A 56315-nucleotide genomic window follows, 5' to 3' on the forward strand; every position below is an offset into this window, starting at 1 on the left:
AGACGTCCCCCAGCACTGCGGGTGTGCTCCCCTCTCCCGCAAGCGGGAGAGGGGAGCAAACCGGCGGTTCACCGACGTCGTGGGCACAAAACAAAACCGGCCACGCTCGCACGTGGCCGGCCTCATACCGCAACCCGAGCTCAGCTGAAGAAGCTCTTCACCTTGTCCAGCCACGAGGTTTCCTGCGGGCTGTGGCGCGAGCCGCCTTCATGCACCGAGCGGTCGAACTGGCGCAGCATTTCCTTCTGCGCCTCGGTCAGCTTGACCGGCGTCTCGACGTTCACATGCACGTACAGGTCGCCGGGATAGCCGGAGCGCACGCCCTTGATGCCCTTGCCGCGCAGCCGGAAGGTCTTGCCGGACTGGGTGGCCTCGGGCACCGGGAAGGTGGCCTTGCCGCTCAGCGTCGGCACCTCCAGGTCGCCGCCCAGTGCCGCGGTGGCGAACGAGATCGGCATCTGGCAGTGCAGGTCGTCGCCGTCGCGCTCGAACACCGCGTGCGGCTTGATGTGGACTTCCACGTACAGGTCGCCCGGCGGGCCGCCGTTGATGCCCGGCTCGCCGTTGCCCGACGAGCGGATGCGCATGCCTTCGTCGATGCCGGCCGGGATCTTCACTTCCAGCGTCTTCTGCGACTTCAGCTTGCCCTGGCCGTGGCACTTGGTGCACGGCTTGGGGATGAACTTGCCGCTGCCGTGGCACTTCGGGCAGGTCTGCTGCATGGTGAAGAAGCCCTGCGACACGCGCACCTGGCCGGCGCCGTGGCAGGTCGGGCAGGTTTCCACGCTCGAGCCGGGCTCGGCGCCGTTGCCGTGGCAGTGGTCGCAGTCGTCCCAGTGCGGCACGCGGATCTGGGCCTCGTGGCCGTGCGCGGCCTGCTCCAGCGAGATCTCCATGCTGTAGCGCAGGTCGGCGCCGCGATAGGCCTGCGGGCCGCCACCGGCGCGGCGGCCGCCGCCCTGGCCGAAGATATCGCCGAAGATGTCGCCGAAGGCCTCGGCGAAGCCGCCGTAGCCCTGCGCGCCGCCGAAGCCGCCGGCCATGTTCGGGTCCACGCCGGCATGGCCGTACTGGTCATACGCGGCCTTCTTCTCCGGGTCGGAAAGCATCTCGTAGGCCTCCTTGGCCTCCTTGAATTTTTCCTCGGATTCCTTGCTGTCCGGATTGCGGTCCGGGTGGTATTTCATCGCGAGCTTGCGATAAGCCTTCTTGACTTCTTCTTCGCTCGCGTTCTTGCCTACCCCGAGCACTTCGTAATAGTCACGTTTTGCCATGGTGGCTCATTACCTCATTGGCCAGCGGTGCAAGCGGCACCGGCCGGCGAATAGCAAAAAAGCCGAGCGCGGCATCCGACGGCGGTTTCCCGCAGGTCTGATGGCCGTCGCCCGGCGTCGGGGCGGGAGCGGCGCCGGCCAGTGCCTGCACCGCCGCCCGCGTATTCCCGATTACTTCTTGTCGTTGACTTCCTTGAATTCGGCGTCGACAACGTTGTCGTCCTGCGGCTGGGCCTGCTGCTGGCCGCCGGCGGCACCCGCGGCACCGGCCGCGGCGCCTTCGCCGGCCTTGGCCTGCATGTCGGCGTAGACCTTCTCGCCCAGCTTCTGGCTGACTTCGGACAGCGCGTTGACCTTGGCGTCGATGTCGGCCTTGTCGCCGCCGCGTGCGGCGTCTTCCAGGGCCTTGATCGCGGCCTCGATCTTCTCCTTCTCGCCCGCTTCGAGCTTGTCGCCGTATTCGGTGACCGCCTTCCTGGTCGAGTGGATAAGCGCGTCGGCCTGGTTGCGGGCATCAGCCAGCTCGCGGGCCTTCTTGTCTTCCTCGGCGTTGGCCTCGGCGTCCTTGACCATGCGCTGGATCTCGTCTTCCGACAGGCCCGAGTTGGCCTTGATGGTGATCCGGTTTTCCTTGCCGCTGGCCTTGTCCTTGGCGCCCACGTGCAGGATGCCGTTGGCGTCGATGTCGAACGAGACCTCGATCTGCGGCGTGCCGCGCGGTGCCGGCGGAATGCCTTCGAGGTTGAACTCGCCCAGCAGCTTGTTGCCGGTGGCCATCTCGCGCTCGCCCTGGTACACCTTGATGGTCACGGCCGGCTGGTTGTCGTCGGCGGTCGAGAACACCTGCGCATGCTTGGTCGGGATGGTGGTGTTCTTGGTGATCATCTTGGTCATCACGCCGCCCAGGGTCTCGATGCCCAGCGACAGCGGCGTCACGTCCAGCAGCAGCACGTCCTTGCGGTCGCCCGACAGCACCGAGCCCTGGATCGCGGCGCCGACGGCCACGGCTTCGTCCGGGTTCACGTCCTTGCGCGCTTCCTTGCCGAAGAACTCCTTGACCTGCTCCTGCACCTTGGGCATGCGGGTCATGCCGCCGACCAGGATCACGTCGTCGATGTCGCTGACCTTGACGCCGGCGTCCTTGATCGCGGTGCGGCACGGCTCGATGGTGCGGGTGATCAGCTCCTCGACCAGCGATTCCAGCTTGGCGCGGGTCATCTTCAGGTTCAGGTGCTTCGGACCCGAGGCATCGGCCGTGATGTACGGCAGGTTGATCTCGGTCTGCTGCGAGCTCGACAGCTCGATCTTGGCCTTTTCAGCGGCTTCCTTCAGGCGCTGCAGCGCGAGCACGTCCTTGGACAGGTCGACGCCCTGGTCCTTCTTGAACTCGGCGATGATGTAGTCGATGATGCGCTGGTCGAAGTCTTCGCCGCCCAGGAAGGTATCGCCGTTGGTCGACAGCACTTCGAACTGCTTCTCGCCGTCGACGTCCGCGATCTCGATGATCGAGATATCGAAGGTGCCGCCGCCGAGGTCATACACGGCGATCTTGCGGTCGCCCTTCTCGTTCTTGTCCATGCCGAACGCCAGCGCGGCCGCGGTCGGCTCGTTGATGATGCGCTTGACGTCGAGGCCGGCGATGCGGCCGGCGTCCTTGGTGGCCTGGCGCTGCGAGTCGTTGAAGTAGGCAGGCACGGTGATCACGGCTTCGGTCACCGGCTCGCCGAGGTAGTCCTCGGCGGTCTTCTTCATCTTGCGCAGCACTTCGGCCGAGACTTGCGGCGGCGCCAGCTTCTGGTCGCGCACCGACACCCATGCGTCGCCGTTGTCGGCCTTGACGATGGAGTACGGCATCAGGCCGATGTCCTTCTGGACTTCCTTCTCTTCGAACTTGCGGCCGATCAGGCGCTTGACCGCGTACAGGGTGTTGCGCGGGTTGGTGACGGCCTGGCGCTTGGCCGGCGCGCCGACCAGGATCTCGCCGTCTTCCATGTAGGCGATGATCGACGGGGTGGTGCGGGCACCCTCCGAATTCTCGATGACCTTGGGCGTGTTGCCTTCCAGGATCGCGACGCAGCTGTTGGTGGTACCGAGGTCGATACCGATGATCTTACCCATTATTCTCTCCTCTTGAGCCAGCGCTATCCGCGCGGCTGCAATTCAACCTGAGGCCGAAATGTGGCCGTCCGGGGGCTTTTCAAGGGCAGAACCGGCAAATCCGAGTAATTTTCTCGGTTTCTGCCCTCGGTCAACGGCAGGCGCTGCCCCGGCTTGAGCCGGCAGCGCCGACAGGCCGCATTATGTGGTCTTTGGGTTACTTTTTCGAGGCGTCGCGATCGCGCTGCCACAGCACGTCCGAGCCGCCGCCCACCCGGTTCAGCACCCGCGCCAGCACGAACATCAGGTCCGAGAGCCGGTTCAGGTACTGGCGCGGCGCCTCGTTCAGCGCCTCGGCCGCGCCCAGCGCCACCAAGGCGCGCTCGGCGCGCCGGCACACGGTGCGGCACACATGGGCCTGCGCCGCGGCGCGGCTGCCGCCGGGCAGGATGAACTCGGCCAGCCGCGGCAGGTTGGCGTTGTAGTCGGCCAGCCAGGTGTCGAGCTGCGCCACCTGCTCCGGCTTTAGCAGCGTGTAGCCCGGGATCGACAGCTCCCCGCCCAGGTCGAACAGGTCGTGCTGGATATGCAGCAGCGCGGCGCGCACGTCGGCAGGCAGGTCTTCGGTCAGCAGCACGCCGACGTGGCAGTTCAGTTCGTCGACATCGCCGATCGCGGCGATGCGCAGGCTGTCCTTGCCGGTGCGGCTGCCGTCGCCCAGGCCGGTGGTGCCGGCGTCGCCGGTGCGGGTGGCGATCTTCGACAGGCGGTTGCCCATGCCGGTCTCCTTGTCAGCGGTTGTGGTGGGGGAAATGGCGCATTATCGCGCCAGAGCCGGGGAATTCGCCATGCGTGCCCTTGCGCCGGCATCGGCTGGCGTGGCGATCTGGCTGTGCGGCTATCGGCCAGGCGCTCGCCGCGGGAAGGTGCACCAGCCGCCGCGCGGCGTAGAATGCCGTTATTCGTCCGTTCGACGTTCAATCGACAACCGGGTCGCGCCCCAGCCTGCCGCCGGCATGCCACCACCGGAGGCCATCGCCGGCACCCTCGCCGGCCCCCACGCCGTCCATCAGGCACCGACCCGCCGGAGACCCGCATGAACCACCCCACGCCATCCGCCTCCCTCGCCCGCCGTCCGCTGCCAGCCGCGCTCAGCGACGCCCTTGCGGCACGCTTCGGCGAGCGCTTCACCACCTCCGCCGGCGTGCGCGAGCACCACGGCCGCGACGAATCGCCATTCCCGCCGGCGCTGCCGGATGCCGTGGTGTTTGCCCACAGCACCGAGGAAGTGGCCGAGGTGGCGCGCCTGTGCAACCAGCATGGCGTGCCGCTGATTGCATACGGCGCGGGCTCGTCGCTGGAAGGCCACTTGCTGGCGGTGGCCGGCGGCATCAGCCTGGACCTGTCGCAGATGAACCGGGTGCTGGCGGTGCAGCCCGAGGACCTGAGCGTGACCGTGCAGCCCGGCGTCACGCGCAAGCAGCTGAACCAGGAGATCAAGGACACCGGCCTGTTCTTCCCGATCGACCCCGGCGCCGACGCGTCGCTGGGCGGCATGTGCGCCACGCGCGCGTCGGGGACCAACGCGGTGCGCTACGGCACCATGCGCGAGAACGTGCTGGCGCTGACGGTGGTGACCGCCGACGGCCGCGTGATCCGCACCGGCACGCAGGCGCGCAAGTCGTCGGCGGGCTATGACCTGACCCGGCTCTTTATCGGCAGCGAAGGCACGCTGGGCATCATCACCGAGGTGACAGTGCGGCTGTACCCGCAGCCCGAGGCGATTTCCGCCGCGGTGTGCGCCTTCCCCAGCATGGGCAGCGCGGTGCAGGCCGTGATCCAGACCATCCAGCTGGGCGTGCCGGTGGCGCGCGTGGAGTTCGTCGATGCGCTGGCGATCCGCGCCATCAACCGCCACGACAACCTGACCCTGCCCGAGACCCCGCACCTGTTCTTCGAATTCCACGGCACCGAGGCCGGCGTGCGCGAACAGGCCGAGACCGTGCAGCAGATCACCGCCGAGCACGGCGGCCAGGGCTTCGAGTGGGCCACGCGCCCCGAAGACCGCAGCCGGCTGTGGAATGCGCGCCATACCGCGTACTTTGCGATGCTGCAGCTCAAGCCCGGCTGCAAGTCGGTCACCACCGACGTGTGCGTGCCGATCTCGCGCCTGGCCGACTGCGTCACCGAGACCGAGAAGGACCTGAACGCCTCGGCGCTGCCCTGCCCCATCGTCGGCCACGTCGGCGACGGCAACTTCCACGTGGCGATCCTGGTCGACCCGGACAAGCCCGAGGAAATGGCCGAGGCCGAGGCCATCAACCAGCGCATCGTCGAACGCGCGCTGGCGATGGGCGGCACCTGCACCGGCGAGCACGGCGTGGGCCTGCACAAGCAGCGCTTCCTGGTGGATGAACACGGCGAGGACGCGCTCGACCTGATGCGCGCGATCAAGGATGCGCTGGACCCCAACCACATCCTGAACCCGGGCAAGATCTTCAGCGCCACGCGCGCGGGCACGCAGTAAGGCGTACCGGGCAGATGGCCTCCATGTTCAACCGCGTCCCGCCGCTGCACCTGCTGATCGCCTTCGAGGCGGCGGCGCGCCTGGGCAGCTTCGCGCGCGCGGCCGAAGAGCTGTCGGTCACGCCCAGCGCGGTCTCGCACCGCATCAAGAACCTCGAGGAGCTGTGGGGCGAAGACCTGTTCGTGCGCGCCAACGCCGCGCTGCGGCTGACCGCGGCCGGCACGCGCTACCTGCGCAACGTGCAGGACGCGCTCAAGTCGCTCAACGAACTGGCGCGGCCCGAATACAACAAGCTGCGCACACGCCTGCGCGTGGCGATCCCGCCCACCTTCGGGCGCCAGCACCTGGTGCCGCGGCTGCCGGAGTTCGGCGCGCTCTATCCGCATATCGACCTCGAGCTGCACCTGGCGATCCCGTTCCTCGACGTCAAGGCCGAGGACACCGATGTCGAGATCCGCTACGGCACCGGCCGCTACCCCGACCTGAAGACCACCAAGCTGCTGGTCGAGCCGGTGTTCCCGGCGTGCGGGCGCGAATACTACGAGCGCGTCAACGGCCGCGCCATTACCCGGCCCGAGCACCTGCACGGGCTGGTGCTGCTGCGCAGCCCGCTGGAGCCGTGGAAGCCGTGGTTCGAGACTGCCGGGCTGGACTGGCCCGAGCCGCAGACCGGCCCGCAGTTCAACGACATCGGGCTGATGCTGGAGGCCATCGCCTCCAACCAGGGCGTGGCGCTGGTGCGCCAGCGCATGGCGCGGCACTGGCTGTCGCTGGGGCAGATGGTGCGGCTGCTCGATGTGGAATCGGTGTCGCCGCACGGCTATTACATCGTCGAGCGCGAACAGGCGCCGCTCAAGCCCGAGGCGCGCTATTTCGTCGACTGGCTACTGAGCCTGGACTGGTAGGAGACTGCGCCAATGGAAATCCGCCTGCTGACCCCGGCCGATGCCGAAGCCTTCCACGCACTGCGCCTGCAAGGACTCACCGAGGCGCCCGAAGCCTTTGCCGCCAGCCTGGAAGAAGAACAGGACCTGACGCCCGAGGCGGTGGCGCAACGCCTGGCGCCGGGCGCGGACAAGGCCATGTTCGGCGCGTTCGACGACGGCCCCGGCGGCACCGCGCTGGCCGGCATGGTGGGCGTGATGCGCGAGCCCCGGCGCAAGCACCGGCACAAGGCCTCGATCTTCGGCATGTACGTGGCGCCGGCCTGGCGCGAGCGCAAGCTCGGCCGGGCGCTGATGCTGCGCGCGCTGCAGCAGGCCGCCGCCATGCCGGGGGTGCGCCAGGTCACGCTGTGCGTCAATGCCGGCAGCGCGGGCGCTGTGCGCCTGTACGAATCGCTGGGGTTCGAGCGCTTCGGGCTGGAGCCGGACGCGTTGTACGTCGCGCCGCACTTCCACGACAAGCTCGACATGGTGCTGCGGCTGCCGGCCGCCCCGGCGCAGCCGGACCCTCTGCAGGCAGCGCAGCCGGAACGCTGAGCGCCGCGCTCGCCTTTCCGCTCGCCCGCCGCCGGTGCTACGCTGAAACCGGGGCCAGTGCCCGCCCGCCATCATGAGCATTTTTGATCGGCCCGGCATGCGGAATTCACGTCTGGCGTGGTGCCCGCGCCAGGTGGCCTGCGCTATAGTCACCCGTCCCCCGCGCCAGGCACTGCACCGCCGCGGCCGGCAGGCCGGCAAGCGAGCGCCACAGGCCGCCGCTCAGGAGACCCCACAGGAGCCGTTGATGAATGCCCCGCACGAAGCCCAAACCCTCGCCCCCGGCGCCGAAAGCCCGGCCACGGCCCAGGCCGCGGCCGACGGCCGCCGCAGCGCGCTGCTGGCCGGCCTGGCGCAGATCCTGCCCGACGCCGCGGTGCTGTGGAAGCCGGAAGACACCGTGCCCTATGAGTGCGACGGCCTGGCCGCGTACCGCCAGGTGCCGATGGCGGTGGCACTGCCCGACACCGAGGAACAGGTCTGCGCCATCCTGCGGCTGTGCCACAAGCTGGGCGTGCCGGTGGTGCCGCGCGGCGCCGGCACCAGCCTGTCGGGCGGCGCCATGCCGATCGCCGAGGGCCTGGTGCTGTCGCTGGCCAAGTTCAAGCGCATCCTGTCGGTCGATCCGTATTCGCGCACCGCGGTGGTCCAGCCGGGCGTGCGCAACCTGGCCATCTCCGACGCCGCCGCACCGCACAACCTGTACTACGCGCCCGACCCGTCGTCGCAGATCGCCTGCACCATCGGCGGCAATGTCAGCGAGAACTCCGGCGGCGTGCATTGCCTGAAGTACGGCCTGACCGTGCATAACGTGCTGCGCGTGCGCGCCGTGACCATGTCCGGCGAGGTGGTGGTGTTCGGCTCCGAGGCGCCCGACGCGCCGGGCCTGGACCTGCTGGCCGTGGTGATCGGTTCCGAGGGCATGCTGGCCGTGGTCACCGAGGTCACCGTGCGCCTGATCCCCAAGCCGCAGCTGGCGCAGGTGATCATGGCCTGCTTCGACGATGTCGAGAAAGGCGGCAACGCGGTCGCCGACGTGATCGCCGCGGGCATCATCCCGGCCGGGCTGGAGATGATGGACAAGCCCGCCACCGCCGCGGTCGAGCAGTTCGTGCACGCGGGCTATGACCTCGATGCCGCCGCGATCCTGCTGTGCGAGTCCGACGGCACGCCCGAGGAGGTGGCCGAGGAAATCGAACGGATGAGCGCGGTGCTGACCGCGTCGGGCTGCACCCGCATCGTGGTCTCGCAGAACGAAGCCGAGCGCCTGCGCTTCTGGAGCGGCCGCAAGAACGCCTTCCCGGCCGCGGGACGGATCTCGCCGGACTATTACTGCATGGACGGCACCATTCCGCGCAAGCACATCGGCACGCTGCTCAAGCGCATCGAGGCCATGGAAGGCAAGTACGGGCTGCGCTGCATCAACGTGTTCCATGCCGGCGACGGCAACATGCACCCGCTGGTGCTGTTCGACGGCGCCGACGAGGACGAATGGCACCGCGCCGAGCTGTTCGGCGCCGACATCCTGGAAACCTGCGTCGAGCTGGGCGGCACCGTCACCGGCGAACACGGCGTCGGCGTGGAAAAACTCAACTCCATGTGCGTGCAGTTCTCGACCGCGGAGCGCGACGCCTTCTTCGGCGTCAAGGCCGCCTTCGACCCGGCGCGGCTGCTGAACCCCGACAAGGCCATTCCCACGCTGGCGCGCTGCGCCGAGTACGGCAAGATGCACGTGAAGAAGGGCCTGCTACCGCATCCCGACCTGCCGCGCTTCTGAGCCACGCCATGCCAGAAAATCCCCGCCGGCGCCAGCACCAGGAAGCGGTCGTGCGCCAGCGCCTGGGCCAGCCCGAGGCCGGCTGGCGCCAGCGCTGGTACACCATCATCTTCGAGGCCGATACCCGCGAAGGGCGCATCTTCGATGTCGCGCTGCTGCTAGCCATCGTTACCAGCGTGATGATCGTGATGCTCGACAGCCTGCCGGCGCTGAACCAGCGCCTGGGCCGCGTCTTCACCGCGCTGGAATGGATGTTCACGCTGCTGTTCACGGCGGAGTACGCCATGCGTCTGCTGGTGGTGCGGCGGCCGTGGCGCTATGCGCTGAGCTTCTATGGGGTCATCGACTTCATCTCGATCATGCCGACCTGGCTGGCGTTCTTCGTGCCGGAGCTGCACTTCCTGATCGACGTGCGCCTGCTGCGGCTGCTGCGCGTGTTCCGGATCCTGAAGCTGACCGTGTACTTCGAGGAAGCCGAGATCCTGTACCGCGCGCTGGTCAACAGCCGGCGCAAGATCTTCGTGTTTCTTGGCACGGTCTTCATCATCACCGTGATCCTCGGCACCGTGATGTACGTGGTCGAGGGCCCGGAGCACGGCTTCCACAGCATCCCGGTCAGCATGTACTGGGCCGTGGTGACGCTGACCACCACCGGCTTCGGCGACATGGTGCCCAAGACGGCGCTGGGGCAGTTCATTACCTCGCTGACGATCCTGCTGGGCTACGGCATCATCGCCTTTCCCACCGGCATCGTCGGCGCCGAGCTGGCCGCCAGCATCATGAAGCGGCCGCTGACCACCCGCACCTGCACTCACTGCCTCACCGAAGGCCACGAGCCCGACGCCAGCTATTGCAAGCACTGCGGCAGCCACCTGCCCGACTACCAGAACGACCGGCCGGAAGTGCCCGGCGGGCGCACCGGCGACTGAGCCGCCCTTTCCAGAACACGATGCCTATGCAAGCCACCCTCGACGCCTTCCGCGACGCCGTCCTGCAAGCCACCGAAACCCGCTCCGCGCTGCGGCTGCGCGGCGGCGGCAGCAAGGACTTCTACGGCCAGCCGCCGCAAGGCCAGCTGCTGGACACGCGCGCCTACACCGGCATCGTCGACTACGACCCGGCCGAACTGGTGATCACCGCGCGCTGCGGCACGCCGCTGGCCGAGATCGAAGCCGCGCTGGCGGAAAAGCGCCAGATGCTGGCGTTCGAGCCGCCCCACTTCGCGCTGCCCGGCCAGCCCGGCGCTGCGACGCTGGGCGGTGCCGTCGCCACCGGGCTGTCGGGCCCGCGCCGGCAGTCGGTGGGCGCGCTGCGCGACTTCGTGCTGGGCGCGCAACTGATGGACGGCCGCGGCGAGGTGATGGACTTCGGCGGCCAGGTGATGAAGAACGTCGCGGGCTACGACGTGTCGCGGCTGCTGGCGGGCTCGCTCGGCACGCTGGGGCTGATCCTGCAGGTGTCGCTCAAGGTGCTGCCGGCACCGTTCGACGAGGCCACGCTGCGCTTCGAGATGGCGCAGGACCAGGCCATCCGGCAACTGAACCAGTGGGGCGGCCAGCCGCTGCCGCTGGCGTCTTCGGTGTGGCATGCGGGGGTGCTGCATGTGCGCCTGTCCGGCGCCGGCGCCGCGGTGCGCGCGGCCTGCGCCAGGCTGGGCGGCGAGCGCGTGGACGCGGCCGCTGCCGCCGCGCTGTGGCAGTCGCTGCGCGAGCAGACCCACCCGTTCTTTGCCCCGGCGCACGCCGGCCGCGCGTTGTGGCGCCTGGCGGTGCCCCCGGTGGCGGCGCCGCTGGCGCTGCCCGGCGAGCAGCTGGTGGAATGGGGCGGCGGCCAGCGCTGGTGGCTGCCCGAGGACGGCGCGGCCCGGGCCGACGCCGAAAGCGTGCGCGCGGTGGCGCAGGCCGCCGGCGGCCATGCCACGCTGTTTCGCAACGGCGACAAGTCGATGGGCGTGTTCACGCCGCTGGCGTCGCCGCTGGCCGCGATCCATCGCCGCCTGAAAGAGACCTTCGACCCGGCCGGCATCTTCAATCCGCAGCGCATGTACCCCGGGCTCTGAGCCCGCGCGCCAAGACACCCAGGCACAACTTCCCCACATCATGCAAACGACCCTGGCCGATTTTCTCCGCGACACGCCCGAAGGCGAGGAAGCCAAATCCATCGTCGGCAAATGCGTGCATTGCGGCTTCTGCACCGCCACCTGCCCCACCTACCAGCTGCTCGGCGATGAACTGGACGGCCCGCGCGGGCGCATCTACCTGATGAAGCAGGTGCTCGAAGGCCATGCCATCACCGAAAGCACGCGCCTGCACCTGGACCGTTGCCTGACCTGCCGCAACTGCGAATCGACCTGCCCGTCCGGCGTGCGCTACGGACGCCTGGTCGACATCGGCCGCAAGCTGGTCGACGACAAGCTCGAAGCCGAAGGCGTGCGCCGCCCCGCCAGCCAGCGCATCACGCGCTGGGTGCTGCGCGAGGGGCTGACGCGGCCGGCGCTGTTCGGCACCGCGCTGCGGCTGGGCCAGATGGTGCGGCCGATGCTGCCGGCCGCGCTGCGCAGCAAGGTGCCGGCGCTGTCGCAGGCCGCCGAGCCGGGCACCTGGCCGCGCAACACGCATGCGCGCAAGATGTTGTTGCTCGACGGTTGCGTGCAGCCGGCAATGTCGCCCAACATCAATGCCGCGACCGCGCGCGTGTTCGACCGTGTCGGCGTACAGCTGGTGGTGGCGCGCGAGGCCGGCTGCTGCGGCGCGATCCGCTTCCACACCGGCGACCACGATGGCGGCCTCGACAATATGCGCCGCAATATCGACGCCTGGTGGCCGCATGTCGAAGCCGGCGCCGAGGCCATCGTGATGACCGCGTCGGGCTGCGGCGCGATGGTCAAGGATTACGGCCACCTGCTGCGCAACGACCCCGCCTATGCCGGGCGCGCGCAGCGCATCTCGGCGCTGACGCGCGACCTGTCCGAGATCCTGCCCGACTTCGCCGACGACCTGCACGCCGCGGCCGGCGCGGTGCCGCGCGACGGCCGGCGCGTGGCCTACCACCCGCCGTGCACGCTGCAGCACGGCCAGCAGATCCGCGGCAAAGTCGAGGCGCTCTTGACCGGCCTCGGCGTCGAAGTCAAACTCTGCGCTGACAGCCACCTGTGCTGCGGCTCGGCGGGCACTTACTCGGTGCTGCAGCCGGAACTGTCCCAGCGCCTGCGCGACGACAAGCTCGCCAAACTGCAGGCGACGCAGCCCGAAGCCATCGTCTCGGCCAATATCGGCTGCATCTCGCACCTGCAGGGCGGCACCGATACGCCGGTGATGCACTGGATCGAACTGGTCGATCGCATGCTGGGATAAGCCCCCCGACCGGAGCAAGGCCCCGTGGTTGTCTCCCCTCTCCCGCTTGCGGGAGAGGGGTGGAAGAGCGCAACCAACCACGCCCCCATGCTCCAGACCTTTGCCATCCTGTTGGTGTTCCAGTCCGTCGGCGAGGTGATCAGCTACGCGCTGTCCCTGCCCGTGCCCGGCCCCGTGCTCGGCATGATCCTGCTGTTCGGCTGGCTCGTCTTCGACGACCGGCTGCTGCCCGTGATCCAGGGCACCACCACCGAACTGCTCAAGCACCTGTCGCTGCTGTTCGTGCCGGCCGGCGTCGGCATCATGGTCCACGCCAACCGCATCGAGGGCGAATGGATGCCGATCCTGGTCGCGCTGGTGGTGTCGACGTGGCTGGCCATCGCCACCACCGCGGTGGTCACGCGCATGCTGATGCGCAAGCGCGCCGAGGCACCGCCCGCGGATTCCACGGGGGAGCAGGCATGATGACGCCGCGCCTGAACGAGATCTGGGTCTACCTTGCCGCCAGCCCGCTGGTGGGGCTGACCGCGACGCTGCTGGCCTATGTGTTCGCCTTCCGCATCTACGAGAAATCGCGCTTCTCGCCGCTGGCCAACCCGGTGATGATCGCGGTGGCGCTGCTGGTCACGGTGCTGACCGTCACCGGCACGCCCTACAAGACCTACTTCGACGGCGCGCAGTTCGTGCACTTCCTGCTGGGGCCGGCAACGGTGGCGCTGGCGGTGCCGCTGTACCTGCAGCTGCCCAAGCTGCGCACCCATGTGTTCCCGCTGCTGGCGGGGCTGGTGGCGGGCTCGGTGGTGGCGGTGGTGGCGGCGGTGGGCATTGCCTGGCTGCTCGGTGCCTCGCCAGAGACGGTGCGCTCGCTCGCGCCCAAGTCGGTGACGATCCCGATCGCCATGGGCGTGGCCGAGAAGATCGGCGGGCTGCCGTCGCTGACGGCGGTGCTGGTGATGGCCACCGGCATCATCGGCGCGGTCAGCGCGACCGCGCTGCTGAACCTGCTGCGCATCCGCGACTACAGCGTGCGCGGCTTCGCCACCGGCGTGGCCGCGCACGGCATCGGCACCGCGCGGGCGTTCCAGGTCAACCAGGAGGCCGGCGCCTTCGCCGCGCTCGGCATGGGCCTCAACGGCGTGCTGACCGCGATCCTGGTGCCGGTGATGGCGGCGTGGATGCCGCACTGAGCTGCCACCCTGACATCCTCCTGACAGCACGCTGTCAGCAGCCCCCGCGCATGATGCGAGCTCCTCATCCCCCCTCATCTGGAACCAAGGAGCCCATCATGAGCCACCGCCTGATCAACTGGCTGGAAATCCCCGTCGTCGACATGCCCCGCGCCATCGGCTTCTACGAGCAGGTGTTCGACCTCAAGCTGCGCCGCGAGACCATGAGCCAGGTCGACATGGCCGTCTTTCCGCACCCCGATCCCGGCGGCGCGCTGGTCGCCGGCGAAGGCTACCGGCCCAGCAACTACTACGGCACGGTGCCGTACCTGCACGCGCCGGAACTCGATGCGCTGCTGGAGCGCGCCGCGCGCGCCGGCGGCAAGACCGTGTTCGGGCCGCTGCGCCTGCCGGGCGAGATCGGCCGCATCGCGCATATCACCGACAGCGAGGGCAACCGCATCGGCCTGCACGAGCCGGTGGCCGGATGACCCCGATGGCCAACGCTGACCGATGAGCCGCCGCGCCGACCGCCTGTTCCAGATCGTGCAGGTGCTGCGCGGCCGCCGCCTGACCACGGCGGCGCTGCTGGCGCAGCGGCTCGGGGTCTCGGAACGCACCGTCTACCGTGATATCCAGGCGCTGTCGCTGTCGGGCGTGCCGGTCGAGGGCGAGGCCGGCATCGGCTACCGGCTGCGCGCCGACTTCGATGTCCCGCCGCTGATGTTCACCGCCATGGAAGTCGAAGCGCTGGTCGCCGGCCTGCGGCTGCTGAAGGCCTGGGGCGGCGGCGCGCTGGCCGCCGCGGCCGATCCCGCGCTGGAAAAGCTGATGGCCGCGCTGCCGCCGCCGCGCCGGCTGGCGGCGCAACAAAGCCGCGTGTTCGCGCCCGAGTACGTCAACCAGGCGCACGTGCGCGAGGCCTTCGACGTGGTGCATGGCGCGCTGGGCGAGCAGAAATTGCTGCTGCTCGACTACTGCGACGCGCAGCAGCGCATCACCGAACGCGTGGTGATGCCGCTGGGGCTGTTCTTCTGGGGCAATGCCTGGCTGCTGGCGGCGTGGTGCACCACGCGCGAGGACTACCGCAGCTTCCGGCTGGACCGCTGCCGCGCCATCCGCATGCTGGACGACCATTTCCATGAAACGCCCGAGCGCTCGCTCAACGGCTTTTTGCGCGCGGTGCGCGCCAGCGGCACCTAGTCCCGCTCAGGCGGCCGGATCGGACAGCAGCATCTCGATATCCGCGCGCAGCTCTTCCGGCTTGGCGGTCGGCGCATAGCGCTTGAACACGGTGCCGTCGCGGCGCAGCAGGAACTTGGTGAAGTTCCACTTGATGCCCTGGGTACCGAGCACGCCACGCTTTTCCCGGGTCAGCCACTGGTACAGCGGATGGGCGGCGGGGCCGTTGACATCGATCTTGGCGAACATCGGGAAGCGCACCGCGAAGCGCGTTTCGCAGAACTGCCCGATCTGCTGCGCGTCGCCCGGCTCCTGCTTGCCGAACTGGTTGCACGGGAAGCCCAGCACCTCCAGGCCGCGCCCGTGGTACTCGTCATAGAGCTTCTGCAGCCCTTCGTACTGCGGGGTGAAGCCGCATTCGCTGGCGGTATTGACGATCAGCATCACCTTGCCCTGGAACTGCGACAGCGGCACCGGCTGGCCGGCGAGCGAGCTGGCTTCGAACTGGTAGACATTGCTCATGGCAGGCTCCTGTAGATAGCCAAGCATACCGCCATGCGCATCGCCGCGCAGCCCTCAGATGACATTGAGATGCTCGGTGCCGGCGCCCAGGTCAGCGTCCTTGGCGTGGGTGCTGTGCAGCTTGATCATCAGGCGCAGGTCGTTGAGCGAGTCGGCGTTGCGCAGCGCATCCTCGTAGGTGATCTTGCCCTCCTCGTACAGGTCGAACAGCGCCTGGTCGAACGAGATCATGCCCTGCTCGCGCGACTTCTTGATGACTTCCTTGAGCTCGTGGATCTCGCCCCTGAAGATCAGGTCGGCCACCAGCGGCGTGCCGATCATGATCTCGACCGCCGGCACCCGGCCCTTGCGGCCCGCGCGCGGCAGCAGGCGCTGCGAGATCATCGCCTTCAGGTTCAGCGACAGGTCGATCAGCAGCTGCTGGCGCTTTTCCTCGGGGAAGAAGTTGACCACGCGGTCGATCGCCTGGTTGGCGTTGTTGGCGTGCAGCGTGGCCAGGCACAGGTGGCCGGTCTCGGCGTACTGCATCGCGTACTCCATGGTCTCGCGGTCGCGGATCTCGCCGATCAGGATCACGTCGGGCGCCTGGCGCAGCGTGTTCTTCAGCGCCACGTGCCAGGATTCGGTATCGATGCCGACCTCGCGCTGCGTGACGATGCAGTTCTGGTGCGCATGCACGTATTCGATCGGGTCCTCGATGGTGATGATATGGCCGTACGAATGCGCGTTGCGGTGGTCCAGCATCGCCGCCAGCGTGGTCGACTTGCCCGAGCCGGTGGCGCCGGTCACGATCACCAGCCCGCGCTTGGCCATCACCACGTCATGCAGCGTCTGCGGCAGGTCCAGGTCGGCCACCGACGGGATGCGGGTGTTGATGGTGCGCACCACCATGCCGGCCTTGCCCTGCTGGATAAACGCCGACACGCGGAAGCGCCCGGCCTTGGGCGCGCTGATGGCAAAGTTGCATTCACGGCTGGTGTCGAAGTCCTGCACCTGGCGCTCGTTCATCACCGAGCGCACCAGGCCCAGCGCCTGGGTCGGGTTCAGCGGCTGCTGCGATACCGGCGTGATCTTGCCGTCGACCTTGATCGCCGGCGGGAAATCCGAAGTGATGAACAGGTCCGAGCCGCGGTTGCTGACCATCAGCTCGAGCAGGTCGTTGATGTACTTGGCGGCGGATTCGCGGTCGAGCATGGCGGTGTCCTGCTTAAGGAAAAGCAAAGGGAGGGCCTCAGCCCATGAACGCGTCCGGATTCTTGGCAATGGCGCGCGCGTCGTTGTAGCTGATGACGCTGCGCTTGATCAGGTCCGACAGGCACTGGTCCAGCGTCTGCATGCCCAGCCCGCTGCTGGTCTGCATCATCGAGTACATCTGCGCGATCTTGTTCTCGCGGATCAGGTGGCGGATCGCCGGCGTGGCGATCATGATCTCGTGCGCGGCGGTGCGGCCGTTGCCGTCGCGGGTCTTCAGCAGCGTCTGCGAGATCACGGCTTCGAGCGATTCCGACAGCATGGTGCGCACCATGTCTTTCTCTTCGGGCGGGAACACGTCGACCACGCGGTCGATGGTCTTGGCCGCGGAACTGGTGTGCAGCGTGCCGAAGACCAGGTGGCCGGTCTCGGCCGCGGTCAGCGCCAGGCGGATGGTTTCGAGGTCGCGCAACTCGCCCACCAGGATCACGTCGGGGTCTTCGCGCAGCGCCGAGCGCAGCGCGTTGGCGAACGAATGCGTATGCGGCCCCAGCTCGCGCTGGTTGATCAGGCTCTTCTTGGAGCTGTGCACGAATTCGATCGGGTCCTCCACCGTGAGGATGTGGCCCATGTCGTTTTCATTGCGATGGTCGACCATCGCCGCCAGCGTGGTCGACTTGCCCGAGCCGGTCGGCCCCGTCACCAGCACCAGCCCGCGCGGCTTCATGCACAGGTCGGCAAACACCGCGGGCGCGCGCAGCTCTTCGAGCGTCAGCACCTTGGAGGGAATGGTACGGAACACCGCGGCGGCGCCGCGCTGGGTGTTATAGGCATTGACGCGGAAGCGCGACAGGCCGGCGATCTCGAACGAGAAATCGATCTCGAGGCGTTCCTCGTAGGCCTTGCGCTGGGTGTCGCTCATGATGTCGTACACCATGGCGTGGACATCCTTGTGCGTCATCGAGGCGACGTTGATGCGGCGCATGTCGCCGTGGATCCGCACCATCGGCGGCATGTCCGCGGACAGATGAAGATCGGACGCCTTGTTCTTGACGGCGAAAGCCAATAGCTGCGCGATGTCCATCTATAATGACCCCACCCTGTTTTGTTATCGGTACTTGACGTACCTTATATATATGTTCGCCGGATTATGTCTGTGATTGCCGCCAACTTGCAAGCCGTGCGCCAGGGCATTGCGGCGGCAGCACAACAGGCCGGCAGGCAGCCCGCGGACATCGCCCTGCTGGCCGTTTCCAAGACCGTTTCCCCCGACCGCATAAGGGCCGCATACGCCGCCGGCCAACTCGCTTTCGGCGAGAACTACGTGCAGGAAGGCATCGACAAGATCGCCGCACTGGCCGACCTGCGCGGCCGCCTGCAATGGCATTTCATCGGCCCGCTGCAAAGCAACAAGACCCGGCCGGTGGCGGAGCATTTCGACTGGGTCCACACCATCGACCGCCTCAGGATCGCCGAGCGGCTGTCGGCACAGCGCCCGGCCGGCATGGCGGCGCTGCAGGTCTGCATCCAGGTCAATATCAGCGGCGAAGCCAGCAAGAGCGGCGTCGCCCCGGCAGAGGTTCCGGCGCTGGCGCATGCCGTCGCCGCCCTGCCCCGCCTGCAACTGCGCGGGCTGATGGCGATTCCCGAGCCCGAGCAAGACCCCGCCGCGCAACGCCGCCCGTTCGCCGCCCTGCGCGCCATGCTGCAGGCGCTGCGCGCCGACGGCCTGGCGCTCGACACGCTGTCGATGGGCATGTCGGGCGACATGGAAGCCGCCATCGCCGAGGGCGCCACGCTGGTGCGGATCGGCACCGCCATCTTCGGCGCGCGCGGCTGAGCGCGCGCCAGCCCCACGATTTCTGACCCCGGATATTTTCATGCTCGACACCCTTACCTTCGGCTTTCTCGGCGGCGGCAACATGGCTTCCGCACTGATCGGCGGCCTGATCGCGCGCGGCGTTCCCGCCGGCGCGATCCGCGTGGTCGACCCGTTCCCCGAAGCGCAGCAGCGCCTGGCGCGCGACCTCGGCGTGCATGCCATGGCAGCACCGGACGCCGCCTTCGGCGCCAGCGACGTGCTGGTGCTGGCGGTCAAGCCGCAGCAGTTCCGCGACGCCGCGGCGCAGCTGCTGCCGCACCTGCCGGCCGGCGGCCACGGCAACCTGGTGATCAGCGTGGCCGCCGGCATCCGGCTGCAGGACATGCAGCGCTGGCTCGGCGGGCGCAGCCGCGTGGTGCGCGCGATGCCGAACACGCCGGCGCTGTCGGGCATGGGCATGACGGGGCTGGCCGCACCGGCCGGGCTGTCGGCCGAAGACCGGGCCATTGCCAGCGCCGTGGCCGAGGCCGTCGGCAAGTGCGTGTGGGTCGATGGCGATGACCAGATCGACGCCGTCACCGCCATTTCCGGCAGCGGTCCGGCCTATGTGTTCTATTTCATCGAGGCGATGCAGCGCGCCGCCACCGAGCTGGGGCTGAGCGCCGAACAGGGACGCGAGCTCGCGGTGGAAACCTTCCGCGGCGCGGCCACGCTGGCGGGGCAATCGCCCGAACCGGTGGCAACGCTGCGCGAGCGCGTGACGTCGAAGGGCGGCACCACCTATGCGGCGCTGACGTCGATGGAGGCTTCCGGCATCGCCGATGCCTTCGTGCGCGCGATGCACGCGGCAGCGGCGCGCGGCAGGGAGATGGGGGCGGAGTTCGGGAAGGATTGAGGCGCGGCCAGACGACAGTCGTCCTGAACTGGCTGCCGCCCCTCGCGGACGCTCCCCTCTCCCGCGCAGTGGGAGAGGGGTGGGGGTGAGGGCCGGAGCTTCAACGAAGTCAGGCCGTCGGTATGCCAGCGCCTGCCCTCACCCCCTGCCCCTCTCCCGCAAGCGGGAGAGGGGAGCAAACCGGCAGCGGACCGTTGGCAATCGCGTAAATCACCGCACCGCATACGCCAGCGCCGTCCCCGCAAACACGCAAGCCCCCAGCCAGTTGTTGTGCCGGAACGCCGCAAAGCACCGCATCCGGTCCCGATCGCGGATCAGCGTGTAGTGATAGCCGGCACAGCCGATCGCGGCAACCAGCCCCACCCAGTACGGCCATCCCAGCCCGAGCAGCACGCCCGCCCACGCCATCAGCGCAAAGAACGCGGCATAGCACAGCATGATCGCCGCCACGTCGAAGCGGCCGAAGGTGATGGCCGAGGTCTTCATCCCGATCAGCAGGTCGTCGTCGCGATCCACCATGGCATAGGCGGTGTCATACGCCACCGCCCAGAACACATTGGCCAGCAGCATCAGCCACGCCACCGGCGGCACCTGGTCCTGGATCGCGGCGAACGCCATCGGGATGCCGAAGCCGAAGGCAATGCCGAGATACGCCTGCGGGATCGCAAAGAAGCGCTTGAAGAACGGGTACGTGCCCGCCACTACCGCGGCCACCACCGCCAGCCATTTGGTCAGCGCATTCAGCGGCAGCACCAGCGTGAACGCCACCAGCGCCAGCACCGCGGCTACCGCCAGCGCTTCCCATGCGGCGATCTTGCCGGCGGTCAGCGGCCGCTCGCGGGTGCGCTTGACGTGCTTGTCGAAGTCGCGGTCGGCCCAGTCGTTGATGGCGCATCCGGCCGAGCGCATCAGGAAGGTGCCGGCAACGAAGATCCAGAACAGGCCCCAGCGCGGCGGACCGTCGGCGGCCATCCACATGGCCCACAGCGTCGGCCACAGCAGCAGCAGCGTGCCGATGGGCTTGTCGATGCGCACCAGGCGCGCGTAGAGGGCAAGGCGTTCAAGCATGGGGGTGGGGGGCAACGGCGAGAGGGTCTGCACGGCGTGGATCCGGGGCGGGCGATTCAATGAAAACGCGCCGCAGCCCGGACGGCTGCGACGCGCGGTGCCGGCTGCCGCGGGCACGGCAGCCAGGAGAGCGGGCCGGCCTCAGGCCAGCATCGAGCGCAGCATCCACGCGGTCTTTTCATGCGTCTGCATGCGCTGCGTCAGCAGGTCGGCCGAGGGCTCGTCGCCGGCGGCGTCGATCACCGGGAAGATCGAGCGCGCGGTGCGCACCACGGCTTCCTGGCCTTCGACCAGCTTGCGGATCATCTCGGTGGCCTCGGGCACGCCCTCTTCCTCGGCGATCGACGACAGGCGCGCGTACTCCTTGTAGGTGCCCGGCGCCGGGTAGCCCAGCGCGCGGATGCGCTCGGCGATCGAGTCCACGGCCAGCGCCAGTTCGGTGTACTGGGTCTCGAACATCAGATGCAGCGTATTGAACATGGGACCCGTCACGTTCCAGTGGAAGTTGTGGGTCTTGAGGTAGAGGGTATAGGTGTCCGCCAGCAGCTTGGACAGCCCTTCCGCGATCTTCTTGCGGTCCTTGTCGGAAATACCGATATTCACGCTCATCTCGTTCTTCTTTGCCATGGTAGATACGCTCCGTTCAGGGATAGCCACGAGGCGCGCCGCCGGGCTTGCCGAATCGTGGCGATTCAGGGGCCGGGCGGCGCGGTACCCCCGCATTATTGCACTGGGCAACGGTCCCGGCCAAACCCCGCGCCGGGTGGCCGTTGCCCTGGGGGCGCTTATTGCAGGTTGAGCGCCCGCTTCACGCCCTCGCCGTAGGCGGGGTCGGCCTTGCTGAAGTGTTCCAGCTGGACCCGCACGATGGCCTCCGGCACGCCCTGCATCGCCGCGGCGATATTGGCGAACAGGCGCTGGCGCTGGCCTTCGTCGAACAGGCGGAACAGCGCGCCGGGCTGGCTGTAGTAGTCGGTGTCGACGCGATGGTCCCAGCGGTCGGCGGCGCCGTCCAGTGCCAGCGGCGGCTCGATCATGCGCTCGCTGGCGGCGTAGGCGCCTTCGCGGTTGGGCTCGTAGTTGAGCTTGCCGCCCTGGTTGCCATCGACGCGCATCGCGCCGTCGCGGTGGAAGCTGTTGTGGAACGGGCATTGCGGCGCATTGACCGGGATCTGGGCGTGGTTGATGCCCAGCCGGTAGCGCTGCGTGTCGCCATACGAGAACAGCCGTCCCTGCAGCATCTTGTCGGGAGAGAAGCCGATGCCGGGCACGATGTTGGCCGGGTTCATCGCCACCTGCTCGACCTCGGCAAAGTAGTTGTCCGGGTTGCGGTTGAGCTCGACCACGCCCACGTCGATCAGCGGGTAGTCCTTGTGCGGCCAGACCTTGGTCAGGTCGAACGGGTTGATGTGGTACCTGGCCGCCTCGGCTTCGGGCATGACCTGCACGCGCAGGTTCCAGCGCGGGAAGTTGCCGCGCTCGATATTGTCGAACAGGTCGCGCTGGGCGCTCTCGCGGTCGTTGGCCACCACCTTGGCCGCTTCCTCGTTGGTCCAGTTCTCGACGCCCTGCTGCGACTTGAAGTGGAACTTGACGTAGAAGCGCTCGTTATTGGCGTTGATGAACGAGTACGTGTGCGAGCCGAAGCCATGCATCTGGCGGTAGTTCTGCGGCAGGCCGCGGTCGCTCATCAGGATGGTGACCTGGTGCAGCGATTCGGGATGGCGCGACCAGAAGTCCCACACCGCGATCGGGTCGCGCAGGTTGGTGCGCGGGTTGCGCTTCTGCGTGTGGATGAAGTCGGGGAACTTGAGCGGGTCGCGCACGAAGAACACCGGCGTGTTGTTGCCGACCAGGTCCCAGTTGCCTTCGTCGGTGTAGAACTTGATCGAGAAGCCGCGCACGTCGCGCTCGGCGTCGGCGGCGCCGCGCTCGCCGGCGACGGTGGAAAAGCGGATGAACAGCGGCGTTTCCTTGCCGATCTCGGCAAACACCGAGGCCTTGGTGTATTGGGTGATGTCGTGCGTGATGCGCAGCGTGCCGTAGGCGCCGGAGCCCTTGGCATGCACGCGCCGCTCGGGAATGACTTCACGGTCGAAGTGGGCCAGCTTTTCGAGGAACCAGACGTCCTGCAGCAGCATCGGGCCGCGCGGGCCGGCGGTCTGCGAGTTCTGGTTGTCGGCGACGGGCGCGCCGGCGGCAGTGGTAAGGGTGTCCTTCTTGCTCATCTTGTCCTCTTGGGTGGGCTGAAAGGGGCCGCCGCGTCAGAGCGCGGCGGCATAGCAGGCAAGGCAATCGAGCAGGCAGCGCCCCATGCGGAGGGAAAGCGGGGGCTGGATTGGTGTCGTTGTCAGTGACTGGGCGCTGGTGCTCATCATCGGTTCCTGTCTTGCGTCGACGCCATCCGCATCGACAGGAGCCAGTCTACAAACGATCTATCAAGATGAGAATTTAATTATTTATACCTATGTATTAGGTCAAATCTATCCGGGAATCCTGCAACTTATGCCAGCAGCGCGTGACTGCACCAGGACAGGCGGGAAATGTCCGGCGCGACGGCGGAAATGACAACGGCCGCAGCGGAATCTCCGCTGCGGCCGTTGCATGAACCCGTCCTTCGGCGCGACGCTCAGGCGGCTTCGGCGAGTTCCTTGGCGTCGAGCTTGCGCACGCCGGGCAGGTCGCAGGCGGCCACGGCGTTGGCCAGCGCTTCCATCGCCGGCAGGCGCGTGAAGCTCTTGCGCCAGGCCAGCACCACGCGCCGGTCGGGCACCGGATCGGCAAAGGGCACGTACGACAGCATGTCGCCCTTGGCTTTCAGGTCGGGCACCGAGGTGCGCGGCAGCACGGTAATGCCGACGCCGCTGGCCACCATATGGCGGATGGTTTCGAGCGACGAGCCCTCGAAGGTCTTCTGGATGCCGTCGGCCGCCTGCGAGAAGCGCGACAGCTCCGGGCACACGCCCAGCACGTGGTCGCGGAAGCAATGGCCGCTGCCCAGCAGCAGCATGGTCTGCTGCTTCAGTTCCTCGGGATCGACCGCGTGCGCTTGCGCCAGCTGGTGGCCGCGCGGCACCGCCACGACAAAGGGTTCGTCATAGAGCGGGCGCACCGTCAGGCCGGAATCGGGGAACGGCTCGGCCATCACCGCGCAATCGATCTCGCCCTGCTTGAGCAGCTCGATCAGCTTGTGGGTGTAGTTCTCCTGCAGCATCAGCGGCATCTGCGGCACGGTGTCGATCATCTGCTTGACCAGCGACGGCAGCAGGTACGGCCCGATGGTGTAGATCACGCCCACGCGCAGCGGCCCGGCCAGCGGGTCCTTGCCCTGCTTGGCGATCTCGCGGATCGCCATGGTCTGCTCCAGCACACGCTGGGCCTGCGCCACGATCTGCTCGCCGACCGACGTCACCGACACCTCGGAGGTGCCGCGTTCGAAGATCTGCACGTTGAGCTCGTCTTCCAGCTTCTTGATGGCGACCGACAGCGTCGGCTGCGACACAAAGCAGGCTTCGGCGGCCCGGCCGAAATGGCGCTCGCGCGCCACGGCGACGATGTACTTGAGTTCGGTGAGCGTCATGACTTATCAATTCCGGGTAGGCGATAGATTTTACCTTCGATTGCCGGATCTGTCAGAGTGCCCACGCCACGCGAGCCGGTATGCGCCGGCTCCGGCACAAACCCCGGCTGACAGCCCTTCGTTCAAGCCTTCAGGTAATGCTCGCGCCCGCCCAGCCAGCGCGACAGGTGCGCTTCCACCGCCTCCGGGTAGTGCTCAAGCATCAGCTCGGCGGCCGCCTGGGCGTATTCCACCAGCCAGGCATCGGTCTGCAGGTCGGCAAAGCGCAACATCGCCTCGCCGGACTGGCGCGCGCCCAGGAATTCGCCCGGGCCGCGGATCTCCAGGTCGCGCCGCGCGATCTCGAAGCCGTCGGTGGTCTCGCGCATGGTCGCCAGGCGCTCGCGCGCGGTGGGCGACAGCGGCGCCTGGTACATCAGCAGGCAGACCGATTCGGCGCTGCCGCGCCCGACCCGGCCGCGCAACTGGTGCAGCTGCGCCAGGCCGAAGCGTTCGGCGTGCTCGATCACCATCAGCGAGGCATTGGGCACGTCCACGCCCACTTCGATCACGGTGGTGGCCACCAGCACCTGCAGCCGGTTGGCGCTGAAGTCGTCCATCACCGCGGCCTTCTCCGCCGGCGGCAGGCGCCCGTGCACCAGGCCCACGCGCAGGTCAGGCAGCGCGGCCACCAGGGTTTCATAGGTTTCGACCGCGGTCTGCAGCTGCAGCGCCTCGCTTTCCTCGATCAGCGGGCACACCCAGTAGACCTGGCGGCCTTCGGCGGCGGCATGGTGGATGCGCCCGATCACTTCGTCACGTCGCTCGTCGTTGACCAGGCGCGTGACGATGGGCGTGCGACCCGGCGGCAGCTCGTCGATCACCGAGACGTCGAGGTCGGCGTAGTACGTCATCGCCAGCGTGCGCGGGATCGGCGTGGCCGACATCATCAGCTGGTGGGGGACGGCTTCGGCCGCCGTCGTTGCCGCAGCAGCCTCGGCCGCACCGGCCTTGCCGCGCAGCGCCAGCCGCTGCGCCACGCCGAAGCGGTGCTGCTCGTCGACCACCGACAGCCCCAGCCTGGCGAAACGCACGGTGTCCTGGATCAGCGCATGGGTGCCGATCACCAGTTGCGCCTCGCCCGATTCCACGCGCGCGACGGCGGCGCGCTTGTCGCGTGCTTTCTGGCTGCCGGCCAGCCACGCAACCGGCACGCCCAGCGGCTCCAGCCACGCCGACAGCTTGCGGAAGTGCTGCTCGGCCAGGATCTCGGTCGGCGCCATCAGCGCGGCCTGGTAGCCGGCATCGATGGCCTGGCAGGCGGCCAGCGCGGCGACGATGGTCTTGCCGCTGCCCACGTCGCCCTGCAGCAGCCGGTGCATCGGGTGCGGCAGGCTCATGTCGGCGGCGATTTCCGCGACCACGCGCTGCTGCGCGCCGGTCAGCCGGAACGGCAACGCGGCCAGGAAGCGCGTCAGCAGCCCGCCCTCGCGGCGCGGCATGGTCGGCGCGGTCTTGTCGCGGCGCGCCGCGTGCGCGCGCCGCAGCGAGATCTGCTGCGCCAGCAGCTCGTCGAACTTGACGCGCTGCCACGCCGGGTGCGAGCGGTCCGCCAGCGCGGCCTCGCTTTCCTGCGGCGGCGGCGCGTGCAGCAGCCGCAGGCAGTCGGCCAGCGGGCGCAGCTGCAGGCGCGCCAGCGGCCCCTGCAGCACCGCTTGCGGCAGCGTCTCGGGCAACGGGGTGCGCGTCAGCGCGCCGCCGATGGCCTTGCGCAGGTAGGCCTGCGGGATGCCGGCGGTGGACGGGTACACCGGCGTCAGGCGGTCGGGCAGCGCCTCGCCGGCCAGCACCGGGCGCACCGTCGGGTGCACCATCTCGGCGCCGAAGAAGCCGCCGCGCACCTCGCCGCGCACGCGCAGGCGCACGCCTTCGGCCATCTGCCTGGTCTGGCTGCCGTAGAAGTTCAGGAAGCGCAGCGTCAGCTCGCCGCTGTCGTCGGCAAGCTTCACCACCAGCTGGCGGCGCGGCCGGAACGTGACTTCGTTGGAGATGACCTCGCCTTCCACCTGCGCCGGCAGCCCGAGCCCGGCGCGGTGAATGGCCTCGGCGATCGGCACCACGGTGGTCTCGTCCTCGTAGCGCATCGGCAGGTGCAGCACCAGGTCGACCGGGCGGCGCAGGCCGAGCTTGGCCAGCCGCGCGGCGGCCGAGGACGCGCCCGAGCCCGCGGCCTTGCCCTTGCCCCCGCCGGCCTTGCCGCGCGCGGACGCCGCCGCATCGTTGGCGTCATGGGCGTCGGCAGGGTCCTGGATCGGTTCGGCGGCGGTTCCGGGCATCGGCAAAAAAATTGGCAGCAGTCGCTGCGGGCTTCTGGACTGGCTGGCGCGGCGCCGGCGAATGGCCGGTATCACGCCCGGCCCGGCGGCAAGCGCGCGCGTGGCCTTACAATATCGGATTCGCCGATTGTACCCATGCCGGCTGCCAACCCGGGCAGCGGAGTGACGCGCCGTGCCCGGCGCCGCCTCCGCCACAGCCTGCAGACCGCGCAGCCCGCCCCTTCCCACGATGTTGACGCTTTCCGATTTCGATTTTCCGCTACCGCCCGAACTGATCGCCCAGAGCGCGCTGCCCGACCGCAGCGCCAGCCGGCTGCTGGTGGTGGAGCGGCTGGCCGCCGGCGACACCGCCGACGCGGTGCGCATGGCCGACCGCGCCTTCAGCGACATCGTCGACTACCTGGGGCCGGACGACCTGCTGGTGTTCAACGACACCCGCGTGATCAAGGCCCGCTTCTTCGGCCACAAGCCCAGCGGCGGCAAGATCGAGGTGCTGGTGGAGCGCGTGCTCGACACGCATACCGTGCTGGCCCAGGTGCGCGCGTCCAAGACCCCGGCCGAAGGCAGCGCCCTGCACCTGGCCGACGGCGCCTTCGCCGTGACCGTGGGCCCGCGCGTGGACCAGTTCTTCACGCTGCGCTTCCCCGAGCCGGCGCTGGACCTGATCGAGCGCTACGGCCGCCTGCCGCTGCCGCCGTATATCACGCACGACCCCGACGCCTACGACGAGACCCGCTACCAGACCGTCTACGCACGCAGCCCCGGCGCGGTCGCCGCGCCCACCGCGGGCCTGCATTTCGACGACGCGCTGTTCGCCCGGCTCGACGCCGCCGGCGTGCGCCGCGCCTTCCTGACGCTGCATGTGGGCGCCGGCACCTTCCAGCCGGTGCGCACCGAGAACCTGGCCGAGCACAAGATGCATTCGGAGTGGTACGCGATTTCGGAAGAACTGGCCCAGGCCGTGCGCGACACCCGCGCGCGCGGCGGCCGCGTGATCGCGGTCGGCACCACCTCGCTGCGCGCGCTGGAATCGGCCGCGCGACCCGACGGCACGCTCGCCGCCGGCAGCGGCGACACCGATATCTTCATCACGCCCGGCTACCGCTTCCGCCTGGTCGATGCGCTGATCACCAACTTCCACCTGCCCAAGTCGACGCTGCTGATGCTGGTGTCGGCGCTGGCCGGGGTGCAAGCGATCCGCGCCGCCTACCGCCATGCGGTTGAGCAGCGCTACCGATTCTTCAGCTACGGAGACGCCATGCTGCTGACCCGGCAGCCCGACGCCGCCGCCGCGGCCTGATTTCAGACTATTCGCCATGCTCAACTTCGAACTCATCACCACCGACGGCAACGCCCGCCGCGGCCGCGTCACGCTGAACCACGGCGTGGTGGAAACGCCGATCTTCATGCCGGTGGGCACCTATGGCTCGGTCAAGGCGATGTCGCCGCTGGAACTGAACGAGATCGGCGCGCAGATCATCCTGGGCAATACCTTCCACCTGTGGCTGCGCCCGGGGCTGGAGGTGGTAAATGCTCACCAGGGCCTGCACAAGTTTATCGGCTGGGACAAGCCGATCCTGACCGATTCCGGCGGCTTCCAGGTGTTTTCGCTAGGTGATCTGCGCAAGATCACCGAAGATGGCGTCACCTTTGCCTCTCCGGTCAATGGCGACAAGCTCTTCCTGTCGCCCGAGATCTCGATGCAGATCCAGCGCACGCTGAACTCGGACATCGTCATGCAGTTCGACGAATGCACGCCGTACGAGATCGACGGCCGCCCCGCCACGCACGACGAGGCCGCCAAGTCGATGCGCATGAGCCTGCGCTGGGCCAAGCGCTCGCGCGACGAGTTCGAGCGCCTCGCCAACCCGAACGCGCTGTTCGGCATCGTCCAGGGCGGCATGTATGAGGACCTGCGCGACGAGTCGCTGGCGGGGCTGTCGGAGCTGGACTTCCACGGCTTTGCCATCGGCGGGCTGTCGGTGGGCGAGCCCAAGGAAGACATGATGCGCGTGCTGGAACACGTCGCGCCGCGGCTGCCGGCCAACAAGCCGCACTACCTGATGGGCGTGGGCACGCCCGAAGACCTGGTCGCGGGCGTCGCCGCGGGCGTGGACATGTTCGACTGCGTCATGCCGACCCGCAACGCGCGCAACGGCTGGCTCTTCACCCGCTACGGCGACGTCAAGATCAAGAACGCCGCGCACCGCAACGACCCGCGCCCGCTCGACGAGAGCTGCGCCTGCTACACCTGCCGCAATTTCTCGCGCGCCTACCTGCACCACCTGCACCGCGTCGGCGAAATCCTGGGCGCGCGCCTGAACACCATCCACAACCTGCACTACTACCTGCAACTGATGCGCGAAGTGCGCGAGGCGATCGAGCAGCACCGCTTTGCCGACTTCCGCCGCCAGTTCGCCGCCGACCGCGCCCGCGGCACGCAGTGACAACCCCGGGCGGCGCGAACTTTCGCGCCGCCGGCGGTCGAATAGCCGGTCAAGGCGCGGCGTCCGCCGCAAGTTGCCCCGAACGCACCCGAACAAACCCGTATTCCGCCCTAGAATGCGAGGGACGGCTGGGCGCGAATGATAGAATGTTCGATTAATTGACTGACTTTGTGACGGAGAACCAACGTGCTGATTTCTAACGCATTTGCCCAGACCGCCAGTGCCGGCGGCGCGGCTGGCGGCCTGATGAGCTTCCTGCCCATCATCCTGATGTTTGGTGTGCTGTGGTTCATCATGATCCGCCCGCAGATGAAGCGCCAGAAGGAAGCCAAGGCAATGCTCGAAGCGCTGGCCAAGAACGACGAAGTCGTCACCGCCGGCGGCATCCTGGGCCGCGTGACCAAGGTCACCGACCAGTACGTCAGCCTGGAAATCGCCGAAGGCACCGAGATCACGGTGCAGAAGAATGCCGTGACCACGGTGCTGCCCAAGGGCTCGCTGAAGGCGCTCTGATCCCCCGGATCGCGCGCGCGACTCCCGCCTTTGTCTTTTCCGGCATGCCCGTTCGCGCATGCCCCGGCAGCCGCCTGATCCAGCCCGACGAAGCCCCACCGGCTTCCATCCGCGGCTGCCAGGCGGCTGTTTGCCAAACCGGTTCGGCCCCGCCGACGTGGCGTGCCACGCCTGCGCCGGCCCCGCCAACCGCTGAATGACTGGCCCGAGATGAATCGTTATCCGCTTTGGAAATACCTCGTGATCCTGGTGGCCCTGGCCATCGGCATCATCTACACCTTGCCGAACTTCTTCGGCGAGGCGCCTGCCGTGCAGGTGTCCTCGGGCAAGGCCACGGTCAAGGTCGACCTGTCGATGCAGAAGCAGGTTGAAGAGATCCTGGCGCAGAACCAGCTGCAGCCCGACGGCATCTTCTTCGATATTTCCGGCCAGTCGGGCTCGGTCAAGGCGCGCTTCCGCACCACCGACGAGCAGCTCAAGGCCAAGGACGTGCTGTCGCGCGCGCTCAACCCGGACGCGGCCGATCCCGCCTACGTGGTGGCGCTGAACCTGCTGTCGGGCTCGCCGCGCTGGCTGACCTCGCTGCACGCGCTGCCGATGTACCTGGGCCTGGACCTGCGCGGCGGCGTGCACTTCCTGCTGCAGGTCGACATGAAGGGCGCGGTCGACAAGAAGCTCGACAGCCTGGCCGGCGACGCGCGCACGCTGCTGCGCGACAAGAACATCCGCCACGGCGGCATCGACCGCGACGGCGAGCGCCTGACGGTGCGCTTCAACAACGCCGACGAAGCCGGCCGCGCCCGCGCGCTGCTGGCCGACAGCCTGCGCGAAGTGGCTTTCGCCCTGGACGGCAACAACCTCGTCGGCACCTTCACCGAGGCCGCGCGCCGCGCCGTGCAGGACGCCGCGGTCAAGCAGAACATCACCACCCTGCACAACCGCGTCAACGAGCTCGGCGTGGCCGAGCCGGTGATCCAGCAGCAAGGCGCCGACCGCATCGTGGTGCAGCTGCCGGGCGTGCAGGACACCGCCAAGGCCAAGGACATCATCGGCCGCACCGCCACGCTGGAAGCGCGCCTGGTCGACAACGACGCGCCGCGCAGCCCGCGCCCGGGCGACCCGATCCCGTTCGGCAGCGAGCTGTTCACGCAAGGCAACGGCGCCCCGGTGGTGCTGAAGAAGCAGGTGATCTTCACCGGCGACCGCATCGAGAGCGCCTCGGCCGGCTTCGACCAGAACCAGCAGCCTTCGGTCAACATCAAGCTCGACGCCCAGGGCGGCCGCGTGCTGCGCGATGTCTCGCGCGAGAACCTGAAGAAGCCGATGGCGATCGTGCTGTTCGAGAAGGGCAAGGGCGAAGTGCTGACGGTGGCGACGATCCAGTCCGAACTGGGCTCGAGCTTCCAGATCACCGGCTCCTACTCCACCGAGGCCGCCAACGACCTGGCCCTGCTGCTGCGCGCCGGCTCGCTGGCCGCGCCGATGGAGATCATCGAAGAGCGCACCATCGGCCCGTCGCTGGGCGCCGACAACATCGAGAAGGGCTTTGATTCGGTGGCCTATGGCTTTGCCGCCATCGGCGTGTTCATGATCCTGTACTACATGCTGTTCGGGGTGTTCTCGGTGGTCGCGCTGGGCGTGAACCTGCTGCTGCTGATCGCGGTGCTGTCGATGCTGCAGGCCACGCTGACGCTGCCGGGCATCGCCGCCATCGCGCTGGTGCTGGGCATGGCCATCGACGCCAACGTGCTGATCAACGAGCGCATCCGCGAGGAACTGCGCGCCGGCGCGTCGCCGCAGATGGCGATCGCGGTCGGTTTCGACCGCGCCTGGGCCACCATCCTGGACTCCAACGTGACCACGCTGATCGCCGGCCTGGCGCTGCTGGCGTTCGGCTCGGGCCCGGTGCGCGGCTTTGCCGTGGTGCACTGCCTGGGCATCCTGACCTCGATGTTCTCGGCGGTGTTCTTCAACCGCGGCCTGGTCAACCTCTGGTACGGCCGCAAGAAGAAGCTGCAGAGCGTGGCCATCGGCCAGATCTGGAAGCCCGGCAATACCACCGACACGCCGGTCGCCAAGTAAGCGGCCCGCGGCACAACACGTAGTACAGAACAGGATTCAACATGGAATTCTTCCGCATCCGGCGCGACATTCCGTTCATGAAGCACGCGTTGATCTTCAACGTGATCTCCTTCCTGACGTTTGCCGCCGCCGTGTTCTTCCTCTGGCAAAAGGGCCTGCACCTGTCGATCGAATTCACCGGCGGCACGGTGATGGAGGTCAGCTACCAGCAGGCGGCCGACCTGGAAAAGATCCGCGGCCAGGTGGGCAAGCTGGGCTACACCGACGTGCAGGTGCAGAACTTCGGCACCTCGCGCGACGTGATGATCCGCCTGCCGCTGCAGAAGGGCCCGGACGGCAAGCCCGCCACCTCCGCCCAGCAGAGCGAGCAGGTGATGGGCGCGCTCACCGCGGCGTCGCCTGACGTCAAGCTGCAGCGCGTCGAGTTCGTCGGCCCGCAGGTGGGCAAGGAGCTGGCCACCGACGGCCTGCTGGCGCTGCTGTGCGTGGTGGCGGGTATCGTGATCTACCTGTCGTTCCGCTTCGAGTGGAAGTTCGCGGTGGCGGGCATCATCGCCAACCTGCACGACATTGTCATCATCCTGGGCTTCTTCGCCTTCTTCCAGTGGGAGTTCTCGCTGTCGGTGCTGGCGGCGATCCTGGCGGTGCTGGGCTACTCGGTGAACGAATCGGTGGTGATCTTCGACCGGATCCGCGAGGCCTTCCGCAAGTACCGCAAGATGACCACGCACGAGGTCATCGACCACGCCATCACCAGCACGATGTCGCGGACCATCATCACCCACGGCTCGACCGAGATGATGGTGCTGTCGATGTTCTTCTTCGGCGGCCCGACGCTGCATTACTTCGCGCTGGCGCTGACGGTGGGCATCCTGTTCGGCATCTACTCGTCGGTGTTCGTTGCCGCGGCGCTGGCGATGTGGCTGGGCGTGAAGCGCGAGGACCTGGTCAAGGGCGAGAAGAAAGGCGACTCGACCGACCGCAACGACCCCAACTACGGCGCGCAGGCCTGAGCCCTGCCCGCCCGGAAAACAGAACGGCGCCCCGCGGGGCGCCGTTTTTCATGGCAGCGGCCTGGGAAACTCAGGCCGGCATCGAGAAGCGCTCGATCCACGCGGCCAGGCGGTCGGAGGCGAAGGTCTCGCTGCGCGGGGCGGCGCGGCAGACGATGGTGTCGCCGTCGCGGACGAACTTCAGCGCGCCGCCTGCCTCCTCCAGCCAAAGCAGGCTGGCCAGCCAGGCGGCATGATGCATCGATACCGCCGTGCCCACGGGCTGGGCTAGGAACTCGGCCAGCGCGGCCGGCTGGGTCCAAACCACCGCATCGCCGTCGCGGCGCACCACTTCGCTGCCGAGCGCGTCGGCGATCACCGCCGCGGCATCGGCCGCGCTCTTGCCGGCATGGCTGCCGCGCAGTTGCGCCAGGCGCGTGCCCACGGCATGGCCGAAGCTGCCGCTGCGCTCGGCTTCGGCGCGCACCAGGTCGGCGTAATCCATGCGCTGCCAGTCCGGATCGACGCTGCCAGCGCCGGCCAGGTCCACCGCGGCGAGGTAGGTCTCCACCGGCTGGAAGCGGCCCGGGCCGATCAGGCTGGCGCACAGTGCATGCACCATGCCAATGCGTGAAGCCACGGTCTGGGTCTGCAGCACCGACAGCTTCTCGCGCACCAGCTGGTCGCGCTCCTTGCGCAGCCCCGCCAGTTCCAGCGCCTGCTTGAGTTCCATGCGCAGCGCGGTGATGTCCCACGGCTTCTTGATATAGCGGTGGATCTGCCCCTGGTTCACCGCCTCGACGGTCTGGTCGAGTTCCGAGTACGCGGTGGTCAGGATGCGCACGATGTGCGGGTAGCGTTCGCGCGCGTAGCGCAGCAGTTCGTTGCCATACTCGCCCGGCATGCGCTGGTCCGACACCAGTACCGCGAGGCTGTCGGCATGGGCGTCCAGCAAGGCCTTGCCCTCCTCGACGGAGCCGCCGGTGACCACCGGTGCCAGCGCGCCGATGGCGCGCTGGAAATATTTAACTGCCGTGGCCTCGTCATCGACGAACAGAATCGCCGGGGGTGGTGCCTGGGTGGCATTCGGTTCGGTCATTACTCACTCCTGTGCGTTCGACTCTTGAAACTTGGAAAGTCCAGCGTCACCGTGGTGCCGGCGCCGGATGCGGACTCGATCCGGATCCCGCCGCCAAAGGACTGCATGACGCGGTTGCAGAAAATCATGCCCAGGCCGCTGCCGCCGGCACTGGCGTGGGTGGTGACGGGATCGACCAGCAGCCGGTCCATCACTTCGGGCGGAATGCCGGGGCCGTTGTCGCAGATGCGGATCTCGGCACGCGGCTGCGCAGCCACCACAAAGCGCAGCGACGGCGCACCGACATCGGCCAGCGCCCGCAGCGCATTGCTCATCACCGACGACAGCACCAGTGCCACGCAGTTGGGCAGGGTCTGCACGGGAAAGTCTCCCTGCAGGTCTACCTCGACCCAGCTGCGCTGGTCGCCCACGAAGGGATAGCTGTCCAGCAGCGCGGACACCAGGGCCCCAGCCCGAACCTCGGTGCCGGCGGCGCGCCCGGCGGGCGCGTTGCCGGCGCTGTCGCGCACCGACTGCAGGAACGACGACAGCACCGCCAGGCAATACTGGGCGTTGTCGTGCATCGCGCTGGCGGCCTGGCCGATTTCGCTCTGGCGCTGGGCACTGTACTCGCCCGCCACGCGTCCGCTGATGCCGCGCGCAAAATTGGCGATGGCAGCCAGCGGCGTATTGAGTTCGTGCGCCAGGAAGGCCAGGGTCTCGTCGATCGCCATCAGCCGGTGCTGGCGCAGCGTGCGTTCGCGATGGCGCTCGGCGGCGCGGGCCAGCACGTCGCGCAGGTTGCTCACGCTCAGCGGCTTTTCCAGGATCTGGAAGATCTCGCCGCTGTTGACGGTCTGCAGCAGCACGTCCTTGTCGGCATAGGCCGTGACCAGGATGCGCACCACGTGCGGATAAGCCTGCGCCACCTGCCGCAGCAGCACGCCGCCATCGCGCCCGGGCATGCGGAAGTCGGTCACCAGTATGGCCACGCGGGCGGGATCGGAGCGCAGCACCGACATGGCTTCGTCGGCGCTGCCGGCCAGCAGCACCTCATAGTCGGCGCCGACCGCGCGGGCGAAGTACTTGCGCGCCATGTCTTCGTCGTCGACGTAGAGGATGGCGGGCCGCGCCTGCAGGACTTCGCTCATGGCTGGTTACTCCGCACGCGGCAGGTCGAAGCTGAAGGCGGTCCACTGGCCGAACTCGCTTTCGGCAAACAATTGGCCCCCGTGGCGCTCGATCACCGCGTAGCTGATCGACAGGCCCAGGCCAAGGCCCTGCCCCACCTCGCGCGTGGTGAAGAACGGCTCGAACACGCGCGCCAGGTTTTCCTGCGGGATGCCGGGGCCGTTGTCGCGCACGGTTACGTGCAGGCGATGGTTGTCCCAGCGGGCCGTGGTGTGGATTGCGGGTGCCGCCGTACCGGCCTTGCGCATGGCCAGCGCGGCGTTCGAGAACAGGTTGATCAGCACGCCGATGATGGCCGCCTCGTCGCCGAGCACCAGCGTGTCGGGCACCAGCTCGCGCGTCAGGGTGACGCCGCGCAATTCATGCGCGGTCAGGCGGATCGATGAATCCAGCGCCTTTTCGAACAGGAACGGCGTGCCTTCGACCTCGGCGCCAGGCTTGCGGTAGGCGAAAGTCTTCAGGTCGGAAACGATATGCTGGATGCGCTGCATGCCCTGCTTGGCATCGAGCAGGCATTCCTCCAGCGGCGGGCTCGCCTTGGCCTGCGGCTCTTCCATCGCCACTTCGATTGCCATCAGGCAGAAGTTGACGGGGTTGTTGACCTCATGCAGCAGGCCCGCGGCCAGCGTGCCGATCGCGGCCATCTTTTCCTGCTGCAGCATCTGGCCCTTGATGTCGGCCAGCCGCCGGTTGATGTCGGCGAGCTCTTCGTTCTTGCGCGCCAGTTCTTCCTTCAGCCGGATCAGGTGGAAATGCCCGCGCTCGTTCATGAAGGTGTAGACCGCGCTGGCCACGATCGAAAACAGGATGAACAGCGAATTGACGATGAAGTGCGCACGCTGCGCCAGGCCGTCGGGGTGGATCAGGCAGGCGGCCAGGTACATCAGGTACGTCACCACGCCGAAGCCGATGGTCTGCCACAACCCCATCGGCATGGCGATGCCGACTGCGAAGATGACGAGGTTCAATCCGGCATAGTAGATCGACGACGCCCCGTCGGTGGTGGCGATCATCCATGCGATCATCATCTGCGGCAGCAGCAGCCAGGCCAGCGTCAGCGGCTGCACGTAGTGCCTGCCGGCCTGGTTGACCAGCAGCAGCAGGATCAGGCCAATCAGGGCCGAGACCAACAGGCGCACGACAAAGAACTGCAGCTGGTGATCGGGATAGATGCCGTAGTCGAGCCCGACCCCCGCCAGCACCAGCACGATGGCAGTCAGCGCGCCCGCCCGGCTCGATACCAGGCGGAACTCGCGCAGGTCGGCCTCGTACGGGGAATACCTGCTCGCGGTCCGTTTCAGCATGGCGTCAGGCCTTGGCCGGATCGGTCACTACCGCTTCCACGAACACGTTGACGCCGGTCGGGTCGGCATAGGTGCGGCTGTCGCGCGTGTTGGACGGCAGCAGCGACGCCATGCCAGCCTCGTCGCGATAGATCAGGTACCACTCCAGCATATGTTCCATGCTGTACCGTTCCGGGTTGTTGACGTGGACGTTGGTAGCCAGGATGCGCCCCTCGGGGTGGGTGCGCGTGGAGAAATAACTGAGCAGGCGCGCACAGACCCGGTCGGACAGGTAGTCGAACAGGCCGGCGCAATAGACGCCGTCGAACTCGCGCAGCGACGGGTCCGGGTCGATGCGGCGCTTGAGCAGTTCATGCACCGAGTGGTGGACATACTCCACCTCGATCCTCGCATTGGCCTTGCGGCAACTCTCGTTGATGCGGTCGCGGGCGTAATCCAGGGTTTCCTGGCTGAAGTCGAGCAGCTGGAACGAGAGCCAGTGGGGCTCGGGGTATTCGGTAATGAAGCGGTTGATTTCGACGGCGGGACCGCAGCCCACGTTCAGCAGCCGGAACGGCTTGCCCGCGGCGCGCGCCTGCTCGGCCATGCGCACCAGAAAATCCACCAGCAAGTCGATGCGGTTGCGATGCGCTGCGGCCACCGACGACTGCAGGAAGGTCGCATTGACGATCTGGAAGTAGGTGCTGGGCCCCTGGCGCGGATCCGACAGGATCTGGTTGACCATCTCATAGTCGCCGGCATAGCCCAGCGGCTTGGTGTAGGTCCGGAACACGAACGGGGAGCGCAGCAGCAGCGGATGCAGCGCCGCCTGGGTGAAGGTGCGGTGCATCACGGTGTCTTCTTCCGGCACATGCGCCGCCTCGCCGTCGAGCCGCGCGGAATATTCTCGGATCTTCAGCGCGATCGGAGTCGCCAGCTCCTCGAACACGTCCATGCGCAGGGTCTCGCCCTCCTTGGGCAGCGTGCTGGTCATGTCGACCTGCTCTACCCAGCGCGATACTTCGGACAGGAACGCGCGCATCTCGTTGACGACGATCTGGTAGTCGCGGCGGATATTGAAGCGCTTCTCCCAGTCCTGCACGAACTGCAGCGACTCGCGCGCTACCGACTTGGGCTCGTCGTCGAGGTTGCTCAGCTCCAGCCATTCGTCGATCAGCGTCAGCGACACCACCGCGGTCAGGCCGGTGTTCACCAGGCTCATCACCACCGCCTTGCCGAGATACGCGTTCTTCGTGCCCATGCGGACACTGAGTTCGCTCAGCACCTCGCTGACCTGCACGATCGAATACGGGTTGTAGATCTCCATCACCAGAGACTTTCTCTGGAGATTGACAATGGTGCCCCGCACCTGCTCGCCCTGCGAGTTGCGGAAACTAACTACCGGATCGATTTGCGTTTTGGAGTACACGGTATAGCGCCAGGGAAAACCGGGAAACGCTGCGGGCCATACAGCCAGGGCAGAACGGCCGGGTACAGCATGAGGGCGAGGGGGTCGCGGGAATGGCTACCGGTGTCGGGACATGCAGCGAATGCTCATAGTGATGCGCTTTAGCCGGTTGCGGGCATCGGTGCCCCCGCCGTGGCGGAGTCGCAATGCCCCGGATCATGGTGGATTGCCGCGGGTCATTGTACTGTGCCCGTCGCAACTCGCACAACAAAGTGCCGTGGCAGCCCCCCGCATGGTGCAATACAACAAAAAAGGCCGGCATTGGCCGGCCTTGGCAGCAGCTTGCCCGCCCAGCGGGCCGCGCGCTCAGTCGGCGCGCACGCCTTCCACCTGGATGGCCAGCTTGACCTCGGGCTTGAAGCCCATCTTGACGCCATAGTCCAGGCCGAAATCGGCCCGGTTGAACTGGCCCACGGCGTCGGCGCCGCAGGCTTCGCGCTTGAGCATCGGGTGCTGGATGCACTTGAATTCGCGGATTTCCAGCTTGACCGGCTTGGACACGCCGCGCATCGTCAGCACGCCGTCGACCTCGGTCGGCACGTCGCCCTTGAACTTGGAGAACTTGCCCTTGTAGGTGGCCTCGGGGAAGGCTTCGACGTCGAACATGTCCGGGCCCTTGGCGTGCTGGTTGAGCTTGGCATTGCCGAAATCGATCGAAGCCGGGTCGATCTTGACCTCGACCGAGCCCGCCTTGGCGGCCCGGTCCAGCGTCACCACGCCGCTGGACTTGTCGAACTTGCCGCGCCAGGTCGACAGGCCGCCCAGGTGGTCGGCCTCGAAGCTGGGGTAGGTGTGGGTCGGATCGAGGTTGTACGTCACGGTGTTGGCCGAAGCCACGCCGAAGGCGGCGGTTGCGGAAACGGCCGCGACGGCGGCAACGAGGGAACGCAGTTTCATGGTGTCTCCCGACAAGTCAGGGTTGGGATGGAGCGGTTCAGGTAAGTCCTGGGTACGTCAGCGGAATGCCGGCCTTACTTCCTGGCCAGCACGATACGGAATTTGATCTGGACGTCGTCGGCGACCACGGAGGTGTCCTTCCATTCGCCGTCGCCGATATTGAACGCGGTGCGCTTGATCGGCAGCGCGCCCTCGAACACCTGCGCGGCGCCCTCCTGGCGGTAGGTGGCGGGCACCACCACGTCGACGGTCTTGCCCTTGATGGTCAGCTTGCCGGCGACGTCGTACTTGCCCGGCGTGCCGTTCTTGATGCTGGTCGACTGGAATACCGCCTTGGGGTATCTGGCGGCGTCGAACCAGTCCTTGCCCTTCACTTCCTTGGTGGTCTCGGCATCGCCGATCTCGAAGCTGGCCACGTCGATCTCGATCTTGGCCGACGACGTTGCCAGCTTGGCGGGGTCGAAGCTGACGTTGGCGTCGAACTTCCTGAACTTGCCTTCCATCGGCACGCCGATCTGGCGCGCCACCGCGGTCACCGAACTTTTGGCGGCGTCGACCTGGGCCCAGGCCAGGTTGGCGGCGATGCCGGTGGCGGCCAGCACGGCGGCCAGGGTGGCGCGGATAGGGGCCGAGCCGCGGCGGGAATTGCGTTTCATCTGAGAAAACTCCTGTCAGGGACGGCGCAGCGGCGCCGCGGAACGAAAAGCTTGGCGCGCCAGGCTCAGCGCAAAAACGGCAGCATCCGGCCCAGCGTGCCGTCACGGTCGACGAACTGGTGTTTCACCGCCGCCGCCGCATGGACAACGACCACGGCCGCCATCAGGTAGTTCAGCCAGATATGGGTGAACTTCAGCACTTCCTTCAGCGCATCGCTTTTCTCGATCAGCGCCGGCATCTTCCACAAACCCAGGTAGACCACCGGCACGCCCGCGGCCGAGCTGTACAGGTAGCCGCTGATGGGAACGATCACGATCAGCAGGTACAGCAGATGGTGGGCGCCGGCCGCGGCCCGCGCCTGCCACGCCGGGGTGCCCGGTGCGACCGGCGGCGCGGCGTGGGTGGCGCGCCACAGCACGCGCAGCACGGCGACGGCGAAGATCGTCACGCCCAGCCACTTGTGCCAGGAGTAGAGCTTGAGCTTGGTCGGCGTCAGCCCCGGGATGCCGGTCATGTACAGGCCCAGCCCGAACGCGGCGAATATGGCCAGCGCCACCAGCCAGTGCAGGGCGATCGCGGTGGCACCGTAGCCGGCGGGAACGGGGGCGGTAGAACGCATCGGATTCCTCTCGCCCGCGGCACGGGCGTTTCACAATTTTGGGGAAGGCACCGGCCGGAACCACCCGCCCGTGCGCTGACGATTCTCGCATTATTGCGGCCCGATGTGCGCCGGTGCAGGACAGTCCTTCATTAAGTTATTCAAATGCTTTGAAGCGACATTCTGGCGCAGGCGTCACAAAGACGGAGGTGGGAGCGTCGGAAAACAAAAAGCCATCCCGAGGGATGGCTTTTGCTGATCGTCGTCCCCGCGAAGGGCGGTGATGTAGTGCCGCTAAAGACACTTGATCGCCCCTTTCGCAGGGATGACGGTTTAGTTTTCTGGAATTCCGCTCAGATTCGCTCGGCGAGCACCACCGCCTTGCCGATATAGCTGGCGGGCGTCATCTCAAGCAGCAGCTTCTTGGCGTCGTCGGGGATCGCCAGGCCGTTGATAAAGGTTTGCAGCGCCTCGCGCGAGATGCCCTTGCCGCGGGTCAGCTCCTTGAGCTGCTCGTACGGGTTGGGCACGCCGAAGCGGCGCATCACGGTCTGCACCGGCTCGGCCAGCACTTCCCAGCAGTTGTCCAGGTCTTCGTCCAGGCGCTCGGGGTTGGTTTCCAGCTTGCCCAGGCCGCGCAGGCAGGCCTCATAGGCCAGCAGGCTGTAGCCGAAGGCCACGCCGATATTGCGCAGCACGGTCGAGTCGGTCAGGTCGCGCTGCCAGCGCGACACCGGCAGCTTCTCCGACAGGTGGCGCAGCACGGCGTTGGCCAGGCCCAGGTTGCCTTCCGAGTTCTCGAAGTCGATCGGGTTGACCTTGTGCGGCATGGTCGACGAGCCGATCTCGCCGGCCTTGGTCTTCTGCTTGAAGTAGCCCAGCGAGATATAGCCCCAGACGTCGCGGTTCAGGTCGAGCAGGATGGTGTTGGCGCGGGCGATCGCGTCGAACAGCTCGGCCATGTAGTCGTGCGGCTCGATCTGGATGGTGTACGGGTTGAAGGTCAGGCCCAGCCGGGTTTCGATGACCTGCTTCGAGAACGCCTCCCAGTCGAACGTCGGGTAGGCCGACAGGTGCGCGTTGTAGTTGCCCACCGCGCCGTTCATCTTGCCCAGCAGTTCCACCTGCTCGATGCGCTGGATCGCGCGCGCCAGGCGCGCGGCGACGTTGGCCATTTCCTTGCCCAGCGTGGTCGGGCTGGCCGGCTGGCCGTGGGTGCGCGACAGCATCGGCTGGGCGGCATTGAGCTTTGCCAGTTCCACCAGCCGGGCGTGCACGCGCTTGAGCGCCGGCACCACCACGCCTTCGCGCGCGCCCTTGAGCATCATGCCGTGCGAGGTGTTGTTGATGTCTTCCGAGGTGCAGGCGAAGTGGATGAACTCGCTGGCGGCTTCCAGTTCGGCGTTGCCCTTGACCTGCTCCTTGAGCCAGTACTCGACCGCCTTCACGTCATGGTTGGTGACGGCTTCGATTTCCTTGATGCGGGCGGCGTCGGCCTCGCTGAACTTGTCCACCAGCGCCAGCAGCGCGGCTTCGGACGCGGCCGAGAACTTCGGCATGTCGGGCAGGCCGGCCTGCGACAGCGCGATCAGCCAGTGCACTTCGACCTTGACGCGGTTGCGCATGAAGGCCGCCTCGGACAGCCATTCGCGCAGCGCATCGGCCTTGGCGGCGTAACGGCCATCGATCGGGGACAGGGCGGTGAGCGGCGAAAGCGGGGAGGAGGTCATGCTGGAAACCGGGAAAGGGAGGAAACAAAGAAGAAGGCGGCGAACAAGGGGCGCCGCGGGGGCTGGCGCTGTCAGCGCTGCCGGACGGAAACGGTAGCCGGATGCGCCCGTCACGCCGCATCGGCGGGCCGCGGGCGCTGCGCAACGCGCGATTTTACCACCCCTGCCGCGGCTCCGGGCGGCGGCAAAGCGCAGCCGCGGGGCATCGGTGCGCGAGCCCGCATTCGCCATGCGCCGCGGGTATACTCGCGCACGCCGTTCCAGTAGCCTGTTATGAAGTGCATCGGGCAAGCCATCGCTGCCTCCCCGCCGCTGCCGCTGCCACCGAGCGACGATGCACTTCATAACAAGCTCAAGGGGAGAACATGAAGCTGTATGCGTCCCATACCAGTCCGTACGCACGCAAGGTGCGCGTGGTCATGGCGGAGAAGAAGATCGAGTGCCAGCTGATCGAAGAGGACGTCTGGTCGCCGCAAACCCGGATCGGCCAGTACAACCCGCTGGGCAAGGTGCCGTGCCTGGTGATGGAAGACGGCGGCGCGATCTTCGATTCGCGCGTGATCGTCGAATATGTCGACACGCTGACGCCGGTCAGCCGGCTGATCCCGCAAGGCGGGCGCGAACGCCTGGAAGTGCGTTGCTGGGAGGCGCTGGCCGACGGCCTGCTCGACGCCGCGCTGCTGGTGCGCCTGGAGGCCACCCAGCGCGAGCCGCACGAGCGCAGCGAGCGCTGGGTACAGCGCCAGCGCAGCAAGATCGACGCGGCCCTGGCGGCCATGGCGCACGGCCTGGCCGACCGCCCGTTCTGCACCGGCACGCATTACTCGCTGGCCGACGTGGCGGTGGGCTGCGCGCTGTCCTACCTGGACTTCCGTTTCCCGGACATCTCCTGGCGCGAACGCCATCCGAACCTGGCGGCGCTGGAAGAAAAGCTGTCGAAGCGGCAGTCGTTCATCGATACGGCGCCGCCGCGCGGCTGATGGTTTGCTCCCTCTCCCGCGCGCGGGAGAGGGAGCAAACCGCCGGGTGTTTTGCTGATCGCGCTTACTGGATGATGCCGCCGCCCAGGCACACATCCCCGTCATACAGCACCGCCGACTGCCCCGGCGTCACCGCCCACTGCGCCTCGGCAAACCGCAGCGTCAGCGCATCGCCCTCCACCGCCTGCACCGTGCACGCCGCATCGCTCTGGCGATAGCGGGTCTTGGCCGCCATCGCCGCGCCCACTGCCGGCGGCTCGCCCGCCACCCAGGACAGGTCCGACGCGGTCAGCACCGGCGTCAGCAGCCACGGATGGTCGTGGCCCTGCACCACGTAAAGCGTATTGTTCGCCATGTCCTTGCGCGCGACATACCAGGCGTCGCCGTTGCCGTCGCGGCTGCCGCCCAGGCCAATGCCCTTGCGCTGGCCCAGCGTGTAGAAGGCCAGGCCGATATGCTCGCCGACCACCTTGCCTTCAGGCGTCTTCATCGGCCCCGGCCTGGTCGGCAGGTAGCGGTTCAGGAAGTCGCGGAACGGGCGTTCGCCGATAAAGCAGATGCCGGTCGAGTCCTTCTTCTTCGCGTTGGGCAGGCCGATCTCGGCGGCGATCTCGCGCACCCGCGTCTTGGGGATCTCGCCCAGCGGGAACAGCGTGCGCGACAGCTGCGCCTGGTTCAACCGGTGCAGGAAGTAGCTCTGGTCCTTGGTATGGTCCAGCGCCTTGAGCAGCTCGAAGCGGCCGGCCGCGTTCCGGCGCACGCGCGCATAGTGGCCGGTGGCGATGGTGTCGGCCCCCAGCGACATGGCATGGTCCAGGAACGCCTTGAACTTGATCTCGGCATTGCACAGCACATCCGGGTTCGGCGTGCGGCCGGCCGAGTATTCGCGCAGGAAGTCGGCGAAGACGCGGTCCTTGTATTCGGCGGCGAAGTTGACCGCCTCGACATCGACGCCGATCAGGTCGGCCACCGAGACCACGTCGAGCCAGTCCTGGCGCGTGGAGCAGTATTCGCTGTCGTCATCGTCTTCCCAGTTCTTCATGAACAGGCCGATGACCTCGTAGCCCTGCTGCTTGAGCAGCCACGCGGTGACCGACGAGTCGACCCCGCCGGACATCCCCACCACGACACGCTTTGCGGCACCGCTCACGGCTGCGCCCCCGCCTGCAGCACCGAAGGGTGCGTGTACAGCGCGTCCAGCGCAAAGCGCTTGCCGGCCAGGTAGTCGTCGACGCACGCCATCACCAGCGGCGAACGGTGCCGTTCCGGGCACGCGCGCAGCTCGTCGGCGCCCATCCACACGGTACGCACGATGCCGGTGTCGAGCTGGCGGCCGGCGTCGAGCGAGCCCAGGTCGCCGGTAAAGGCGAAGCGCACGTAGGTCACGTCGCCGCCGGTGCGCGACGACAGCGAACGGCCCATGTAGCAGCCCAGCAGCGCGCGCGGCTCGAAGGTGTGGGCGGTCTCTTCCAGGGTTTCGCGGATCACGGCGCGGATCAGGCTTTCGCCCGGATCCAGGTGTCCCGCGGGCTGGTTCAGGCGCAGCCCGTCGGCGGTTTCCTCTTCGACCAGCAGGAAGCGGCCGCCGCGTTCGATCACGGCGGCAACGGTCACGCTGGCATTCCAATCGCTTGACATGATGCTCAATTTTTAGGCAATCCCGCATTCTACCGGTTGCGGGCCCATCGTGCAGCGCGGCGGCGGACTCGGGCATGGTATGACGGCGGGCGCGGCAATCGCCGACCGGCCGGTCACCATTGCATGTCAGATTCCTGTAAGCTGCGGAAAAATTGTGCGCTGCGGCTTAAACCCCCGGGTCGGTCCGGCAGCGCACACGGGCCAGACGTCGGTCCGCCTAACCAGACAAGACGCCAGCTAAAGGAGAAATCGACGATGTACATCGGCATCCCGCAGGAGACGCGGGCCGGCGAGACTCGCGTCGCCGCCACCCCGGAGACCGTCAAGAAATACGTCGCCCAGGGCCACAAGGTGGTGGTGCAGGCCGGCGCCGGCCTCAGTGCCAGCCAGCCCGACAGCGCGTATGAGGCGGTCGGCGCCACTATCGGCAGCGCCGCCGACGCGCTCGGCGCGCAACTGGTGCTGAAGGTGCGCGCGCCCGATGCCGCCGAACTGGCGCAGATGAAGCCGGGCGCGGTGCTGGTCGGCATGCTCAATCCCTTCGATGCCGAGAACAACGCGCGCATGTCCGCCGCCAACATCACCGCCTTCGCGCTCGAAGCCGCGCCGCGCACCACGCGCGCGCAGAGCATGGACGTGCTGTCGTCGCAGGCCAATATCGCCGGCTACAAGGCCGTGCTGGTGGCCGCGCACCACTACCAGCGCTTCATGCCGATGCTGATGACCGCCGCCGGCACCGTCAAGGCGGCGCGCGTGCTGATCCTGGGCGCCGGCGTGGCCGGGCTGCAGGCGATTGCCACCGCCAAGCGGCTGGGCGCGGTGATCGAAGCTTCCGACGTGCGCCCCGCAGTCAAGGAGCAGATCGAATCGCTGGGGGCCAAGTTCCTCGACGTGCCGTTCGTGACCGATGAAGAGCGCGAGATCGCGCAGGGCGTGGGCGGCTATGCGCGCCCGATGCCGCCCGACTGGATGAAGCGCCAGGCAGAACTGGTGCACCAGCGCGCGATCCAGGCCGACATCGTCATCACCACCGCGCTGATTCCGGGGCGCAAGGCGCCGGTGCTGCTGCAGGAGGCCACCGTGGCGCAGATGAAGCCCGGCTCGGTGGTGGTCGACCTGGCCGCCGCGCAGGGCGGCAACTGCCCGCTGACGGTGGCCGACGAAGTGGTCAACCACAACGGCGTGATCCTGATCGGACATACCAACCTGGCCAGCATGGTCGCGGCCGACGCCTCGGCGCTCTATGCCCGCAACGTGCTGGACTTCCTCAAGCTGGTCGTCGACAAGGACGGCCAGTTCACGCTCAACCTCGAAGACGACATCGTCGCCGCCTGCCTGATGTGCAGGGACGGCCAGGTCGTGCGCGAGGCGGCGTAACTCCAACGGGCGCAGCGCGCCCACTGCTTTCGCTTCAGATATATAAGGACGTATCACCCATGCAACGCATCATGCTCCGCGCCAAGCTCCACCGCGTCACCGTGACGCAGGCGGACCTCAACTACGAGGGTTCGTGCGGCATCGACCAGGACCTGCTGGACGCTGCCGACATGAAGGAGTTCGAGAAGATCGAGCTGTACAACGTCAACAACGGCGAGCGCTTCTCCACCTACATCATCAAGGGCGAGCGCGGCAGCGGCGAGATCTCGCTGAACGGCGCCGCCGCGCGCCGCGCGCATCTGGGCGACCAGCTGATCATCTGCACCTATGCGCCGATGACCGACGAGGAAATCGCCACGTACAAGCCCAAGGTGATCCTGGTGAACGAGAAGAACGGGATCAAGGAAATCAAGAAGGTCTGAGCATCGACCGCTGAGGGTTTTCTCCCCTCTCCCGCTTGCGGGAGAGGGGCCGGGGGAGAGGGCCGGCGTTGGCAAATGCGACGGCCTGTACTTCGTGGCGGCTCCCGCCCTCTCCCCAACCCTCTCCCGCAAGCGGGAGAGGGAGCACGCCACCGGCAATTCAAGAGCCACGGCCGGTTGGCGTGCCCCGCCGTAATACTGCAAAAACAACATAGCAACAGCAGCATCCCGGTTTCAAAGCAACGGAGGAGAAGTCGATGGAGATGGTGAACCACACGGTGATCAACCTGATCATCTTCGTGCTGGCGATCTACGTGGGTTACCACGTGGTCTGGACGGTCACGCCGGCCCTGCATACGCCGCTGATGGCGGTGACCAACGCGATCTCGGCCATCATCATCGTCGGCGCGATGCTCGCCGCGGGCCTGACCGAAGGCGGGGTCGGGCGCGTGATGGGCACGCTGGCGGTGGCGCTGGCGGCGGTCAATGTGTTCGGCGGGTTCCTGGTCACCCAGCGCATGCTGGAGATGTTCAAGAAGAAGGAACCGAAGGCCAGGGCGCCCGAGGGCAAGCCGGCACTGGCCAAGGAGGGCGCGTGATGGCGGGCCTTGTCAGCATGAACCTCGTCACCCTGCTCTACCTGGTGGCCTCGGTCTGCTTTATCCAGGCGCTCAAGGGGCTGTCGCACCCGGCCTCGGCACGCAAGGGCAATGCCTTCGGCATGATCGGCATGGCCATCGCGGTAGTGACCACGCTGGTGCTGATCATCAAGCTGAAGAACGAGTTCCTCGCGGCGGGCACGGCCCAGTCGTCGGTGGGCACGGGGCTGGCGCTGATCTTTGCGGCGCTGGTGGTGGGCGGCGGCATCGGCGCCTACGTGGCGCGCAAGGTGCAGATGACCAAGATGCCGGAACTGGTCGCGGCGATGCACTCGCTGATCGGTCTCGCAGCGGTGTTCATCGCGGTGGCGGCGGTGGCGGAGCCGGCGGCGTTCGGCATCAGCCCGGCCGGCTCGCACCTGATCCCGCTGGGCAACCGCATCGAGCTCTTTATCGGCTGCTTCGTCGGCGCGATCACGTTCTCGGGCTCGGTGATCGCCTTCGGCAAGCTGGCCGGGCGCTACAAGTTCCGCCTGTTCCAGGGCGCGCCGGTGGTGTTCGCCGGCCAGCACATGCTGAACCTGGCGCTGGCGCTGGCCATGGTCGGCTTCGGCATCGCGTTCTTCATGACGCAGGAATGGCTGCCGTTCCTGGTGATGCTGGCGATCGCCTTCGTGCTGGGGGTGCTGATCATCATCCCGATCGGCGGCGCCGACATGCCGGTGGTGGTGTCGATGCTGAACTCGTACTCGGGCTGGGCGGCGGCGGGCATCGGCTTCTCGCTGAACAACCCGATGCTGATCATCGCCGGCTCGCTGGTGGGTTCGTCCGGTGCGATCCTGTCGTACATCATGTGCCGCGCGATGAACCGCTCGTTCTTCAACGTGATCCTGGGCGGCTTCGGCGGCGACGCGTCGGCAGGCGCGGCGGCCGGCGCGCAAACGCAGCGCAACGTCAAGTCGGGCTCGGCGGACGACGCCGCCTTCCTGATGGGCAACGCCGAGACCGTGATCATCGTGCCGGGCTACGGCCTGGCGGTGGCGCGCGCCCAGCATGCGCTGAAGGAACTGACCGAGAAGCTGTCCGAGAAGGGCGTGACCGTGAAGTACGCGATCCACCCGGTGGCGGGCCGCATGCCGGGCCACATGAACGTGCTGCTGGCCGAGGCCGAGGTGCCGTACGACCAGGTCTTCGAGATGGAAGACATCAACAGCGAGTTCGGCCAGGCCGACGTGGTGCTGGTGCTGGGCGCCAACGACGTGGTCAACCCGGCGGCCAAGAACGATCCCAAGTCGCCGATCGCCGGCATGCCGATCCTGGAGGCGTACAAGGCCAAGACCATCATCGTCAACAAGCGCTCGATGGCCGCCGGCTACGCGGGTCTCGACAACGAGCTGTTCTACATGGACAAGACCATGATGGTGTTCGGCGACGCCAAGAAGGTGGTCGAGGACATGTTCAAGGCGGTCGACTAAGGCCCCCGGCCGGTCCGGCCCGCGCCCCCCGGCGCGGGCCATCGCCCGCCGGCCCTTCCGGAACAAGGGCCGGCCTCCCCTCGCGGCCCGCCGCAGGCCGCCTGGCCGCAAGGCGTGCCTTGCAAGGCAGCCATGGCGCGCTATACTGGCCTGCGAATACGCACGCTGGCTTGCCACTTGCGCCAACGCCTGTGCCAACCCCTGCCCGCCGCTCCATGACCTTCAATCCGCACGACAGGAATCTGTCGGTCTTCCATCACCCGGTCCTGACTGTCCTTGTGGATGACAGCAAGTCTTTCATCGACAGCCTGGCGTTCCAGATGGATGCCGCGCGCGGGGTGATCACCTTCACCGACCCGCGCGAAGCGCTGCAGTGGATCCGCGAAGCCTATGCCACCCGCTTCCCGGGCTTCCTGCCGGTGCGCGTCACGCACGACGACCTGACCTTCCTGACCGAGCGGCGCACGGTACAGCTGGACATCGACCGCATCTACCGCCAGATCCACGACGTCAACCGCTTCCTGCAGCCGGGCGTGATCGTGGTCGACTATTCGATGCCGCAGATGGACGGCCTGGAATTCTGCCAGGCGCTGCAGGACCTGCCGTGCAAGACCATCCTGCTGACCGGCACCGCCGACGAGAGCATTGCCGTGCAGGGCTTCAACCACGGGCTGATCGACCGCTACGTGAAGAAGCACGACAGCAATATGGTGGAGCGGCTCGACCAGGAAATCGAAGCCATGCAGCAGGCGTACTTCGCCACGCTGTCGCGCACGCTGCGCGAGCTGCTGACGCGGCATTCGTTCTCGTTCCTGTCCGATCCGGCCATGACCGAGCGCGTGCGCCAGCTGACCACGCGCTACGGCTTTGTCGAGTACTACCTGTACCCCAACCCGGCCGGCATCCTGCTGCTGACCGCGCAGGGCCACGCCACGCTGATGGTGATCGAGACCCGCGCCGGACTGATGACGCAGGTGGAGTCCGCCGAAGCCTACGACGCCCCGGCCGCGCTGATCGAGGGCCTGCGCGAAGGCCGGCTGGTGCCCTACTTCTGGCCCGGCAACGGCATGTACACGCCGGCCTGCGTCGATTGGGAACAATACTGCCTGCCGGCCGAGCGCTGCGAAGGCAGGGAAGAGTTCTTCTACGCGCTGTTCGACCTGCCGCGCCACATGCTGCAGGAGCCGGTGGTCAGCCTGCAGAGCTTCCTGGCGGATTTCAGCCGCAATCCGGACGCGCTGACGGGGCGCAAGCGCCCCTGACGCCACAGTCCCGGCGCCTGGCCGGGTTCAGTCCGCCTGCGGCGCCCGGTTGGCGCCGCGCACCATGTCGAAACGGAACAGCCGGCACTCGATATTGCCGTTGTAGAGCGGCGTGCGGCGCGATTCCTTCAGCCGCAGCCGGCGCGGAAAGCCCAGGTCGCCGGTAAACACCCACGCCTGCCAGCCCGCGAAATGCTGCTTCAGGGTGGTGGCAAAGGCGCTGGCGAACTGGTTGGCGGCGGCCTCTTCCACCTCGTCGCGCGGCAACTCGTCTTCCGGCGCGCGGCGCTGCCCGCGCACCGCGATCCGCTCGCCGTACGGGGGATTCATCAGCAGCAGGCCCGGTTCGTCATAAGGCGGCTGCACGAAGCGCGCGTCGACCTGCTTGGTGCGCGCCTCGCCCGGCAGGCCGGCGCGCTCCCAGTTGGCGCGCGTGATCGCCAGCATGTCGGTGGAGATGTCGGAACCCACCACCTGCAGCTGATCGGCCGAGGCCAGCATGCGGGCGCGCTGCGCGTCCGCCTTCAGCTTCTGCCAGGCCTTGGTGTCCATGCCCTTGAGCCATTCGAAGGCAAAGCTGCGGCTGCCGCCCGGCGCGATGCCCAGCGCCACCTGCGCCGCCTCGACCAGGAAGGTGCCGCTGCCGCACATCGGGTCGTAGAACGGCCGCGCGGTCTGGCCCGGCACCCAGCCCGCCAGGCGCAGGATGCCGGCCGCCAGGTTTTCCTTCAGCGGCGCCTCGCCCTTCTCGGTGCGCCAGCCGCGCTTGAACAGCGGCTCGCCGGTGGTATCGAGATACAGCGTGCAGTCGCGCTCGGTCAGGTGGGCATAGATGCGCACATCCGGGCTGACGGTATCGACACTGGGGCGGGCGCCCACGCGCTCGCGCATGGCATCGCAGACGCCGTCCTTGACCCGCAGCGCGGTGAAGTTGAGGCTGCGCAGCGGCGATTTGTGCGACGTCATATCCACGCGCAGCGACTCGTCCGGCGAGAACCACTGTTCCCAGCGCACGCTGCGCGCCAGCGTGTAGATGTCGTCCTCGTGCCGGTAGCCGCGCGCCGCCACGCGCATCAGCACCCGGCTGGCGATGCGCGAATGCAGGTTGACCGCATAGGCGGCGGCCATCTCGCCCGAGAAATTGACGCCGCCCGGCACTTCCTGGTGCACCGCGAACGGCGCCAGCGCGGCCATGCCCGGCATCGCGGCGATCTCGCGCAGTTCTTCGGCGAGCGCGCTCTCCAGGCCGCGCGGGCAAGGGGCAAAGAAGGCTTGGGTCATGAGAGGGTTTCCTGCAAACAAAAACGTCCGCCGTGGCGGACGGGGAATTAACGGTAGCTTAGCTCAGGCCGCGGCCAGCGCGCGCTCGAGAAAGTCGAGACGGTCCTGGCCCCAGAACGGCTCGCCGTCGTAGACGTACCACGGCGCGCCGAACACGCCGGCCGAGATCGCATCCTGCGTGTTCTGCGCATAGGCGGCCTGCACCGACTGCGCCTCGCTGGCCTTGAGCAGGCCGGCGCCGTCCAGGCCGGTCTCGTCGGCGATCTGCGCCAGCGTGGCGGCATCGGCGATATTGCGCTGCTGCGCCCACACCGCCGCGCCGATCGCGCCGGTCAGCGCCATCGCGCGCGCGGTGCCGTGCGCCAGTTGCGTGGCAATGATCAGCTTGCTGGCGGCGTCGCCCGACACCGGGAAGAACGCCGGTTCCACGTTCAGCGGCAGGTTCAGGAATTCGCTCCAGCGCTTCAGTTCCACCAGCCGGTACGCCTGCCGCTGCGGCGGGCGCTGCGCCAGCGGCACCCCGCCGGAGACCGAGAACACCTTGCCCAGGTCGCACGGTTTCAGGTTCACCTGAACGTCGTGGCGCGCGGCGATGGCGCTGAAACGGGCATGGCCCATGTAGACGTACGGCGATTGCGGCGTCAGGTAGTAGTCGACCAGCTTGCTCATGTGGGTTTCCGCGACAGAATCAGGCAGCAATGTAAAGGCGAAAGGCGGCCAGCCTCAGAACGGCTTGACCACGACCAGGATCACCACCGCCAGCAGCACCAGCACCGGCAGCTCGTTGAACCAGCGGTAGAACTTGTGCGAGCGCGCATTGCGCCCCGCCTCGAACTTGCGCAGCAGCACGCCGCAGCCATGGTGGTAGCCGATCAGCACCAGCACCAGCGCCAGCTTGGCATGCATCCAGCCCTGCCCGGCGCCGCGGCCGATGCCGTAACCCAGGTACAGCCACAGCCCGAACACCAGCGCCGGCACCGCCAGCATGGTCATGAAGCGGAACAGCTTGCGCGCCATCAGCAGCAGCCGCTGCGTGCTGGCGGCATCGGTTTCCATCGCCAGGTTGACGAAGATGCGCGGCAGGTAGAACAGGCCGGCGAACCATGACACGACGAAGACGATATGCAGCGCTTTGACCCAGAGCATCGGCAGACAGACGTTCGAGAACGGTTGTTATTGTTGTTGGCGCGCGAGCGTCAGGTACGGATCTCGCCGTGCCCGAACACCACGTACTTGAGCGAGGTCAGCCCTTCCAGCCCGACCGGCCCGCGTGCGTGCAGCTTGTCGTTGGAAATGCCGATCTCCGCGCCCAGGCCGTACTCGAAGCCATCGGCAAAGCGCGTCGAGGCATTGATCATCACGCTGGCCGAATCGACCTCGCGGATAAAGCGCATGCCCGCCGAGTAGTTCTCGGTGATGATCGAGTCGGTATGGTGCGAACCGTATTCGTTGATATGGGCGACGGCCTCGTCAAGTCCGGCCACGGTCTTGACGGCGAGGATCGGCGCCAGGTATTCCAGGCGCCAGTCTTCCTCCGTGGCATCGACCAGCCCGGTAAAGCCTGCCGCTTCCAGCGTGGCGCGGGTGGCCGGGCAGACGCGCAGCTCGACGCCCTTCTGCTGGTAGATGCGGCACAGCGGCGGCAGCGCGGCGGCGGCGATGTCCTGCGACACCAGCAGCGTCTCCATGGTGTTGCACGGCGCGTAGCGCTGGGTCTTGGCGTTGTCGCAGACGCGCACGGCCTTGTCCAGGTCTGCGTCAGCGTCGATATAGACGTGGCAGATGCCGTCCAGGTGCTTGATCATCGGCACGCGCGCTTCTTCCATCAGCCGCGCGATCAGGCTCTTGCCGCCGCGCGGCACGATCACGTCGACGTATTCGGTCATGGTGATCAGCCGGCCGACGGCGGCGCGGTCGGTGGTGGCGATCACCTGCACGGCTTCGGACGGCAGGCCGGCCGCCGACAGGCCCTCGGCCACCAGCGCGGCCAGCGCGGTATTGGATTCGATCGCTTCGGATCCGCCGCGCAGGATGGTCGCGTTGCCCGACTTCAGGCACAGCGCGGCGGCGTCGATGGTCACGTTGGGGCGCGATTCGTAGATGATGCCGATCACGCCCAGCGGCACGCGCATCTGGCCCACCTGGATGCCGGTCGGGCGGAACTTCATGTTCGAGATCTCGCCGATCGGGTCGGCCAGCGCGGCGATCTGCTCCAGGCCCGCGGCCATGGTGGCGATGGCCTTGTCCGACAGCGTCAGGCGGTCGATGAAGGCCGCGTCCTGGCCGTTGGCGCGGGCGCGTTCGACGTCGCGTGCGTTGACGGCCTTGAGCTGTTCGGCATCGCGGCGGATCGCCGCGGCGATGGTCAGCAGCGCGCGGTTCTTGTCGGCGGTGGAGGCACGCGCCATCGCGCGCGACGCCGCGCGTGCCTGGCGGCCGACGCGGTCCATGTAGGGGTTGAGGTCGAGCTCGGTCATGTCGGTGGCCCTGGGGTGAAGGCCGTCAGTGTGTGTGTTCCTCCCCTCTCCCGCGCGCGGGAGAGGGGTTGGGGGAGAGGGCCGGTGCATCAACGGGCGAGATCGCCGGATCCACCGCCTGCCCTCACCCCCTGCCCCTCTCCCGCAAGCGGGAGAGGGGAGCAAACCGCCAGGGGAGCAAACCTTCGAGGCTTGCCCCTAGCGCGCAATCATCAGCGCCAGCTGCTGCAAGCCGTCCCATGGCTCGGCCGGCAGCGGCGCGCTGCCTGGCGGCGGCAGGTCCTGCAGGCCCTTGACCTGGCGGTCCAGCCGCGCGGCCAGTGCCAGTGCCGCTTCCAGCCGGGGCTGCGCCAGGCGCTGCGCGGCCTGCGGCACCAGCCGCTCGCGCGGGCCCCAGACGCGCAGCTCGCGCATCAGCACGCCCGCCGGCTTGCCCGCCGCCAGGCCTTGCCGGACCTTGGATAATACGCGAATTTCCTCGGTCAGCGCCCACAGCACCAGCACCGTGGCCTCGCCCTCGCCGCGCAGGCCTTCGAGCATGCGCACCAGCCGCGGCACGTCGCCCGAGAGCATCGATTCCGACAGCTTGAACACGTCGTAGCGGGCCACGTTCAGCACCGCGTCGTGGACCTGGTCGAAGCTCAGTTCGCCGGGCGGGTACAGCAGGCCCAGCTTCTGGATTTCCTGGTGCGCCGCCAGCAGGTTGCCCTCGACCTTGTCGGCGATGAACTGCAGCGCGCGCCGGCCCGGCTCGCCGGACTGCACGCGCTGCTGCTGCAGCGCCAGCCGTTCGCCGACCCACGCCGGCAAGCGGGTGCGGTCCACGCTGTCGACCTTGATCGACACGCCGGCGCCTTCCAGCGCCTGGAACCAGGCCGACTTGGACGCGGCGAAGTCCAGCCGCGGCAGCGTCACCAGCATCACCACGTCGGGCGACGGCTGCGCGGCCACGGCGCGCAGCGCCTCGCCGCCATCCTTGCCGGGCTTGCCGGAGGGAATGCGCAGCTCGACGATCTTGCGGTCGCCGAACAGCGACATCGACTGCTGCGCCTCGACCAGCCGGCCCCAGTGGAAGCCGCGCTCGGCCACCAGCACCTCGCGTTCGGAGAAGCCGGCCTCGCGCGCCGCCGCGCGCAGGCGGTCGACCGCTTCGAGCACCAGCAGGTGCTCGTCGCCATGCACCACGTACAGCGGCGCCAGGCCCTTGGCCTTGGCCTGCCGCAGGTGCGCGTCGAGCCCGTCGAGCTTGAGCTGCATGCCGTCAGCCTGTGCGCGCGCGCTCAGATCGCCTTGACGGCGGCGAGCCGGCGCATCAGCTGCTGCACGATGTCGCGCTGCATGTCGCGGTACAGCTGCTGCTCTTCGTAGTCCTTGGCCAGCGTATTGGCTTCGTTGTAGGTCAGGTCGCGCGTCAGCACCAGTTGCGACGGCGCGATCAGTTCCTTGCCGGCGGGGTCGCGCAGGCGGAAGGTGAAGCGCTGGGTCAGGCGGTATTCACGCACCACGCCCTCGGTCGTGATCGACAGGATGCTCTTGGTGCGGGTGTCCTGCAGCACGTCCAGCAGCGCGTCGGCCTCTTTCTGGTCGGCCACCACCTGGGTGTCCGAGCCGCCGCGGATGGCGCGGCGCAGGTCCGCGCCCATCAGCGAGTTGGGCGGGATGCCGATGTAGAGCCGCTTGAAGGCGAAGTCCGAGTTGCCGCGCATATGGAAGCCGCAGCCGGCCAGCAGGCCGGTGGCCGGCACTGCCAGCAATGCCGCGAGCACCTTGCGGCGTCCCAGGTTCAGTCGCTTCATGGTTGGCGATTCCTCTGTCAGGTTCCGGCGGGCGGACGGTGCTGTCAAAGCACCACGTTGACCAGGCGGCCAGGCACCACCACGATCTTCTTCGGCGCCTTGCCTTCGGCGAACTTCGCCACGGTGTCGCTGGCGGCGGCACTGGCCTCGATCGCGGCGCGGTCGGCGCCGGCGGGCACGGTGATGCTGCCGCGCACCTTGCCGTTGATCTGCAGCACCAGTTCGATCTCGCTGCGCACCAGCGCGGCTTCATCGACCTGCGGCCACGGGGCGTCGAGCAGGTCGCCGGCCTCGGCGGCATAGCCCAGCTGCTCCCACAGGACGTGGGTGACATGCGGCACCACCGGGTACAGCACGCGCAGCAGGATGCCGAAGCCCTCGCGGCGCGCGGCCGGCGACGCGGTCTTGGCGTCGTCCAGCGCGTTCAGCATCTTCATGGTGGCGGACACCACGGTGTTGTACTGGATGCGCTGGTAGTCGTAGTTGGCCTGCTTGAGCACGCCGTGGATCTCGCGGCGCAGCTCGGCATCGTCCGCGCCCGGCGTGCCCGCGGCACCGTCGCGGATGGCGGCGGCGTTGGCGTAGCCGTAGTTCCACACGCGGCGCAGGAAGCGCGACGCGCCCTCCACGCCCGAACCGCTCCACTCCAGCTGCTGCTCGGGCGGCGCGGCGAACATCACGAACAGGCGCGCGGTGTCGGCGCCGTACTGGTCGATCAGCGCCTGCGGGTCGATGCCGTTGTTCTTGGACTTCGACATCTTCTCGACCCCGCCGATCACCACCGGCTGGCCGTCGGCGATCAGCGTGGCGCCCACCGGACGGCCGCGCTCGTCGGTCCGCAGGTCGACCTCGGCCGGGTTGTACCAGGTCTTCTTGCCGGCGGCGTCTTCGCGGTAGTAGGTCTCGTTGAGCACCATGCCCTGCGTCAGCAGGTTGGTGAACGGCTCGTCGAACTTGACCAGGCCCAGGTCGCGCATCACCTTGGTCCAGAAGCGCGCGTACAGCAGGTGCAGGATCGCGTGCTCGATGCCGCCGATGTACTGGTCCATCGGCATCCAGTAGTCGTTGCGGGCATCGACCATGGTGGCCGCATCCGGGCAGGTATAGCGCATGTAGTACCAGCACGAATCGATGAAGGTATCCATCGTGTCGGTCTCGCGGCGCGCGGGCTTGCCGCACGACGGGCAGGTGCACTGCAGGAAGCGCGGGTCCTTGGCCAGCGGGTTGCCGGTGCCGTCCGGCACCAGGTCTTCGGGCAGCACCACCGGCAGGTCCTGCTCCGGAACCGGCACCACGCCGCAGCTGTCGCAATGGATCAGCGGGATCGGCGTGCCCCAGTAGCGCTGGCGCGAGATGCCCCAGTCGCGCAGGCGCCAGGTGGTCTTCTTCTCGCCCAGGCCCAGCGCGCCCAGGTCGGCCGCGATGGCTTCGACCGCGGCCTGGTAGCCGAGGCCGTCGTACTTGCCGCTGTGGATGCAGGTGCCGTGTTCCTTGTCGCCGTACCATTCCTGCCAGGCGTCGGTCGAGTACGGCTGGCCCTTGACGTCGATCACTTGCTTGATCGGCAGCTTGTACTTGTTGGCGAAGGCGAAGTCGCGCTCGTCGTGCGCGGGCACGCCCATCACCGCGCCGTCACCGTAGCTCATCAGCACGTAGTTGCCGACCCACACGTCCACCTTCTCGCCGGTCAGCGGGTGTACCACCTGCAGGCCGGTCGGCATGCCCTTCTTTTCCATGGTCGCCATGTCGGCTTCCATGACCGAGCCGTGCTTGCATTCGTCGATGAAGGCAGCCAGTTCGGGGTTGTTCAGCGCGGCGTGCG

General features: G+C 67.7%; 52 protein-coding genes and 1 pseudogene (1 of these 53 cut by a window edge). 25 read left to right on the forward strand and 28 right to left on the reverse strand.

Annotated elements, in window-relative coordinates; translation table 11 throughout:
* Positions 1 to 140: 140 nt before the first annotated feature.
* The 3 genes from dnaJ to CBM2594_RS13845 form a co-directional block, all read right to left on the reverse strand.
* Positions 141 to 1274 (reverse strand): molecular chaperone DnaJ, encoded by a 1134-nt coding sequence (dnaJ, locus tag CBM2594_RS13835; RefSeq protein ID WP_116357320.1) that lies wholly within the window; start codon positions 1272 to 1274, stop codon positions 141 to 143.
* Between the two features lie 171 nt (positions 1275 to 1445).
* Positions 1446 to 3392, reverse strand: a complete 1947-nt coding sequence (gene dnaK, locus CBM2594_RS13840) for a molecular chaperone DnaK (RefSeq protein WP_116357321.1) — start codon at positions 3390 to 3392, stop codon at positions 1446 to 1448.
* 196 nt (positions 3393 to 3588) lie between these two features.
* Positions 3589 to 4149 carry a cob(I)yrinic acid a,c-diamide adenosyltransferase gene (locus CBM2594_RS13845; protein WP_116357322.1) on the reverse strand — a complete coding sequence of 187 codons (561 nt, stop codon included), beginning with the start codon at positions 4147 to 4149 and terminating at the stop codon, positions 3589 to 3591.
* A 318-nt stretch (positions 4150 to 4467) separates the two neighbouring features.
* Between CBM2594_RS13845 and CBM2594_RS13850 the strand changes: the two genes are divergently transcribed.
* The 12 genes and pseudogenes from CBM2594_RS13850 (at position 4468) to CBM2594_RS27195 (ending at position 14957) form a co-directional block, all read left to right on the forward strand.
* Positions 4468 to 5898 (forward strand): FAD-binding oxidoreductase, encoded by a 1431-nt coding sequence (locus CBM2594_RS13850; RefSeq protein ID WP_116357323.1) that lies wholly within the window; start codon positions 4468 to 4470, stop codon positions 5896 to 5898.
* A gap of 14 nt (positions 5899 to 5912) precedes the next feature.
* Complete coding sequence (locus tag CBM2594_RS13855) at positions 5913 to 6803, forward strand: LysR substrate-binding domain-containing protein (RefSeq protein ID WP_115681073.1); 891 nt, start codon at positions 5913 to 5915, stop codon at positions 6801 to 6803.
* 12 nt (positions 6804 to 6815) lie between these two features.
* Positions 6816 to 7379 carry a GNAT family N-acetyltransferase gene (locus CBM2594_RS13860; RefSeq protein ID WP_116357324.1) on the forward strand — a complete coding sequence of 188 codons (564 nt, stop codon included), beginning with the start codon at positions 6816 to 6818 and terminating at the stop codon, positions 7377 to 7379.
* A gap of 247 nt (positions 7380 to 7626) precedes the next feature.
* Positions 7627 to 9156, forward strand: coding sequence for an FAD-linked oxidase C-terminal domain-containing protein (locus tag CBM2594_RS13865; protein ID WP_116357325.1), 1530 nt, complete (start codon positions 7627 to 7629; stop codon positions 9154 to 9156).
* 8 nt (positions 9157 to 9164) lie between these two features.
* Positions 9165 to 10085 (forward strand): ion transporter, encoded by a 921-nt coding sequence (locus CBM2594_RS13870; protein ID WP_116357326.1) that lies wholly within the window; start codon positions 9165 to 9167, stop codon positions 10083 to 10085.
* A 26-nt stretch (positions 10086 to 10111) separates the two neighbouring features.
* Positions 10112 to 11215, forward strand: a complete 1104-nt coding sequence (glcE, locus tag CBM2594_RS13875) for a glycolate oxidase subunit GlcE (RefSeq protein WP_116357327.1) — start codon at positions 10112 to 10114, stop codon at positions 11213 to 11215.
* A 40-nt stretch (positions 11216 to 11255) separates the two neighbouring features.
* The gene (glcF, locus tag CBM2594_RS13880; RefSeq protein WP_116357328.1) at positions 11256 to 12509 is read left to right on the forward strand and encodes a glycolate oxidase subunit GlcF; all 1254 of its coding nucleotides are present in this window, start codon (positions 11256 to 11258) and stop codon (positions 12507 to 12509) included.
* Between the two features lie 87 nt (positions 12510 to 12596).
* Positions 12597 to 12974, forward strand: coding sequence for a CidA/LrgA family protein (locus tag CBM2594_RS13885; RefSeq protein ID WP_116357329.1), 378 nt, complete (start codon positions 12597 to 12599; stop codon positions 12972 to 12974).
* Positions 12971 to 13696 (forward strand): LrgB family protein, encoded by a 726-nt coding sequence (locus CBM2594_RS13890; protein WP_116357330.1) that lies wholly within the window; start codon positions 12971 to 12973, stop codon positions 13694 to 13696. The genes CBM2594_RS13885 and CBM2594_RS13890 overlap by 4 nt, the downstream gene beginning before the upstream one ends.
* A 98-nt stretch (positions 13697 to 13794) precedes the next feature.
* Complete coding sequence (locus CBM2594_RS13895; protein ID WP_198048129.1) at positions 13795 to 14166, forward strand: VOC family protein; 372 nt, start codon at positions 13795 to 13797, stop codon at positions 14164 to 14166.
* A gap of 22 nt (positions 14167 to 14188) precedes the next feature.
* Positions 14189 to 14788, forward strand: a pseudogene (locus tag CBM2594_RS13900) (helix-turn-helix transcriptional regulator); the annotation flags it as partial.
* Positions 14718 to 14957, forward strand: a complete 240-nt coding sequence (locus CBM2594_RS27195) for a zinc finger domain-containing protein (RefSeq protein WP_441306988.1) — start codon at positions 14718 to 14720, stop codon at positions 14955 to 14957. The pseudogene CBM2594_RS13900 and the gene CBM2594_RS27195, both read left to right, overlap by 71 nt.
* On the opposite strand, the gene CBM2594_RS13905 is transcribed toward CBM2594_RS27195, so the two are convergent.
* Genes CBM2594_RS13905 through CBM2594_RS13915 form a run of 3 tightly spaced genes read right to left on the reverse strand, consistent with a single transcriptional unit; the run spans position 14885 to position 17654 of the window.
* On the reverse strand, positions 14885 to 15379 hold the full coding sequence (locus CBM2594_RS13905) for a glutathione peroxidase (RefSeq protein ID WP_116357333.1): 495 nt from the start codon (positions 15377 to 15379) through the stop codon (positions 14885 to 14887). The genes CBM2594_RS27195 and CBM2594_RS13905 overlap by 73 nt on opposite strands.
* A gap of 54 nt (positions 15380 to 15433) precedes the next feature.
* Positions 15434 to 16573 carry a PilT/PilU family type 4a pilus ATPase gene (locus tag CBM2594_RS13910; RefSeq protein ID WP_116357334.1) on the reverse strand — a complete coding sequence of 380 codons (1140 nt, stop codon included), beginning with the start codon at positions 16571 to 16573 and terminating at the stop codon, positions 15434 to 15436.
* A 37-nt stretch (positions 16574 to 16610) separates the two neighbouring features.
* Positions 16611 to 17654 (reverse strand): type IV pilus twitching motility protein PilT, encoded by a 1044-nt coding sequence (locus tag CBM2594_RS13915; protein ID WP_025583874.1) that lies wholly within the window; start codon positions 17652 to 17654, stop codon positions 16611 to 16613.
* Positions 17655 to 17720: 66 nt separating this feature from the next.
* Here CBM2594_RS13915 and CBM2594_RS13920 point away from each other — a divergent pair, with 66 nt between their 5' ends.
* The gene (locus CBM2594_RS13920; protein ID WP_116357335.1) at positions 17721 to 18410 is read left to right on the forward strand and encodes a YggS family pyridoxal phosphate-dependent enzyme; all 690 of its coding nucleotides are present in this window, start codon (positions 17721 to 17723) and stop codon (positions 18408 to 18410) included.
* 40 nt (positions 18411 to 18450) lie between these two features.
* Complete coding sequence (proC, locus tag CBM2594_RS13925) at positions 18451 to 19287, forward strand: pyrroline-5-carboxylate reductase (RefSeq protein WP_116357336.1); 837 nt, start codon at positions 18451 to 18453, stop codon at positions 19285 to 19287.
* Positions 19288 to 19497: 210 nt separating this feature from the next.
* On the opposite strand, the gene ubiA is transcribed toward proC, so the two are convergent.
* From ubiA to recG, 5 genes are all read right to left on the reverse strand, one after another.
* The gene (gene ubiA, locus CBM2594_RS13930) at positions 19498 to 20355 is read right to left on the reverse strand and encodes a 4-hydroxybenzoate octaprenyltransferase (RefSeq protein WP_116357337.1); all 858 of its coding nucleotides are present in this window, start codon (positions 20353 to 20355) and stop codon (positions 19498 to 19500) included.
* A gap of 141 nt (positions 20356 to 20496) precedes the next feature.
* Entirely contained in the window at positions 20497 to 20982 is a 486-nt protein-coding gene (locus tag CBM2594_RS13935) for a Dps family protein (protein WP_116357338.1), read from the reverse strand.
* A 158-nt stretch (positions 20983 to 21140) separates the two neighbouring features.
* Entirely contained in the window at positions 21141 to 22583 is a 1443-nt protein-coding gene (locus tag CBM2594_RS13940; protein WP_116357339.1) for a catalase, read from the reverse strand.
* Positions 22584 to 22984: 401 nt separating this feature from the next.
* Positions 22985 to 23935, reverse strand: coding sequence for a LysR substrate-binding domain-containing protein (locus CBM2594_RS13945; protein WP_062801683.1), 951 nt, complete (start codon positions 23933 to 23935; stop codon positions 22985 to 22987).
* Positions 23936 to 24057: 122 nt separating this feature from the next.
* Positions 24058 to 26250, reverse strand: coding sequence for an ATP-dependent DNA helicase RecG (gene recG / locus CBM2594_RS13950; protein ID WP_116357340.1), 2193 nt, complete (start codon positions 26248 to 26250; stop codon positions 24058 to 24060).
* A 229-nt stretch (positions 26251 to 26479) separates the two neighbouring features.
* Here recG and queA point away from each other — a divergent pair, with 229 nt between their 5' ends.
* The 5 genes from queA (at position 26480) to secF (ending at position 32305) form a co-directional block, all read left to right on the forward strand.
* Complete coding sequence (gene queA, locus CBM2594_RS13955; RefSeq protein WP_116357341.1) at positions 26480 to 27550, forward strand: tRNA preQ1(34) S-adenosylmethionine ribosyltransferase-isomerase QueA; 1071 nt, start codon at positions 26480 to 26482, stop codon at positions 27548 to 27550.
* Positions 27551 to 27566: 16 nt separating this feature from the next.
* Positions 27567 to 28697: a tRNA guanosine(34) transglycosylase Tgt gene (tgt, locus tag CBM2594_RS13960; protein WP_116357342.1), complete on the forward strand. Its 1131-nt coding sequence runs from the start codon at positions 27567 to 27569 to the stop codon at positions 28695 to 28697.
* A gap of 186 nt (positions 28698 to 28883) precedes the next feature.
* Positions 28884 to 29210, forward strand: a complete 327-nt coding sequence (gene yajC / locus CBM2594_RS13965; protein WP_116357343.1) for a preprotein translocase subunit YajC — start codon at positions 28884 to 28886, stop codon at positions 29208 to 29210.
* Between the two features lie 210 nt (positions 29211 to 29420).
* Positions 29421 to 31292: a protein translocase subunit SecD gene (secD, locus tag CBM2594_RS13970; RefSeq protein WP_116357344.1), complete on the forward strand. Its 1872-nt coding sequence runs from the start codon at positions 29421 to 29423 to the stop codon at positions 31290 to 31292.
* A 41-nt stretch (positions 31293 to 31333) separates the two neighbouring features.
* Positions 31334 to 32305, forward strand: coding sequence for a protein translocase subunit SecF (gene secF / locus CBM2594_RS13975; protein ID WP_116357345.1), 972 nt, complete (start codon positions 31334 to 31336; stop codon positions 32303 to 32305).
* A gap of 70 nt (positions 32306 to 32375) precedes the next feature.
* On the opposite strand, the gene CBM2594_RS13980 is transcribed toward secF, so the two are convergent.
* The 8 genes from CBM2594_RS13980 to purB all read right to left on the reverse strand — a co-directional run bounded on the left by CBM2594_RS13980 (position 32376) and on the right by purB (position 41186).
* Positions 32376 to 33383 carry a response regulator gene (locus CBM2594_RS13980; RefSeq protein ID WP_116357346.1) on the reverse strand — a complete coding sequence of 336 codons (1008 nt, stop codon included), beginning with the start codon at positions 33381 to 33383 and terminating at the stop codon, positions 32376 to 32378.
* A complete protein-coding gene (locus CBM2594_RS13985) occupies positions 33383 to 34513 on the reverse strand; it encodes a hybrid sensor histidine kinase/response regulator (protein ID WP_116357347.1) in 1131 nt (376 codons plus the stop codon). Before CBM2594_RS13985 ends, CBM2594_RS13980 begins: the two co-directional genes overlap by 1 nt.
* Before the next feature lie 6 nt (positions 34514 to 34519).
* Complete coding sequence (locus CBM2594_RS13990) at positions 34520 to 35857, reverse strand: sensor histidine kinase (protein ID WP_116357348.1); 1338 nt, start codon at positions 35855 to 35857, stop codon at positions 34520 to 34522.
* Positions 35858 to 35861: 4 nt separating this feature from the next.
* A complete protein-coding gene (locus CBM2594_RS13995) occupies positions 35862 to 37265 on the reverse strand; it encodes a class I SAM-dependent methyltransferase (RefSeq protein WP_116357349.1) in 1404 nt (467 codons plus the stop codon).
* Positions 37266 to 37610: 345 nt separating this feature from the next.
* Complete coding sequence (locus tag CBM2594_RS14000) at positions 37611 to 38201, reverse strand: YceI family protein (RefSeq protein WP_116357350.1); 591 nt, start codon at positions 38199 to 38201, stop codon at positions 37611 to 37613.
* 74 nt (positions 38202 to 38275) lie between these two features.
* Complete coding sequence (locus CBM2594_RS14005) at positions 38276 to 38857, reverse strand: YceI family protein (protein WP_116357351.1); 582 nt, start codon at positions 38855 to 38857, stop codon at positions 38276 to 38278.
* 65 nt (positions 38858 to 38922) lie between these two features.
* The gene (locus tag CBM2594_RS14010; RefSeq protein WP_116357352.1) at positions 38923 to 39477 is read right to left on the reverse strand and encodes a cytochrome b; all 555 of its coding nucleotides are present in this window, start codon (positions 39475 to 39477) and stop codon (positions 38923 to 38925) included.
* 332 nt (positions 39478 to 39809) lie between these two features.
* Positions 39810 to 41186 carry an adenylosuccinate lyase gene (gene purB / locus CBM2594_RS14015; RefSeq protein ID WP_116357353.1) on the reverse strand — a complete coding sequence of 459 codons (1377 nt, stop codon included), beginning with the start codon at positions 41184 to 41186 and terminating at the stop codon, positions 39810 to 39812.
* 365 nt (positions 41187 to 41551) lie between these two features.
* Here purB and CBM2594_RS14020 point away from each other — a divergent pair, with 365 nt between their 5' ends.
* A complete protein-coding gene (locus tag CBM2594_RS14020; RefSeq protein WP_116357354.1) occupies positions 41552 to 42166 on the forward strand; it encodes a glutathione S-transferase C-terminal domain-containing protein in 615 nt (204 codons plus the stop codon).
* Between the two features lie 64 nt (positions 42167 to 42230).
* On the opposite strand, the gene mnmA is transcribed toward CBM2594_RS14020, so the two are convergent.
* Positions 42231 to 43316 carry a tRNA 2-thiouridine(34) synthase MnmA gene (gene mnmA / locus CBM2594_RS14025; RefSeq protein ID WP_116357355.1) on the reverse strand — a complete coding sequence of 362 codons (1086 nt, stop codon included), beginning with the start codon at positions 43314 to 43316 and terminating at the stop codon, positions 42231 to 42233.
* Complete coding sequence (locus tag CBM2594_RS14030; protein ID WP_174076838.1) at positions 43313 to 43804, reverse strand: NUDIX hydrolase; 492 nt, start codon at positions 43802 to 43804, stop codon at positions 43313 to 43315. The genes mnmA and CBM2594_RS14030 overlap by 4 nt, the downstream gene beginning before the upstream one ends.
* Before the next feature lie 255 nt (positions 43805 to 44059).
* Here CBM2594_RS14030 and CBM2594_RS14035 point away from each other — a divergent pair, with 255 nt between their 5' ends.
* From CBM2594_RS14035 to CBM2594_RS14055, 5 genes are all read left to right on the forward strand, one after another.
* Positions 44060 to 45181, forward strand: coding sequence for a Re/Si-specific NAD(P)(+) transhydrogenase subunit alpha (locus CBM2594_RS14035; protein WP_116357356.1), 1122 nt, complete (start codon positions 44060 to 44062; stop codon positions 45179 to 45181).
* A 59-nt stretch (positions 45182 to 45240) separates the two neighbouring features.
* Positions 45241 to 45603 carry an aspartate 1-decarboxylase gene (panD, locus tag CBM2594_RS14040; protein WP_012353832.1) on the forward strand — a complete coding sequence of 121 codons (363 nt, stop codon included), beginning with the start codon at positions 45241 to 45243 and terminating at the stop codon, positions 45601 to 45603.
* A 257-nt stretch (positions 45604 to 45860) separates the two neighbouring features.
* The gene (locus CBM2594_RS14045; protein WP_116337828.1) at positions 45861 to 46202 is read left to right on the forward strand and encodes an NAD(P) transhydrogenase subunit alpha; all 342 of its coding nucleotides are present in this window, start codon (positions 45861 to 45863) and stop codon (positions 46200 to 46202) included.
* Positions 46202 to 47677 (forward strand): NAD(P)(+) transhydrogenase (Re/Si-specific) subunit beta, encoded by a 1476-nt coding sequence (locus CBM2594_RS14050; RefSeq protein ID WP_116357357.1) that lies wholly within the window; start codon positions 46202 to 46204, stop codon positions 47675 to 47677. The genes CBM2594_RS14045 and CBM2594_RS14050 overlap by 1 nt, the downstream gene beginning before the upstream one ends.
* A 215-nt stretch (positions 47678 to 47892) precedes the next feature.
* Positions 47893 to 48939 carry a response regulator gene (locus CBM2594_RS14055; RefSeq protein ID WP_116357358.1) on the forward strand — a complete coding sequence of 349 codons (1047 nt, stop codon included), beginning with the start codon at positions 47893 to 47895 and terminating at the stop codon, positions 48937 to 48939.
* Positions 48940 to 48966: 27 nt separating this feature from the next.
* Here CBM2594_RS14055 and CBM2594_RS14060 read toward each other — a convergent pair whose 3' ends face one another.
* From CBM2594_RS14060 to leuS, 7 genes are all read right to left on the reverse strand, one after another.
* Complete coding sequence (locus CBM2594_RS14060) at positions 48967 to 50220, reverse strand: THUMP domain-containing class I SAM-dependent RNA methyltransferase (RefSeq protein ID WP_116357359.1); 1254 nt, start codon at positions 50218 to 50220, stop codon at positions 48967 to 48969.
* A 63-nt stretch (positions 50221 to 50283) separates the two neighbouring features.
* Entirely contained in the window at positions 50284 to 50889 is a 606-nt protein-coding gene (locus CBM2594_RS14065) for a 2-hydroxychromene-2-carboxylate isomerase (RefSeq protein WP_116357360.1), read from the reverse strand.
* Positions 50890 to 50943: 54 nt separating this feature from the next.
* Entirely contained in the window at positions 50944 to 51366 is a 423-nt protein-coding gene (locus CBM2594_RS14070; RefSeq protein WP_115661204.1) for a CopD family protein, read from the reverse strand.
* 50 nt (positions 51367 to 51416) lie between these two features.
* Positions 51417 to 52697, reverse strand: a complete 1281-nt coding sequence (locus CBM2594_RS14075) for a glutamate-5-semialdehyde dehydrogenase (protein WP_116357361.1) — start codon at positions 52695 to 52697, stop codon at positions 51417 to 51419.
* A gap of 198 nt (positions 52698 to 52895) precedes the next feature.
* Positions 52896 to 53954 carry a DNA polymerase III subunit delta gene (gene holA / locus CBM2594_RS14080; RefSeq protein ID WP_116357362.1) on the reverse strand — a complete coding sequence of 353 codons (1059 nt, stop codon included), beginning with the start codon at positions 53952 to 53954 and terminating at the stop codon, positions 52896 to 52898.
* A 23-nt stretch (positions 53955 to 53977) separates the two neighbouring features.
* Positions 53978 to 54493 (reverse strand): LPS-assembly lipoprotein LptE, encoded by a 516-nt coding sequence (locus CBM2594_RS14085; protein WP_116357363.1) that lies wholly within the window; start codon positions 54491 to 54493, stop codon positions 53978 to 53980.
* Between the two features lie 44 nt (positions 54494 to 54537).
* Positions 54538 to 56315: the 3' portion of a leucine--tRNA ligase gene (gene leuS, locus CBM2594_RS14090; protein WP_116357364.1), read on the reverse strand. It continues 844 nt past the right edge of the window; only the last 1778 of its 2622 coding nucleotides appear in the window; its start codon lies beyond the right edge, outside the window; it ends in the stop codon at positions 54538 to 54540.

It is taken from the genome of Cupriavidus taiwanensis, from assembly GCF_900249755.1.
GTDB classification, from domain to species: domain Bacteria; phylum Pseudomonadota; class Gammaproteobacteria; order Burkholderiales; family Burkholderiaceae; genus Cupriavidus; species Cupriavidus taiwanensis_D.

Bases quoted from the DNA above. Each gene is read 5' to 3' on its own strand.
- dnaJ (WP_116357320.1), bottom strand. From the start codon at position 1,274: ATGGCAAAACGTGACTATTACGAAGTGCTCGGGGTAGGCAAGAACGCG.
- dnaK (WP_116357321.1), bottom strand. From the start codon at position 3,392: ATGGGTAAGATCATCGGTATCGACCTCGGTACCACCAACAGCTGCGTC.
- CBM2594_RS13845 (WP_116357322.1), bottom strand. From the start codon at position 4,149: ATGGGCAACCGCCTGTCGAAGATCGCCACCCGCACCGGCGACGCCGGC.
- CBM2594_RS13850 (WP_116357323.1), top strand. From the start codon at position 4,468: ATGAACCACCCCACGCCATCCGCCTCCCTCGCCCGCCGTCCGCTGCCA.
- CBM2594_RS13855 (WP_115681073.1), top strand. From the start codon at position 5,913: ATGGCCTCCATGTTCAACCGCGTCCCGCCGCTGCACCTGCTGATCGCC.
- CBM2594_RS13860 (WP_116357324.1), top strand. From the start codon at position 6,816: ATGGAAATCCGCCTGCTGACCCCGGCCGATGCCGAAGCCTTCCACGCA.
- CBM2594_RS13865 (WP_116357325.1), top strand. From the start codon at position 7,627: ATGAATGCCCCGCACGAAGCCCAAACCCTCGCCCCCGGCGCCGAAAGC.
- CBM2594_RS13870 (WP_116357326.1), top strand. From the start codon at position 9,165: ATGCCAGAAAATCCCCGCCGGCGCCAGCACCAGGAAGCGGTCGTGCGC.
- glcE (WP_116357327.1), top strand. From the start codon at position 10,112: ATGCAAGCCACCCTCGACGCCTTCCGCGACGCCGTCCTGCAAGCCACC.
- glcF (WP_116357328.1), top strand. From the start codon at position 11,256: ATGCAAACGACCCTGGCCGATTTTCTCCGCGACACGCCCGAAGGCGAG.
- CBM2594_RS13885 (WP_116357329.1), top strand. From the start codon at position 12,597: ATGCTCCAGACCTTTGCCATCCTGTTGGTGTTCCAGTCCGTCGGCGAG.
- CBM2594_RS13890 (WP_116357330.1), top strand. From the start codon at position 12,971: ATGATGACGCCGCGCCTGAACGAGATCTGGGTCTACCTTGCCGCCAGC.
- CBM2594_RS13895 (WP_198048129.1), top strand. From the start codon at position 13,795: ATGAGCCACCGCCTGATCAACTGGCTGGAAATCCCCGTCGTCGACATG.
- CBM2594_RS27195 (WP_441306988.1), top strand. From the start codon at position 14,718: ATGCCTGGCTGCTGGCGGCGTGGTGCACCACGCGCGAGGACTACCGCA.
- CBM2594_RS13905 (WP_116357333.1), bottom strand. From the start codon at position 15,379: ATGAGCAATGTCTACCAGTTCGAAGCCAGCTCGCTCGCCGGCCAGCCG.
- CBM2594_RS13910 (WP_116357334.1), bottom strand. From the start codon at position 16,573: ATGCTCGACCGCGAATCCGCCGCCAAGTACATCAACGACCTGCTCGAG.
- CBM2594_RS13915 (WP_025583874.1), bottom strand. From the start codon at position 17,654: ATGGACATCGCGCAGCTATTGGCTTTCGCCGTCAAGAACAAGGCGTCC.
- CBM2594_RS13920 (WP_116357335.1), top strand. From the start codon at position 17,721: ATGTCTGTGATTGCCGCCAACTTGCAAGCCGTGCGCCAGGGCATTGCG.
- proC (WP_116357336.1), top strand. From the start codon at position 18,451: ATGCTCGACACCCTTACCTTCGGCTTTCTCGGCGGCGGCAACATGGCT.
- ubiA (WP_116357337.1), bottom strand. From the start codon at position 20,355: ATGCTTGAACGCCTTGCCCTCTACGCGCGCCTGGTGCGCATCGACAAG.
- CBM2594_RS13935 (WP_116357338.1), bottom strand. From the start codon at position 20,982: ATGGCAAAGAAGAACGAGATGAGCGTGAATATCGGTATTTCCGACAAG.
- CBM2594_RS13940 (WP_116357339.1), bottom strand. From the start codon at position 22,583: ATGAGCAAGAAGGACACCCTTACCACTGCCGCCGGCGCGCCCGTCGCC.
- CBM2594_RS13945 (WP_062801683.1), bottom strand. From the start codon at position 23,935: ATGACGCTCACCGAACTCAAGTACATCGTCGCCGTGGCGCGCGAGCGC.
- recG (WP_116357340.1), bottom strand. From the start codon at position 26,250: ATGCCCGGAACCGCCGCCGAACCGATCCAGGACCCTGCCGACGCCCAT.
- queA (WP_116357341.1), top strand. From the start codon at position 26,480: ATGTTGACGCTTTCCGATTTCGATTTTCCGCTACCGCCCGAACTGATC.
- tgt (WP_116357342.1), top strand. From the start codon at position 27,567: ATGCTCAACTTCGAACTCATCACCACCGACGGCAACGCCCGCCGCGGC.
- secD (WP_116357344.1), top strand. From the start codon at position 29,421: ATGAATCGTTATCCGCTTTGGAAATACCTCGTGATCCTGGTGGCCCTG.
- secF (WP_116357345.1), top strand. From the start codon at position 31,334: ATGGAATTCTTCCGCATCCGGCGCGACATTCCGTTCATGAAGCACGCG.
- CBM2594_RS13980 (WP_116357346.1), bottom strand. From the start codon at position 33,383: ATGACCGAACCGAATGCCACCCAGGCACCACCCCCGGCGATTCTGTTC.
- CBM2594_RS13985 (WP_116357347.1), bottom strand. From the start codon at position 34,513: ATGAGCGAAGTCCTGCAGGCGCGGCCCGCCATCCTCTACGTCGACGAC.
- CBM2594_RS13990 (WP_116357348.1), bottom strand. From the start codon at position 35,857: ATGCTGAAACGGACCGCGAGCAGGTATTCCCCGTACGAGGCCGACCTG.
- CBM2594_RS14000 (WP_116357350.1), bottom strand. From the start codon at position 38,201: ATGAAACTGCGTTCCCTCGTTGCCGCCGTCGCGGCCGTTTCCGCAACC.
- CBM2594_RS14005 (WP_116357351.1), bottom strand. From the start codon at position 38,857: ATGAAACGCAATTCCCGCCGCGGCTCGGCCCCTATCCGCGCCACCCTG.
- CBM2594_RS14010 (WP_116357352.1), bottom strand. From the start codon at position 39,477: ATGCGTTCTACCGCCCCCGTTCCCGCCGGCTACGGTGCCACCGCGATC.
- purB (WP_116357353.1), bottom strand. From the start codon at position 41,186: ATGACCTCCTCCCCGCTTTCGCCGCTCACCGCCCTGTCCCCGATCGAT.
- CBM2594_RS14020 (WP_116357354.1), top strand. From the start codon at position 41,552: ATGAAGCTGTATGCGTCCCATACCAGTCCGTACGCACGCAAGGTGCGC.
- CBM2594_RS14030 (WP_174076838.1), bottom strand. From the start codon at position 43,804: ATGTCAAGCGATTGGAATGCCAGCGTGACCGTTGCCGCCGTGATCGAA.
- CBM2594_RS14035 (WP_116357356.1), top strand. From the start codon at position 44,060: ATGTACATCGGCATCCCGCAGGAGACGCGGGCCGGCGAGACTCGCGTC.
- panD (WP_012353832.1), top strand. From the start codon at position 45,241: ATGCAACGCATCATGCTCCGCGCCAAGCTCCACCGCGTCACCGTGACG.
- CBM2594_RS14045 (WP_116337828.1), top strand. From the start codon at position 45,861: ATGGAGATGGTGAACCACACGGTGATCAACCTGATCATCTTCGTGCTG.
- CBM2594_RS14050 (WP_116357357.1), top strand. From the start codon at position 46,202: ATGGCGGGCCTTGTCAGCATGAACCTCGTCACCCTGCTCTACCTGGTG.
- CBM2594_RS14055 (WP_116357358.1), top strand. From the start codon at position 47,893: ATGACCTTCAATCCGCACGACAGGAATCTGTCGGTCTTCCATCACCCG.
- CBM2594_RS14060 (WP_116357359.1), bottom strand. From the start codon at position 50,220: ATGACCCAAGCCTTCTTTGCCCCTTGCCCGCGCGGCCTGGAGAGCGCG.
- CBM2594_RS14065 (WP_116357360.1), bottom strand. From the start codon at position 50,889: ATGAGCAAGCTGGTCGACTACTACCTGACGCCGCAATCGCCGTACGTC.
- CBM2594_RS14070 (WP_115661204.1), bottom strand. From the start codon at position 51,366: ATGCTCTGGGTCAAAGCGCTGCATATCGTCTTCGTCGTGTCATGGTTC.
- CBM2594_RS14075 (WP_116357361.1), bottom strand. From the start codon at position 52,697: ATGACCGAGCTCGACCTCAACCCCTACATGGACCGCGTCGGCCGCCAG.
- holA (WP_116357362.1), bottom strand. From the start codon at position 53,954: ATGCAGCTCAAGCTCGACGGGCTCGACGCGCACCTGCGGCAGGCCAAG.
- CBM2594_RS14085 (WP_116357363.1), bottom strand. From the start codon at position 54,493: ATGAAGCGACTGAACCTGGGACGCCGCAAGGTGCTCGCGGCATTGCTG.